Genomic DNA, 57,671 nt, shown 5'->3' with positions numbered 1-57,671 from the left:
TGAATGTTGTCGATAGCATACACGGTGCAGGTTCCTGGTTGGTGAAAAACCAGGCGCTGTTGCTGAGTTATGCTGTAAACATCGTGGCGGCTCTCGCGATTATCATTATCGGTTTGATTGTCGCGCGGATGATCTCCAACGCGGTGAATCGCCTGATGATCTCCCGTAACATAGATGCCACCGTAGCTGATTTTATCTCTGCATTAGCCCGATATGCGATTATTGCCTTTACGCTGATCGCAGCGTTAGGTCGCGTGGGCGTTCAAACCGCATCGGTTATCGCCGTGCTGGGTGCCGCAGGTTTAGCTGTAGGTTTGGCGTTGCAGGGTTCTCTGTCTAACCTGGCCGCTGGCGTATTGCTGGTACTGTTCCGCCCGTTCCGTGCCGGTGAATATGTCGACCTCGGCGGTGTTGCCGGTACAGTGCAGAGCGTGCAGATTTTCTCTACGACTATGCGCACCGCAGACGGTAAAATTATCGTTATCCCGAATGGTAAAATTATTGCCGGTAATATTATTAACTTCTCTCGCGAGCCTGCGCGCCGTAACGAATTTATCATTGGTGTGGCGTATGATTCCGATATCGATCAGGTGAAGCAGATCCTGACCGATATTATCCAGTCTGACGATCGCATTTTAAAAGATCGCGAAATGACCGTGCGTCTGAACGAGCTTGGCGCATCCTCGATTAATTTCGTGGTCCGCGTCTGGAGCAACAGCGGCGATCTGCAAAACGTTTACTGGGATGTGCTGGAGCGTATTAAACGCGAATTTGATGCCGCTGGTATCAGCTTCCCGTACCCGCAAATGGATGTGAATTTTAAGCGGGTGAAAGAGGACAAAGCTGCATAATCAACACTGAGGCCAGATAATTTATCTGGCCTCTCTCTTATTAGTTATTCTGATTGCCAATTAATATTATCAATTTCCGCTAATAACAATCCCGCGCTATAGTCTCTGCATCAGATAATTAATTCGGAATGTTTAACGTGTTTTCTTATTATTTTCAAGGTCTTGCACTTGGTGCGGCTATGATCCTGCCGCTCGGTCCACAAAATGCTTTTGTGATGAATCAGGGTATTCGCCGCCAGTACCACATTATGATTGCCTTACTTTGTGCAATCAGCGATTTGGTTCTGATTTGCGCCGGGATTTTTGGCGGTAGCGCGTTACTGATGCAGTCACCGTGGTTATTGGCCTTAGTGACCTAGGGCGGCGTTGCCTTCTTGTTGTGGTATGGCTTTGGCGCTTTTAAAACGGCGATGAGCAGTAATATTGAGCTGGTTAGTGCTGAAGTCATGAAACAGGGACGCTGGAAAATTATTGCCACCATGCTGGCAGTGACCTGGCTGAATCCCCATGTTTATCTGGATACCTTTGTGGTATTGGGGAGCCTCGGCGGGCAGCTCGACGTCGAACCAAAACGCTGGTTTGCGCTTGGGACGATTAGCGCCTCTTTCTTGTGGTTCTTTGGTCTGGCGCTTCTCGCGGCCTGGCTGGCACCGCGTCTGCGTACCGCCAAAGCGCAGCGTATTATTAATATTATTGTTGGTAGCGTAATGTGGTTTATCGCCCTACAGCTGGCGAGAGATGGTATTGCCCATGCACAAGCCTTGTTCAGTTAGGCGCTATCTTATGGAAAATAAAAACAGAGACGCTAAGCTTGCCTACAGAGGTTTTGAATTTTGGGCAAGTAAATTAACACGGAGAGACTAACGTGAAGTTCAAAGTTATCGCCCTGGCGGCATTGATGGGTTTCAGCGGGTTGGCAGTAGAGGCCAATGAACTACCGGATGGTCCGCACATTGTCACTTCAGGAACGGCAAGCGTAGATGCGGTGCCAGACATTGCCACTCTTGCTATTGAAGTTAATGTGGCAGCGAAGGATGCTGCTACCGCCAAGAAACAAGCGGATGAGCGCGTGGCGCAATATATCTCTTTCCTTGAACTCAATCAGATCGCGAAAAAAGATATCAGTTCTGCGAATTTACGTACCCAGCCAGATTACGATTACCAGGATGGCAAAAGTATTCTGAAAGGCTATCGGGCAGTGAGAACGGTAGAAGTAACAGTTCGTCAGTTAGACAAACTGAATTCGTTGCTGGATGGTGCGCTGAAGGCCGGTCTTAACGAGATTCGTTCTGTTTCGTTGGGCGTAGCGCAACCGGATACCTATAAAGATAAAGCGCGTAAGGCAGCGATAGATAACGCGATTCATCAGGCGCAGGAACTGGCAAATGGCTTTAATCGCAAACTGGGACCGGTGTATAGCGTGCGCTACCATGTTTCCAACTATCAGCCCAGCCCGATGGTTCGGATGATGAAAGCTGATGCCGCGCCGGTTTCTGCTCAGGAAACTTACGAGCAGGCCGCTATTCAGTTTGATGATCAGGTGGATGTGGTCTTCCAGTTAGAACCCGTTGATCAGCAACCTGCAAAAACGCCTACCGCACAATAATACATTTAGCCCGACTCATTTGTCGGGCTAATGTCTTCACCTTATATCGTCTCCTTTTTCTGTAATTTTCTGTAAAACCATGATGCAATTACCTATCTTTGCTCGCGATTTCATCAAAGATTGAATAACTGAAACGGTTAAGCGGACAGTGATGTTTGGGAGAGGGTATGGATATTTTTATTTCGAAAAAGATGCGCAATTTTATTTTATTAGCGCAAACCAATAATATTGCTCGGGCAGCAGAAAAGATTCATATGACGGCTTCACCGTTTGGCAAAAGTATTGCCGCGCTGGAGGAGCAAATTGGTTATACGCTGTTTACCCGTAAAGATAACAACATTAGCCTTAATAAAGCCGGGCAGGAACTTTATCAAAAACTATTCCCGGTTTACCAACGACTTTCTGCTATTGATAATGAAATTCATAATTCCGGGCGTCATTCTCATGAAATTGTCATTGGCATCGATAATACTTATCCGACAATTAAAGAAAATCAATAACTTAGCTTAACTTCTCTAAGAAATTGTATCTTCTGTTATCACTTACAAACGCCTATACGTTGTTATGGGCTTTGGTAGTGTAACACGTATGGGCGAGTAGTTCCCAGGCTCAACCTCGTAACAAGTTCCTTTGAAGCTGGAAGACGTGCCACCGTCTCTAAACCTTCTACCAAAACTCTTAGCAAGATGTTCCACACCTGGCCGGTGTCCAATGATGCTACACGTCGTGAGACGTTGCAGAGGATAAACAGGCTAAATGATGGGAAGAGTTTTAAGTGCAATAGTGGATTAAAGCCCACCTCTTCAAAACCTAACTTGATCGGGAAAGAATCAAGCTCTAGCACGGTTTCGTCCACCGGAGTACAACGGGTGCCTGATAAGAGAAGAACTGCTAAGACTTCATAGCTTTTGTGAAAAAGCCCTTTTTAGTGGATACGCCTACGGCGCTTATTTTTTGGTATAACCATCAAAGGCGCTTTATGGCTCCTATTGTCTTGAAAATGTATCTTTACTTGTATTGTGTTTTATGCGTAGTCTCCCTGTGTAGTATGTAACTTGTTAATTTTCATATGAATACAGAGGCACACGATGAAAAACATTGCAGCTATCAAACGTAATAACCGCAAGATTCACGCTCGTAAGTTCCTGTCTACGCCAGAGGGAAAAGCCTGGCTAGAGCGAAAGCAACGAGAGAACGAAGAAAGAAAACTCCTTAGTGAGTTGAAATGGCTTAGAGAGGATTTCTGAAAATCTCCAGAACGCAACAGGACGCATTCTAACGCTGTTTTCATTGCTTGATATAGGGATATATAGGTGATGTGTGTTTAATGCGTCTGTGCGCTTGTTTTGTGCCTTATTTTGCATTTTCATAATGCAGAAGAGAACACGGAAAACCTTAAAATTAATTATTGGGGTATTTAAGGCTATTTTCAGGTTATTTAAGGGTATTAAACTTGATTTAATTGATTAAAATATAAACAGATTGTTCTGTATCTTATTGATTTATAAGGTTATTTTTAAATAAAGATAAATAAAAAATAAATAGCCATAAATAGCTATAAATACATCTAAATACATCTAAATACCTATATCCCCTCCCTTATGGCTAGATTGCGAGAGGTGCTTAACGCGATTTTCAGCGCCCCCCGATCTGGAAAATCCAGAATCCCCAAATATCAGCAAGGAATTTTCTTGCACAATCAACATCGTTTTTACCTATTAAATCATTACACAGAAAGCCTTTCTGTAATGTCTCTCACTAAACTTTCACTAAACACGAGAATGATCGGTTTTATGTCGGATCAGATGCTAGAAACAGCACCACGTCTCACAAGGGCTGTAAGCGATGAAACCAGTGTTTATGCGGGTGCAGGTCAAAATATAGGCCAAAATCCATTTAACATAATAAACGTAATATGCACTAAGGAACACATAGAACGCCTTGAATTGATGTATCAGGGGAAAAGTGATGGATTTTTTACGTAGGAGCACGAGAGGGCTTCTGTTGACTTTTGTATGATATGAAATATAATTAAAAGTTTTTTTTGTTTTTATTGTGTGATGTAGGGAATTACACAGGGGAATAGATTAAATGGTGTTCTGTTTATACAGGTTTATTTGTTAGATCAACAATTTGGCATTTCTAAACAGATGTTTGAACGTTGCCAAATGTCTTGACAACACAAGAAAAGGGCTTGCTATGCCACGCATTACACGAAATAAGGCTATAAAAACAAAATAAATTTTAAAATTTGCACAAACAAGAAAACTCGTTCAGAAACAAGCAGAACAATTTTTAGCCAACAATTTCTGATGGTGCTTTGTAAGCCGCACTACACAAGGCTTTGCGAAAGTGATGTAAAAGTGAAGAAAGCTAACATTGCCCTTTTAAACTACTTTTCATTGAATTTTTTAGTATGGAATTACACAGGGAATAGAGAGCATTATTCTATGATTTACACAGGGAATATAGGGGGATTATGGCACACACATAGAAAGGCATTACACAGAGTGCTATGTGACAAATGGATGTAACGAGAGGTTACATTCAGCTACCCCCACAGAATTCTGTTACCCCTATCAAGTCTGATACCCCTATCAAAACTGATACCCGATAAGTATAAATAACACCTAGGAAATGATTTCCGATCTATTTAGGAAGTAACCTAGGAAGTGGTTTCCTACCTACCTAGGAAATGAGTTCCACCAATACTATAATTAAATACTATAATTAAATAATATAAATAATATTCTTTATACTATATAGGTCACTGTGACCTAGGGGGTAGGTCATAGTGAACTAGGGGGGTAGGTCATAGTGAACTACCCCCACAGAATTCTGTTAATCTTAACTTTTAAAGAGATTTTTACCCTAACAAAATTCTGTTACCCCACCCTAACAGAATTCTGTTATACACCCCCACAGAAAACTGTTAGACACCCCCACAGAATTCTGTTACCTATTAGATCATTTATTAAATTACTTATTAAATTATAATATTATATATTTATTTATATGATCTTTTGCCTTCCGGCGTTAGCTTCACTCTCTGGCAAGCAGCCTTACTCCGCTACCTTTGGGCTTCGTGGCTGGCCCGTTCCGCTCACACCGAAAGCAAAGCGTTACTTTCTTCGTGTAACTTCGTTGGCGATAACGCCCACGAAGAAATACTATTGCGCTGTGCGCAGAAGAGTAATCACCTAACCAATCATACTGATTGCTTACGTGTTAACTCTCTCTAACTCTTAATTACCCTCCTACATTTAATAACTCTCGTTATTCTCTGTAGTTGTGTAATTACTCGAAGAGAGAGCGGCTAAAGCTCAATTACACTCTGCTTTCCTCGTGTAATTTCACTAAGCCTCAATACAATTTCACTTCCTACATTCTGTAGTCGTGTAATTGTTTTCGGTGGAAAAGCCAGAGGCGACACCGAAAGAGAATTCTGATCTTATTAATCTTATCTATCTTAGTTAATCTTCTTACTTATCTTACTTTATCTACTTTATCTACTTTATTATTAATAATAGCTTCATAAGCTCTCTGTAGCTCTTTGACGCAAGAAACAGCATTCAGGAAGGGAATCACCTTAGAAAAGTGTTCTTTGCGTCATAATGTGTTTTATGAAGGATTCAGAGGTGTTTCATAACAGGAGTGTATAGAGGATACTTTAATTAATTAAAAATAAGGGGTCTAAATGCTTCTCTAACAGCATTAAGCAGGGTAGAGAATGGAAACGCATTGTCTACATATATAATCTCACTACAGGGCTTTACAGAGCGTTTTATAAAGTGACTCTCTGTTTTATATTTACCATTACCTTCTCATACACCTAACAAATACAAAATAAGCCCCTTAAATAAGCCTCTGGCGAGCTAAACAGCCATTAGATAAGGGAATGTATTGCTTTTATCAAAAACTCGTTAGAACGCGTTTTAGAGCGTTTTAGACAATAAGGAAGAATAGCACTACACAGAAGAGCACAAATTGCTAAGACAAATTATAACATGCTGAAAAAGATCGATTTTTTTTCGGAAATGGTATTGACAAACGTCTCTTTCTGTGCAATAATAGGAATTAGAGGGGACAGGAATAGATTCTTATCCTCTAAATAATTAAACCAATGCACCGCACTTTGAAGCCGTCAGGCTTGCAAGGTGTTTTTTCTTTTAACTGAATAAGGAGTTTTTTATGAAATGGTTTACTTCACAGGATGTAGTAGAAGCCTGGAAACGTGGTGAGATCAACCGCTTTAAAGTAAGGATGTATAGAAACACCGCTCGCCGTTGTGGTTATCCAGAGCGTGAAAAATGTTTTGACGATGCACTGAAAATTATTGATGAACTGCGTAAAGCTGAGAAAGAATAATAGACAAGAGAAGGAGAAAACTATGAGCGAAACTAAGAAACCAATTCCGCGCACTTACCTACACGTTGACCCTGAAACCTTCAAGGTTTTATTTGCTGAAGCCAAGAAAAGGCAAATTATGGTCAGTGATTTGATGTTAGAAATCATTACTGAAGCAGCAGAGAACATCAAACAAAAAAAGGGTAAGTGATCCTCATTCACTTTAGTAGCGCATTAAGCGTGATTTATAAGGAGATTTTTAATGATTAATGAAGAACAATTTGTAAAAGTTCCTATGTGGATTCTAAAAATAAGCCAAGTAAACGGGCATAAATTTACAGATAGTGCTAAAAACCTTTACTGCTATCTGAAAGGGTTTGATCGTGCATTTCCCTCTTACGCTAAGATAGGCGATGTTTTTGGCATAACACCAAGAGCAGCAGAGGAAAGGGTTAAGAAATTGCTCGAAATGGGGTTAATTATAAAAGATGCACGACCAGGAAGTTCTAATGTCTATCAAGTGGTAGATATTCCACAAGAAGAAGCTAGACAAGAAGCCAAGACACAACAAGAAGCTACTGTTAAAGCTGTTCCTGATCAGCTTCAACCTACGGAAGATAATAAACAGCCTTCTTTTGATGTTCTTGATGATTGGAATGCGCCTTTGCCGTGGGAGACGGAAGAAACACCTGTTTCATCAAGTGAAAAGGTAGCTAATGATAATGAGGAGGATGTGTTAGAGAATTTTGCCTCTCTTATTATCACGCAGAAGCCTACAAGAACAGGAGGAGCATCATTTCTAGAATTTGCAACATCGTTAGCCTATAAGCACAGGTTAAAGCTACCAAATGGTATTGAGGCATATTTTGCTAAGAAACATCCCAAAGTATATGAAGACTTTGATATTCCATTTTTATAAGGAGGGTTATGATTCAATATTTAGTAAAAAATCAAGTAGACCGCATTCAGTGTAATGACACAGGAAAACGCATCTATGAAACACTTGCTTACCTCTATAAAGGAAAGCCAACACCGCTAAAATATAGCGATGTGTTACATCGAGCAGGGTGCTCTGAAGATGGTTTAAAATTCTGGCTTAGACAGCTATCAAATTTCGGTGTTATAGAGATTAAAGAATTATCTTTCTCTACATTCAATCTCAAAAGACTGGATAAAGAAATAGACTTCATCTATTCCACTCTCTAAAATCTCTCTATGTAATTAAAATATAAAAGGAAAACATTATTATGATAGTAGCTATGTATTGGTTATTGTTCTTTCTCACGTTAGAAACATATTTCGGGGTGTTTTCCTTTAAAAGAAAAGGAAAAGTAAATAATGGCAAAAAGAAAAAACAACGTTGTTAAGAAAATCGGTGATTCAGCTTCTCTTCTAAGTAAACCTAAATCTATTCTAAGACGTAAAGACTTTAAAGAGCTAGTTACGCTCACCAAGCAAAATAGCGCCCCTGGCGAATGGAAAACAGAGATCATAGAACATTCTCCCTCTGTGCCTTGTGGAGATGAATATATCGCATTACAAGAAATCTTATCTTCAACACCTGGCGTATTCTGGAAACCTAGAAAAAGAAAAGAGTATATCGTTGATAGCTCTGATTTGCGCAAATACCAGATTTTAGGATTTGAAGATTATAACCACTACGTCGGTTATCTCGCCACCAATGGCCTAAATAATTTAGTTCCTGAATTCCAAATTTTAGATAATGCAGATCACTATGGAGACTTTTAATATGAACAAAAACACGTATGACACAATTTACTCACTAATTAATTATTATGAGGATGATTACCTCCTGCCTTTAAACCGCGCTGAACTTGAAGCATACAGAGAAAACACCCCAGCGGCACTAAATGAGGCGTTTAAACACTGGGATTTAGCTGTGAATGCCTTTGAGCACCTCTGTAAGCGTGTAGAGATGCTCTGTAAGCGTGAAAACGCATATCTGACAGCCGATCAGATATGGGAGCTATCAAACTGGATAGAAGATATTGAGTCTGATGTTCGCTATGTAGGAGACGGCCTTGTTGAACTAGCTCAACGCTTAGCCGTTATCACAGAAGAATAAAAAAAGCAACAAAAAAGTTGTAAAATATCTTGACATTTCATATATTGTATGTTAATATAATTATATAGGGTGATTATTTTTCCTTTATTGGTTCGATATTAAAAATTCTTCTTGTCGTTAAAGGGGAGTAAAATCTCCGCTCCCCGCTTCTCCTCCTTAAGTAATACTGTGTCATTATACCTCTTTTTTCCTTTGTTATGCATACATCTTGGAGTGTGCATAACATAGGGTAATTACAAAGGCGGCTTTAAATGCTGCCTTTTATTTTGCCCGTTATGCAACTTAAAAGTTGTATTTCTTACTTTAAACAAGGTAACAAGGTTTATATAAATGTTGTTTTTAAACGATAAAGAGCAAATCATCAAGTATAAAGATGAAATGCTGAAAATTAATCCACAAATTACCGAAATGGTAGCTAAATACGCTGGGTGTTCTGTCGAGGAAGTAGAAAGATGTGTTGAAAAATATTTTTCTCCTTCTTCTCCGTCTACACCTTCCCTTAATGAATTAATCAAATTAAAAGCTAAGGAGATTACTAAATGATTATTGATTTAGACACTCTGTTTCCAGTTCGAAAGACTTTCACAGATATTGTAAGTTATTGTACTGATCCGTTTGCCTCTGTAGAAAGCAAGGTTTTTGCTTCTCTTCCTGCTGATGTTGAATGCGGAGACTTGATCACCAGCACTGGCGCTAAATATGAATCAGGAGATGATATTTATGTTGTTATGAGTGAATTTGTAACGGCTGGAGAAAACAAGCCTGTAGATGTGCTACGTAGCAATGCTGGCCTTGTGTGCATTAAAGCTGATGCGCTGAATGCTGTAAGTGAAGCAGCAAAAACAGCATTAATTAAAAAAGGCTTCCAGCTTGAAGGGTTCCATTCTGTTTTCACTTCTTAATAAAAGGAATAATAATAAATGATTCTAGGTAATGATTACGTTGATTTAGCTCCTTTGTTCTCTGCGCATAGCACTAGAAACTATCTGCTTTCTACTCTGGATTTTACGGATTCTGTAGGGGTTACATCTCATAAAGTAGCTGTTTCCCAGCTTGTCGAAAGCAACGAATCTCTGTTCAACAAAGAAACCTCTCGTTTCTCTTCTGAACACAATGTTACTAAGCGAGAACAAGGTAAAGAATGGCTGATTGAAATCCCGTATTTTCTTCGTGAAGATGTGATCCGTCCTTCTGATGTTCAAGGCAAGCGTAAGCCTGGCACTGATTTTCAGGAAACACTCACTGATATCTATGCTGACTATGTTGCTAAACACCACGTAGCGTATCAGCGCACTAAAGAGAGCGTGTTGGCGGCTTCTTTGTTCTCTGGCAAAACTTACACGCCTAAAACTGATGATGTTCTTATCGAGTGGAGCAAGCTGTTTAATGTGGTACCTATGAAAGCCACGTTGAACGCTTCCAGCACTGACACCACGAAGATTTTTAAAGAATTTGATCAGATTGCTACTGACATTATCGAAAAAGCACAAAGCCAGGCGGCTGCTGTAGAGCGTATTGTTGTTTTCTGTAAACCTGACGCCTTCTCTGCAATTCGATTCTCTGCGGGTATGGCAAACGCATTCCAGTATGTAAGCCCACTGGAAGAAGGGAACGTTGTGTATCAGCGTCGTGACCTGCTCCCAGGGGTGACAGCGTTCACTATTCCAGGAACTAACATTGATGTTATTAAACTGGTAGATCCGCTACACCTTGCACATATGACCGCAGACGCTGTAGCTGTGCCTAAATTCGCTAAAGGCTCTAATGTATATCAGAACATCTACGGGGCTGCTTCCAGCACCTTTGAACTGATTAATGCCGCTCCTGCTGAGGTGTATAGCTATAGCTATGAATCTTCTCGTGGTGATGCTGTTAACGTTGTTACAGAGAATAGCCAGATGGTTGTAAACCACGGTGTAGGCTTCTCCGTTCAAATCACTGTTAAATAATATTTAACGTGTAATAGAGGCGTGGCGTGTATTCACGCTTCGCCTTTTTTTATTTATTTTTTTTAAATTTTGAGAGGTGATTAAAATATGGAAGTGATTCTGAAATCAAAAAATGGTGTACACGTACATTTAGATGCTAATGATTCTAGAGGCTTGTTAAATCTGAAATATCTATGTTCTCTTTTAGATGTGCCCTATGAAGGCGTAAAAGCCCGTATGTTCAGATTAAACGAGAGTATTGATCAAGCTCTACACCATTTCTTAAGTAAAGAAGGTGGTAAAAATGATTAATATAAGGGGATTTTAAATGTTAGAAATTAACACTTCTAAAATTAAGAACACAGTTACATTTAGTGTAGATAAAGACAGCTTGAAAAAAGCGAAAGACTCTATTACAGGCTTAAAGGAATTCGCTGATAATATCAAGCCAGCTAAATTAAGGTTTGATAGCGTCACTAAAGGCTATAAGAAAGCACAAAGCGAAGTAGACAAGATTGCTCAACAGAAAGCTAAAACAGAAAAACAGAATCAAAGAGCACAAGCTGCCGCAGCAAGAGCACAGGCAAGGCAACAGCAACAAATAGCAGCACGTAAGGAGAAAGCTGAACTAAAGCTTTTAGACGTTGGATCAAGCATTAGTGCAATGCACCGTCTTTCTGTAGCTGAACAATACAAAGCTATTGCACAGGCTAGAGAGATAGCCAAACAATATGAGCAAGGGGCTATCTCGCTTGCACGTATGAACAGCCAGATGAAACGCCTACAACAACAACAACGTAAAATTAATGGCAATAGAAAAACTCAATTAGCCCCCGTTAAGGGAGGAGGATCAGGGAATTCCGCCACTATGGGCGCTCTGTTATTTGGAGGCGCTACGGCTGCTGCTGGCGTGATGGCTGTTAGTAAAGCCTCTGAATTTATGGCTAACAGCTTCGCTAATGCTGAAACACAAGGAGAATTAATCCAACGTGCAAGGCTTGGCGGTGTAGACGTTAACCAGATGTATAATATTACAGAATGGGCGTATAAAAACGGCGTTGACTCTATGATGGGTGATCAAGGGGCTAGAAAATACCTGGATCAGATGAAAGATGTTAGGGAACGTGCCGCAAAATCCTACAGTGAAGCTGAATTGGTGAAAGACAAGAAAGGAAAATCTGAATGGAAAGGCGGTGATAATGCTATTAATGAACTTCTAAACATCGGTGTTATTAACAAAAGCGACCTTAAAAAATTTGCTGATAATCCGGCTGGATTAATTTCTAAGGCTGTTAATGGAATGATGAAAAAAGGGTTTTCAGACTCCCAAATTGGACAACGTTTAGAAGACCTAGGCGATGATTTGATGCTTACATCAAAATATTGGCAACGTTCCGTTAAAGATGTACAAGAAAGTATTAATCAGCAAAAAGCCTCTGGAAAATGGCTAACAGAAACACAGCAAGACTCTATCGTTAAATTCAGAGAACTAAACAGACAGCTTTCACAGCTTTCTGATGCAAGACAAGTAGCATTTGTAGACGGCTTTATGAAATCTCTCGATCCAAAAGTAACGGAAGAGTTTATGAAAAACCTTTCTAATCTCACTCCGTATTTTACGAAGCTGGGTGAAGCTACGGGAAGTCTCTTTGATGCTATTATGAAGATTGTAAACTGGTTTAATCGTAATGATGATAAGACAGATGCTATTCAGAAAAATTTAGGTGATGCACCGCCATTAAGCAATGAAGGAATGAAACAGAATCTTTCTAATCTCGTTCCTGAACAATATAAAGGCGCTGGCACTGCAACAACTACACCTGATAATAGTCATTCTCTATTTAACACGATTAAGGGATTGCTTTTCGATGATAATGCTTCTTCTGTGTCAGATGTAAAAATGTCAGTCAGCGAAGCACCGATAACCAATCTCAAACAGGGGGCTTTAAATAATCTTGCAATGACAACTCCGGCTTATAATTTATCTCCTGTATTCAATCTGAATCCTACATTTGAAGTGGTAACGGAGGTTCCGCTTACTATTAATTCTGACACATCCAGATTAAGCGATTATGTGGATTTTACAGCGAGAGCAAGTCGGGATAGCTTCTTGAAATCATTAACATTAACCAGCTTATCAGGACAATCCAACGGCGGGGAATTCCCGCCATAACATTACAAGAAAATTATTATTATGGCGACCGCCGGGATTTTAACCATACGTGCAGCAAATACTCCAGAACAACACGTTCAGGCTGTTTACAAAGCAGAACAAGATATAGACTCTACAAAAAACGAAAATAGCAAAGCTAATAAAACAAAAGGAGAGAACGGATTTGCTATTGTTACCAGTGGGCTGGCATCTTCTGGTAATGACGTTTATGAAAATTATATGGCACTGGCCTTTGACAGTGTTGACGATGTGAACGTGAGACGTTCGGCAGATGTTACAAGCTACCCCGTAGAGAATGGTGCTACTGTGTCTGATCACGTTCAAATTAAAAACAATAAGTTTTCTCTTAAAGGGCGTATCACTGAAACACCGATTAAAAGCGATCCTGGCTTGTTAAAGAGTGCAGGGGTGAACGGGAACAGAAGATCATTAGCTATCGACTACTTGAATCAGATTATGGACAGTAGACAGCCTTTTCTTCTTGTTACAGAAAATAAAACTTTTGAGAACGTTGTTTTAACAGGCATCGAATACACAGAAGAGGCAAGCGAATCTCTGGTATTTGATTTGGAATTTGAACAGATCAGATTAGTGTCGTATGGCACTGTAAACACTGTAGCTATCAAAACACAGCCATCTAAGAACATCGGGGCTAATATGAAAAAACGTGTTAACACTGAAAAAGCAAGTAGTGAAGGTGAAGACACTATTACGCCTGCCTTTAAACAGGAATAGCCGTAAACGCCTCTAAAACGCTCTGTAACGATGTAATTATAAAAGAGGCTACCAATCTATGTTGAAGCCTCTTTATTGCGTCTATGGCGTTGTTTTACGCCTTAAATTTGATTTTTTTATTGATTGATAAGCCTTTCTCTATTTCAGGGTAGCGTAGAAGCTCAATATAGTTTTTAAGCTCTACTGGAGAAGCTGCATTCTTGCTATATGTGCGGAATGCCTCCGTTTTACCGCGTGTATGGCCCAGGAGAAGGGCGATCCTGTCTTCTGGAATTTGATTTCGATCAAGAAGCTGTGCTACTCCGTGTCTCAGAGAATGAAACACCTTCCTTTCTGTTCCCTTTTCCCCTAAAGCCTTTCGTTTAGCTCTTGTAAATCTCTGTGAATACCAAGTAGCTCGCTTACCATCTACACGCTCTGTAATGCTGGCGTGATAGAACAAAAAGCCATTATGAGGCTTTTCACGCAGCGACAACACCAACGGAGTGATAAGGCTATGTACAGGCACAACACGTGCCGCAGCTTTCGTTTTTCCCTGTGTGATTTCAAAACACAGCACACCTTCGATCTCTTTCACATCGTCTATTGTGAGACTTGCTATCTCATTGATCCGCATACCTGTATAAGCACCGATAAGACACAAAGCCATCATTTCTTTGTTTTCTGCTGAATTACCGGAAAATACTTGCAACACTTGCAATAGCTCTTTGTTAGAAAATGCCTCGTAGCTCTCTATGCTTTGTTCTGCATCAAGCCTATGCCCTCGCCAGGGTGAAAGAGTTCTTTCTGGTGCATCTGCATACCGAGAGGAAGCTAACTCCCATAATAAGGCCATTGGGCTGATATAGTTTGCAATTGTATGTTCTGAAAGGGTTTTTTTCATGTGTTCTATCCAGCCTGTAACAGTGGTGCGGCTTACATCTTGCAATGCAATATCAGGCTTTTTACGGTAGGAGAGAAACATCTCTACCGCTTTTCTTGCCTTAGCTAAAGTGGCTGGCTTCTTCTTCGTGCTGTTAATTGTCAGGTAGATTTCAAGAATTTTAAGCAATGACGGACACGAAGACGCTGTATCTTGCATTCTGGTAGCTGTTTTGGCGTATTTAGCCTTACTGCGTAACAGCTCCAGCGTGTTCTCTATTGTGCTGTTTACAGGGGCGACACTCTCCCGTAAGCAATGGTATTCATCTGCAATCTGATCACGCTTGCTACGTGCAACACGAAGATTACTTGTGTGTAGACTCCTGACAAACGTCCTTTTTCCTTCAAAAAAGGGCTGCATATACACAGGCAGCGTGATCCTCAAATAGTAGTTACCGTAAGAATCACAGATTAAGTATTGGTTAGGCTTGTATCTCATAAACTCCCCGGTTAAAGTGTCGGAGCGTTTGTAATGTGAAAATTGATTGTAACCTATTAAAAAGAATTATTTTTTCTAGGATATTCAATCAATTAGTGTCGGTTGGCAATGTGCCAATTGCTACGTCGTTCACGAGAAATTGTCATTGGCATCGATAATACTTATCCGACGATTATTTTTGATCAGCTAATCAGTCTTGGTGATAAATATGAAGGGGTGACTGCTCAGCCGGTTGAGTTTAGCGAAAATGGGGTTATCGATAATCTCTTCTACCGTCAGTTTGATTTTATTATCTCTCCGCAGCATGTATCCGCCCGAGTAAAGGGGCTGGAAAATCTAACTATCAGCGAACTGTCGCCGCTGCGGCTAGGGTTTCTTGTTTCCCGCCGTTTTGAAGAACGTCAGGAGCAGGAGTTATTACAGGAGCTACCGTGGTTACAGATGCGCTTTCAGAACCGCGCTAACTATGAAGCGATGATTGATGCGAACATGCGCCCTTGTGGGATCAATCCAACAATCATTTATCGCCCCTACAGTTTTATGGCCAAAATCAGCGCCGTTGAGCGCGGACATTTTCTGACAGTCATTCCACATTTTGCCTGGCGACTGGTGAATCCGGCAACGCTGAAATATTTTGATGCGCCGCATACGCCAATGTATATGCAGGAATATCTCTATTCACTGAAAAATCATCGCTATACCGCCACGATGCTACAGCAAATTGCTGAAGATCGTGATGGTACGAGCAATTAACCCAGCATTGAACCCGTTTCGATCAAGTTACGATGCAGATCGAAAACGTGGCTAAGATCGTGGTGAATATGCCCGCCAGGGGCATTTTCCAGATAGCGATGCAGATAGTCACGGTACATGGGATGGGCGCAGTTATCGATGATAGCGCGTGCGCGCTGAAGTGGAGAGAGGCCGCGCAGATCGGCGATCCCTTGTTCAGTGATGATCACTTTCACGCTGTGCTCGCTGTGATCAACATGACTACACATCGGCACGATGGTTGATATTTTTCCTTCTTTGGCGATCGACGGCGCCATAAAGATCGACAGATAAGCATTGCGTTCAAAATCACCGCTGCCGCCGATACCGTTCATTAAATTAACACCGGCAACATGCGTTGAGTTGGCGTGCCCGTAAATATCAAACTCCAGGCCGACATTCAGAGCGATAACGCCAAGGCGGCGGATAATTTCCGGGTTATTGGAAATCTCCTGCGGACGTAACACAATGCGACAGGAGAAATAGTCCATATTGTCATAAATCTTACGCAGTGAATCGGCAGAGATAGTCAAACTGGAGGCGCTGGCTCCGGTGATTTTTCCGGTTTCCAGAAGATGAACTACTGATTCCTGTAGCACTTCCGAATACATCATAAACGGTGGAATATCCGGGTTATCCCCGAGACGCGCCATTACCGCATTATTGATGTTGCCTACCCCACTTTGCAGTGGCAGAAATTCCGGCGGAATGCGCCCCTGTGCCATTTCACGTAATAAGAAGGTAACCACATTGTCGGCGATCTGTTGGCACATGGGATTTTGCTTATCCAGCAGCTTACCTGCATCAGGTAAGTTGGTTTCCACGACCGCGACAATCTTTTTCGGATCAATTTGCACATAACGAGTACCGACGCGATCCATCGCATGGAAGATCGAAACGCTATTGCGTCGCGGTGGTGCGCCAGGAATCACAATATCCGCCAGTTCCGCAACGCGCGGATCATGATAGTGATTGAGTTCAATGATTACTTTCTTGGCCCGCAGTAACCAGGTCGGAGCGTTACCGATCCCACTGGTTAACCAGACACGTCCATCCGGCTCGATGGCTGAGGCTTCAATTACCGCAACATCAATGTCGCCGAAGAAGCCGTAGTTGACCATTTGCGCGACTTCGCTCAAGTGCAGATCAACAAAACTGACTGCCCCCTGATTGATCTTTTGGCGTAACCCAGATGATGTTTGATACGGAGCGCGCCATGAAACGGCGTTAGCTTCAGAGAGCACGTCATCGGCGGCGGCGCTAATTGACGCTCCGGTTAGCAGGCGAATCTGGTACGGTTTTTTCGCCTCATGTTGTTCGTTGGCACGATGAGCAATAGCGACAGGTAGAGCTTTAGGTGAACCCGCAGGGGTAAAGCCGCTGAATGCTACCATATCATTGTGCTGGATAATTTCCGCCGCTTCATCGGCGGTCATCCTTGCCCAGATCATATTCATCTTTTGCTCCTTCATTCGCTGAGCATTAATGCCCGACGAAAGTAGGTTTACGTTTTTCCAGGAAAGCGTTCATACCTTCCTGATAATCCTCGCTGTCATAAACCGCTCGGCGCATCCCCTGAATACGTTCAAATTCGTCTGAATTCATCGTGTGCGCCTCGCCCAGCACGCGCAGTTCTTCCTTGATTACCGCGATCGCCAGCGGTGCTTTTTCGGAAATGTGGTGCGCCATTTGCAGGGTGAAATCTTCCAGCTCGCTGATGTCAACAACGTGGTTGAGAATGCCAACAGCCAGCGCGCGTTGGGCGGTGACTGGCGAAGCAGTAAATATCAGTTCTTTGACGATGTGGAAGCCCGCGTCGCGGGTCAGGTTGTGGATGCCCACCAGGTTATACGGTACGCCAAGATTAACTGGGGTCATTGAGAAGGTCGATGTGCTGGCGGCGATGATCAGATCGGAACTCATGATCATTTCAAAAGCACCTCCCCAGACGCTACCTTCGACCATTGAGATAATCGGTTTCGGGCATTTTTGGATCATACGGGTAATTTGCCGTAGCGGATCATCGTAAGAGAGAGGATCGCGACCGCCTGATGGCAATTCATGGATGTCGTGGCCTGCGGAGAATACTTTGGAACCACTCGGGGCACGCAGAATGATACAGCGAATTTCGGGTCGGTTGAGATCGCTTAGTGCCTGGATCAGGTCGTCAATAAAGACTTTACTCAATGCATTGAGTTTGCGGCCATAGTTAAACTCAATGACCGCCACTTTGTTGATGATAATGACATTAACATACTGATAAGACATAAAAATTCCTTTAATCAAAATATTGAGTCTGGATAAATTCACTGAGCTGCCGCAAGCCGGTGCGCGGCGAGAGCGTATTGTTTTTGATTGCTAATAGCGTCTGGCGGTAATAGCGATCGAAATCTTCATTCGCGAACAGGTGGTGCAGCACTTCTTCTTCGGTTTGTTTACGCAGCCATTCCACCGATTGTTGTTGCCGCATTTGTTGCAAACGACCGCTGGCGGTAAGTGCGGTTTTGAAATCGATAATTGCGCGCCAAATCTCATCGATACCGCATTTTTCCAGCGCGCTACAGGTGAGAACCTGCGGCTGCCATTCGTCATATTTGCGACGCAGAATATGCAGAGCGCCCTCGTACATGTGGCGGGCAATGGCGACATTCGCGTGGTTATCGCCATCGTCTTTGTTAATGACAATCAGATCTGCCATCTCCATCAGCCCCTTTTTAATGCCCTGGAGATCATCACCACCACCGGCGATTTGCAGTGAGATAAAACAGTCCACCATGCGGGCTACTTCGGTTTCCGACTGCCCGACGCCGACGGTTTCAACGATCACCACGTCATAACCCGCCGCTTCGCATAACAGCATTAACTCCCGCGCCCGCTGGCTGGCGCCGCCCAGATGACCGGATGATGGAACCGGGCGAATAAATGCCGTATCGGCACGCGCCAGTTCGGTCATCCGGGTCTTATCGCCAAGAATGCTGCCACCGGTCACTGGGCTGCTGGGATCGACGGCAATTACCGCGACTTTCAGCCCCTGGCGAATCAGCAACATACCGAAAGCTTCAAGAAAGGTGCTTTTCCCCGCGCCAGGTGTGCCGGTAACGCCCAGGCGCAGTGCATTTCCACAAAACGGCATGATGGCGTCGAGCAACTGAGTACTTAGTTCCTGATGACGTGGATGACGGCTTTCTACCAGCGTCATCGCCTGGGCGAGCGTGGCACGCTCACCCTGACGTAAGCGCCGAATGTTGTCTGTCAGCGTGGCTTCGTTAATCATGACGCTGGCTAATCCGATTCAGTACATCACGTACGCTGTCGAGCATGGGAGTACCCGGACCATAAATCGCTGCCACGCCACGTTCTTGCAGGAAGGCATAATCCTGCGGTGGAATAACGCCGCCAGCGACTACGCAGATATCTTCGCGTCCCCATTTTTTGAGGGCTTCTACCAGTTCCGGGATCAGCGTTTTATGCCCGGCAGCGAGTGAGGACGCCCCCACCACATGAACGTCGTTTTCCACCGCCAGGCGGGAGATCTCTTCTGGTGTCGAGAACATCGGACTTAAATCAACGTCAAATCCAAGATCGGAATAGGCGCTGGCAATAACTTTGGCCCCGCGATCGTGTCCATCCTGCCCCATTTTGGCGATCAGAATGCGCGGGCGACGGCCGTTATCCGCGAGGAACTGTTCCGTTTGCGCAACAATCGCATCAAATTCGCAAGCTGATTTTTCCGACTGATGATAGCTTTGCGCAATCACGCCGGTAACACACTGGCTCGGCACCAGATAACGGTCAAAAGCGGCTTCCAGCGCATCGGAGATTTCATCCAATGTCGCGCGAACGCGTGCCGCATTAATAGCAGCAGCCAGCAGGTTTTCGTTTTGCAGTGCCGCATTAGTCAGAGCATTCAGTGCGGTGGTTACGGCAGCATCATCGCGGGTGGCGCGAATATGCTCCAGTGAAGCAATCTGCTCGTTACGTACCATCACGTTGTCTATTTCAAGGACATCGGTTTCGTCTTCGTGATCCAGCTTGTACTTGTTAACGCCAACAATCACGCGTTTGCCCTGATCGATCAGTGACTGCTCACGCGCAGACGCCTCTTCGATCATTCGTTTTGGCAAACCCGCTTCGATCGCTTTCGCCATGCCACCAGCCTCATCGATCTGTTGGATAATAGCTCTGGCTTGTTTAACGATCTGATCGGTCAACGACTCAACGTAATAAGATCCGGCCAGTGGATCGACGGTGCGGCAGATTTCTGACTCTTCCTGAATGATTATCTGAGTATTACGGGCTATACGTGCCGAGAAGTCGGTTGGCAGCCCAAGAGCCTCATCAAAAGCGTTGGTATGCAGTGATTGTGTACCGCCAAGTGTGGCGCCCAACGCTTCAATGGTGGTGCGGATAACGTTGTTATAGGGATCTTGCTCGGTGAGACTCCAGCCTGAGGTCTGACAGTGGGTGCGCAGTGCCAGTGATTTTGGATCTTTGGCTCCAAATCCGCTTACCGCCTCACTCCAGAGATAACGTGCGGCGCGCAGCATGGCGACGTTCATGAAAAGATCCATACCGATGCCAAAGAAAAACGACAGGCGCGGGGCAAAGTCGTCAATTTTCAGGCCAGCAGAAAGTGCAGCTTTGATGTACTCAATTCCATCAGCGAGAGTAAATGCCACCTGCTGCACGCAGTTTGCTCCCGCTTCGCCCATGTGGTAACCGCTAATACTGATGGTATTAAAGCGCGGCATATTGCCGGAACACCAGGCGATGATGTCAGCGATAATACGCATCGACGGTTTTGGCGGATAAATGTAGGTATTGCGGCAGAGGTACTCTTTCAGAATGTCGTTCTGGATGGTGCCTGTGAGTTTCTCAGGCGACACGCCCTGTTCCTCTGCTGCCACAATATAAAACGCCAGGACCGGCAACACCGCCCCGTTCATAGTCATCGATACCGACATTTGATCCAGCGGGATCTGGTCGAATAGCACCTTCATATCTTCAACGGTGTCGATAGCGACGCCTGCTTTACCGACGTCGCCTGAAACGCGCGGATTGTCAGAGTCGTAACCACGGTGGGTGGCGAGGTCAAAGGCAACGGAAAGGCCCTTTTGCCCGGCAGCGAGGTTACGGCGATAAAAGGCGTTAGATTCTTTTGCCGTGGAGAAACCAGCATACTGACGAATGGTCCACGGTTGAGCGGTATACATGGTGGCACGTGGACCACGAACGTAGGGGGGCAAGCCTGGAAGGGTGCCGGTTACTTCCAGATTGTCGAGATCGGCTTCGGTATACAGCGGCTTGATGGTTATCCCTTCCGCCGTTTGCCGTACCAGTGAGTCGACGTTTTTCTCCCGACGGCTCAATTCCTTGTTGGCAAGTTGTTGCCATTCCTGCACGTTAGACATTATTTGCTCCATAAAACGCAATCAAAATGGTGGGATGCGCTTACGGTGAGCTTTTTACACGGGGTTGTCGCCAGCAAAAAAAATGCATTGGGACGTCATTTTTTGCCGCGTGAGATTTGTCTGTTTCGTGATGTTGTTCAAAGAAGGTAAAAAGAAAAAAGGAAAATGCCTGATATGTGCTACCAGGCATTAAGTGATTGATTAATCCTGACGAAGCACTTTGTGACCATAGTCGAGCAAAGCATCGGTGACTTTACGCATCATGCGGCTTTCTGGGGCAAAGCGGTGCCAGTAGAGCATTCGCCGTTGAAACAGCCCTGGCGTAAGGTCGATCAGCTCGCCGCTCGCCAGTTCTTTCTCAATTTGCAGGTGTGGGATCATACAGCAGGTTGTTCCCTGGCGAGCGAGTTGAACGAAGGCTTCAGACGAGTTAACGATATGGCACGGCACGCTACCTGGCGGCAGATCGAAGTTTTGCTGTAAAAAGGCCTGGTGCATATCGTCGAGATGGTCAAACGCCACCACTGGTGCCTTGAGCAGCGCAGAGCGGCTTACTCCGTTAGGGAAGTATTTCTCGGCAAATGGTCTGGAGCTGACGAACAGATAGTCAAGCGCGCCAAGTTTATCGACAAGACAACTGGGCAGCGCCTGATGTTGAATACTCACCGCGCCAACTACTTCACCGCGACGCAGGCGTTCCTGGGTGCGGGTTTCATCTTCCACCTGCAAGTTCAGACGAATAGGCGAATCAGCCAGCACCGGAGCCAGCGCCGGTAGCAGCCAGGTTGCCAGACTGTCAGCGTTGACCGCCAGTGAAAGCAGTAGTGGGGTTGAACCGGTTTGTTCATCCCCCAGCCACTCTTCTTCCAGCAATTCGACCTGGCGAAGCAGTGCCAGCAGTTTTTGCCCTTGTTCTGTAGGTCGCGGCGGGACAGTACGCACTAATAACGGCTGCCCGAACATATTTTCCAGCTGCTTAATGCGCTGTGAGACGGCTGATTGCGTAATGCACAATTTCTGTGCCGCGCGCTCAAATCCTCGTTCACGTATTACCGCATCCAGTGCCTGTAATGTTCTGTAGTCCGGGCGTTTCATTGCTTTAACCTGCTCCTCAAATTTTCTTATGCCGAACTATGACATAATTTTGCTTTGGGTACAGAGCATTTAACGTATACAAAAGCAGCCATAATGGAAATTTTGACTGACAACACCGTGTTTTTTTAGGCTTTGTGGAGCGTACAGGCAAGGTTCTGTGGGCGAGTTACTGGCACTGGATGTGATTTTTATTGGTAATATTATCAATTAATTGTATTACAGAGCTTCACCTTTATCGGCGTAGTTTCAGATATGCAGACTGGGGGATAGAAGGGTAATTCTGATGCCTCCTGATACCCAGCTTTGCCGGGGTGAAAGGGGATGTCCGCCATTGCCTGTTATTTCATGGATGAGTTATCCGTACGACTTGCTGACGGGGTCTGAATCGCTTTTTTTGTATATAATGCGTCTGAAATTTCATACCACAGGCGAAACGATCATGACGCAGGATGAATTGAAAAAAGCAGTAGGATGGGCGGCACTTCAGTATGTTCAGCCCGGAACCATTGTTGGTGTTGGTACAGGTTCCACCGCCGCACACTTTATTGATGCACTCGGCACGATGAAAGGTCAGATTGAAGGGGCAGTTTCCAGCTCGGATGCATCCACTGAAAAACTAAAAAGCCTTGGCATTCATGTATTTGACCTCAATGAAGTTGACAGCCTCGGCATCTACGTTGACGGTGCAGATGAAATCAACGGTCATATGCAGATGATCAAAGGCGGCGGTGCGGCGCTGACGCGTGAAAAAATCATCGCCTCGGTTGCAGAGAAATTTATCTGCATCGCGGACGCCTCCAAGCAGGTCGATATTCTGGGCAAATTCCCGTTGCCGGTGGAAGTGATTCCGATGGCGCGTAGTGCAGTGGCTCGTCAACTGGTGAAACTTGGCGGTCGTCCGGAATATCGTCAGGGCGTGGTGACTGATAACGGCAACGTAATCCTCGACGTCCACGGTATGGAAATCCTTGATCCGGTGGCGATGGAAAATGCGATTAACGCGATTCCGGGTGTGGTTACTGTTGGTCTGTTTGCCAACCGTGGTGCGGACGTCGCGCTGATTGGCACGCCTGACGGCGTTAAAACCATTGTGAAATGATCTGACGGGGGAGTTCGTTCCCCCGTTAAAAATTTTTTGCGTTGTTAAATTTGGTGACATCTATCACATTTTTAACTCACTTTTGCCTAACTCGCTAAAGAAAGTCTCATCTTCAGCATTTTATTCTGTTAATCAACCTCTCGTGATATTTCCTCAACATCGCGACGCAAACGTTCATATTGCCGCATTATTATTTTTTGATATGTTGAAAGGCGGATGTAAATCCACACACAACATTTCAAAGACAGGATTGGGTAAATGGCAAAGGTATCGCTGGAGAAAGACAAGATTAAGTTTCTGCTGGTAGAAGGCGTGCACCAAAAGGCGCTGGAAAGTCTTCGCGCGGCAGGTTACACCAACATCGAATTTCATAAAGGCGCGCTGGATGATGAACAATTAAAAGAATCCATCCGCGATGCCCACTTCATCGGCCTGCGATCCCGTACCCATCTGACCGAAGAAGTGATTAATGCCGCAGAAAAGCTGGTCGCTATTGGCTGTTTCTGCATAGGCACAAACCAGGTTGATTTAAATGCTGCGGCAAAACGCGGGATTCCGGTATTTAACGCACCGTTTTCGAATACGCGTTCTGTCGCCGAGCTGGTGATTGGCGAACTTCTGCTGCTATTGCGCGGAGTGCCGGAAGCCAACGCCAAAGCGCACCGTGGCGTATGGAACAAACTGGCGGCGGGGTCTTTTGAAGCGCGCGGCAAAAAGCTGGGTATCATTGGTTATGGTCATATCGGTACGCAGCTTGGCATTCTGGCGGAGTCGCTGGGGATGTATGTTTACTTCTATGATATTGAAAACAAACTGCCGCTGGGCAACGCGACGCAGGTGCAACATCTTTCCGACCTGCTGAATATGAGTGACGTGGTGAGCCTGCATGTGCCTGAAAACCCGTCCACCAAAAACATGATGGGCGCGAAAGAGATCTCGCTGATGAAGCCCGGCTCGCTGCTGATTAACGCCTCGCGCGGTACTGTGGTCGATATTCCGGCGCTGTGTGACGCACTGGCGAGCAAACATCTGGCTGGTGCGGCAATCGATGTATTCCCAACAGAACCAGCGACCAACAGCGATCCGTTTACCTCACCACTGTGCGAATTCGACAACGTCCTGCTGACGCCGCACATTGGCGGTTCGACTCAGGAAGCGCAGGAGAATATCGGTCTGGAAGTTGCGGGTAAATTGATCAAGTACTCTGACAATGGCTCCACGCTCTCTGCGGTGAACTTCCCGGAAGTCTCGCTGCCGCTGCACGGTGGCCGCCGTCTGATGCACATCCACGAAAACCGTCCGGGCGTGCTGACTGCGCTGAACAAAATCTTTGCAGAGCAGGGCGTTAACATCGCCGCGCAGTATCTGCAAACATCTGCTCAGATGGGCTACGTAGTTATTGATATTGAAGCAGATGAAGACGTTGCTGAAAAAGCATTACAGGCAATGAAAGCGATTCCGGGCACCATTCGCGCCCGTCTGCTGTACTGATTCCCTTCTCTGACAAACAACGGGCAGGTCGCTGACTTGCCCGTTTTTTTATCCCTTTTCCCGCGCTTATCGCTGCATTTGCAGTGTGCTGCAATCGCCTTTGCGAGTCTGCTCGAAGAAATAAATCAAAGCCAGATCAATGCGTTGCCTTTATTCGAAGAGGATTTACGATGGCGGGACAGCACAGGGCTGTAACGGTAAAGCCCTCACCGAAGCGAGGGCTTGAAGGAGAAGGGTTATGATGCGACTTGTCATCATACTGATTGTACTGTTACTCATAAGTTTCGGAGCTTATTAACAGTCAGTCACAGGGGAGGAGCAATCCTCCCTTACCCTTACTCACTAAATTAGGTCAAAGAATCAACGATGTCAATCAGGGCGATGCGGGAGGCGTCGCCCTGAACCGATCTTTTTGATAGTCACATCACTGTCCTCGTTTACTGCCGTAATAAATCTCTTTTGCCCACAATGTATTCATACCTTGCATGACGTTTTACGAGCGCGCTCGAAGAAAAGATTTAAAGCCAGATCAAAGCGTTGTGGTTATTTAAAGAGAGTTTACGATGGCGGGGCAGCACAGGGCTGTAACGGTAAAGCCCTCACCGAAGCGAGGGCTTAAAGGAGAAGGGTTATGATGCGACTTGTCATCATACTGATTGTACTGTTACTGATAAGTTTGCCAGCTTATTAACAGTCAGTCTCAGGGGAGGAGTAATCCTCCCTTACCCTTACTCACTAAATTAGGTTAAAGAATCAACGATGTCAATCAGGGCGATGCGGGAGTATCGCCCTCACCACTCCCAGACTTTCGACGGTGTAACCACCGCAGGCAGTGGGATATCCCACTCTTCAACCGGCAGTTTTTCTACTAACTGACAATCATGCGCATAACCTACTGGCTGCATTTTGTAGTGCTGCCAGTTTTGCAATGTCCGATCATAAAAACCGCCGCCCATTCCCAGGCGTTGACCGTACTCATCAAAGGCGACCAGCGGCGTGACCAGCACATCTAACCGGGAAAGGGGAAGCACATCGCGCACGTCCAGTTTCGGCTCGTGGATCTTTAACCTGTTCACTACCAGTTCACTTTGCGGATGGTAATTCAGGAATAGTAAGTTACCAGCACTAAAGGGATGCAAAACTGGAAGATACACGCGCTTACCGGCACGCCAGAGTTGTTCTATGAGCGGTTGGGTGTCGAGCTCGCCATCAAAAGAGAGGAATACAGCGACCGTATGCGCCATCACCACCGGGGGATAAGTCATCATCCGGGTAGCGGCTTGTTGACCCATTTCTTGCTGTTGTTCCGGCGTTAACGCACGACGACGTTGCCGAATCATTTTACGGATTTCTTGTCGGGATAATGTCAGTGGGAGTTCTGGTAGTTGCGTCATGGCTGGTGCCAGATAAGAAGGGAATCTCCGAGATGCCGCCGCAGGCTGTAACCCTTGAACCCTTGGTTCAAGGTGAATGTGTCGTCGCAGTTTTAAGGCTTCTCGGACGAACCGAGCATGCTCACCAACCACGGAGCGCCACATTCTTGTGGTATGAAATATCGGCTCAGGGGACTGGCCCGCTTGCGAACATCTCAGAGAAATTTTGTCTTCACGGTTACTCTACCACAGTAAACCGAAAAGTGTCATTCAAAGTTTTGGTTCGTTTTTTCGGTGATGCGACCTTGTTCAAGTAACGCTTGTTCTATGGTCTGTTGCAGCATCCGAATACGTTGTTCCATACTTGCCGCGTAGTCACGAGTCTTCGCTTTTTCTTGCGCTAACTCATAGCTGATATTCAATGCAGCAATGAAGACCAACTGTTCAGTATTTGTGACTCTAGTGCGTTCTTTCAGATCTTGCAACCGCTGATTCAGATCGTCTGCGGCCTGATTCAACGCATCCCTTTGGTCAGGCGGGCAGTTCACACGCAGTGAACGGCCAAAAATTTGGATATCGACGGGTTGTGCAGACATGCCACCTTCCTGCTGATTGACTGCGCTTCCTTCGTCTTCAGACCCATGGTCTGCGAAGGGGCGAACTATAGCTACCCTGATGAGAAGAGACAAGCCCTTTTCTGGTTCACCAGGGTCCAAAGTGGTAGCATATCATGAATCTTCCTCCCTTTGATGACGAATGCTTATGTCTATACAGAACGAAATGCCTGGTTACAACGAAATGAACCAGTATCTGAACCAACAAGGGACGGGTCTGACCCCTGCTGAGATGCACGGTTTAATCAGCGGGATGATTTGCGGTGGCAATGATGACAGTTCATGGTTGCCGCTGCTTCACGACCTGACGAACGAAGGCATGGCTTTCGGTCATGAGCTGGCACAGGCATTGCGCAAAATGCACTCAGCCACCAGCGATGCCCTGCAGGATGACGGCTTCCTTTTTCAGCTTTATCTGCCTGATGGCGATGATGTCAGCGTTTTCGATCGCGCTGATGCGCTGGCAGGCTGGGTAAATCACTTCCTGCTTGGTCTTGGCGTGACTCAGCCGAAGCTGGATAAAGTGACTGGCGAAACCGGTGAAGCCATCGACGATCTGCGTAACATTGCGCAACTGGGATATGACGAAGACGAAGATCAGGAAGAGCTGGAAATGTCGCTTGAAGAGATCATCGAGTACGTCCGTGTTGCCGCGCTGTTATGCCACGACACCTTTACTCATCCGCAACCGACCGCGCCAGAAGTACAAAAACCGACTCTACACTAAAAACAAAAAACGTAAGGAGAGTGTTATGAGTGATATATCCCCGCAAGAATTTCAGCGTCGCCGTCAGGCTTTGGTGGAGCAAATGCAACCCGGCAGCGCCGCGCTGATTTTTGCCGCCCCGGAAGTGACCCGTAGCGCCGACAGCGAATATCCGTATCGTCAAAACAGTGACTTCTGGTACTTCACCGGCTTTAACGAACCGGAAGCGGTGCTGGTGCTGATTAAAAGCGATGACACTCATAACCACAGCGTTCTGTTTAACCGCGTTCGCGACCTGACGGCGGAGATCTGGTTTGGCCGTCGCTTAGGTCAGGATGCCGCGCCAGAGAAACTGGGCGTTGACCGTGCGCTGGCGTTCAGCGAAATCAATCAGCAACTTTATCAACTGCTCAACGGTCTGGATGTGGTTTACCACGCTCAGGGCGAATATACCTATGCTGATGAAATCGTGAACAGTGCGCTAGAAAAACTGCGTAAAGGCTCACGGCAAAATCTCACCGCTCCGGCAACGATGATCGACTGGCGTCCCATTGTTCATGAAATGCGCCTGTTCAAATCGCCAGAAGAGATTGCCGTACTTCGCCGCGCGGGCGAAATCACCGCACTGGCGCACACCCGGGCGATGGAAAAATGTCGTCCGGGAATGTTCGAGTACCATCTGGAAGGCGAAATTCACCACGAATTTAACCGCCACGGCGCGCGTTATCCTTCTTACAACACGATTGTCGGCAGCGGTGAAAACGGCTGCATTCTGCACTACACCGAAAACGAGTGTGAACTGCGCGACGGCGACCTGGTGTTGATTGATGCTGGTTGCGAATACAAAGGTTACGCTGGCGATATTACCCGTACCTTCCCGGTCAACGGCAAATTCACTCAGGCTCAGCGTGAAATCTACGACATTGTGCTGGAGTCTCTCGAAACCAGCTTACGCCTGTATCGTCCGGGAACTTCCATTCAGGAAGTCACCGGTGAAGTGGTGCGCATTATGATTAACGGCCTGGTAAAACTCGGTATCCTGAAAGGTGATGTCGATGAACTGATCGCCCAAAACGCCCACCGCCCTTTCTTTATGCATGGCCTTAGCCATTGGTTAGGGCTGGATGTCCATGACGTAGGCGTTTATGGTCAGGATCGCTCGCGCATTCTTGAACCGGGTATGGTACTGACCGTAGAGCCAGGTCTGTATATCGCACCGGATGCGGATGTGCCAGAACAATATCGCGGTATCGGCATTCGTATTGAAGACGATATTGTGATTACCGAAACTGGCAACGAAAACCTCACCGCCAGCGTGGTGAAAAAGCCGGAAGAAATCGAAGCGTTGATGGCAGCTGCGAGAAAGCAATGAGCGTAATCATCGTCGGTGGCGGCATGGCGGGCGCGACGCTGGCGCTGGCTATTTCCCGGTTAAGTCACGGGGCGCTGCCGGTACACCTGATTGAAGCGACCGCGCCAGAGTCTCATGCTCATCCGGGCTTTGATGGACGAGCTATTGCGCTGGCGGCGGGCACCTGCCAGCAGCTGGCACGTATCGGCGTCTGGCAATCTCTGGCTGATTGCGCAACCGCCATCACTACCGTGCATGTCAGCGATCGCGGTCATGCCGGATTCGTCACCCTCGCCGCAGAAGATTATCAACTGGCGGCGCTGGGGCAGGTTGTCGAGTTGCACAATGTCGGACAACGACTGTTTGCGCTGTTGCGCAAAGCGCCAGGCGTAACGCTGCATTGCCCGGATCGCGTGGCTGACGTTTCCCGTACACAGGATACCGTTGAAGTGACGCTGGAGAGCGGCGGGACGCTGACGGGGCGCGTGCTGGTAGCCGCTGACGGCACCCATTCAGCATTAGCCAGCGCCTGCGGCGTTGACTGGCAGCAGGAGCCTTACGAACAACTGGCGGTAATTGCCAACGTTGCGACCTCCGTTGCGCACGAAGGCCGTGCTTTTGAACGTTTCACGCAATACGGTCCGTTGGCAATGTTGCCGATGTCTGACGGACGTTGTTCGCTGGTCTGGTGTCATCCACTGGAACGGCGCGAAGAGGTACTGGCGTGGAGCGACGAGAAGTTTTGCCGTGAACTCCAGGCTGCGTTTGGCTGGCGGCTGGGGCAAATTACCCACGCCGGTAAACGCAGTGCTTATCCGCTGGCGTTAACCCGCGCCGCTAAACCTATTACCCATCGCACCGTGCTGGTGGGCAATGCGGCGCAAACCCTGCACCCGATCGCCGGGCAAGGATTTAACCTCGGTATGCGTGATGTTATGAGCCTTGCGGAAACCCTGACTCAGGCGCGGGAACGCGGAGAGGATATCGGTGATTATGGCATTTTGTGCCGTTATCAGCAGCGTCGACAGAGCGATCGCGAAGCAACTATCGGTGTCACGGACAGCCTTGTACATCTTTTTGCCAACCGTTGGGCGCCGCTGGTTGTTGGGCGTAACATCGGGCTGATGACGATGGAATTATTCACCCCGGCACGCGATGTGCTGGCGCAGCGCACCCTCGGTTGGGTGGCGCGTTGAAGGCGGTTTTAAGGAATAAACAATGCAAAGTGTTGATGTAGCCATTGTTGGCGGCGGCATGGTGGGGCTGGCGGTTGCCTGCGGCTTACAGGGTAGCGGCTTACGCGTCGCCGTACTGGAGCAGCGCGTACCGGAACCTCTGGCGGCGGATGCACCACCACAACTGCGCGTTTCGGCTATCAATGCCGCCAGCGAAAAATTACTTACCCGTCTTGGCGTCTGGCAGGACATCCTCTCCCGCAGAGCCAGTTGCTATCACGGCATGGAAGTGTGGGACAAAGACAGTTTTGGTCATATCTCTTTTGACGATCAAAGCATGGGCTATAGCCATCTTGGGCATATTGTTGAAAATTCAGTAGTTCACTACACGCTGTGGAACAAAGCGCAGCAGTCGTCAGATATCACCCTGCTGGCTCCCGCAGAATTACAGCAGGTCGCCTGGGGAGAGAACGAAACCTTCCTGACGCTGAAAGACGGCAGTATGTTAACGGCGCGTCTGGTGATTGGCGCGGACGGCGCTAATTCCTGGTTGCGCAACAAAGCTGATATCCCGCTGACTTTCTGGGATTATCAGCATCACGCGCTGGTGGCGACTATTCGTACTGAAGAACCGCATATAGCTGTGGCGCGCCAGGTTTTCCATGGCGAAGGTATTTTGGCCTTTTTACCGCTTAGCGATCCGCATCTTTGCTCGATTGTCTGGTCACTGTCGCCAGAGGAAGCGCAGCGGATGCAGCAGGCCGGTGAAGACGAATTTAATCGCGCGTTAAATATCGCTTTTGATAATCGCCTGGGCTTATGCAAGGTTGAGAGCGAGCGTCAGGTATTCCCGCTGACGGGACGTTATGCGCGCCAGTTTGCCGCGCACCGTCTGGCGCTGGTGGGCGACGCCGCGCATACCATTCATCCGCTGGCGGGACAGGGCGTTAATCTCGGCTTTATGGACGCCGCAGAGTTGATTGCTGAACTGAAACGGTTGCATCGTCAGGGTAAAGACATCGGGCAGTATATTTACCTGCGTCGCTATGAGCGTAGCCGCAAGCACAGTGCTGCGCTGATGCTGGCTGGTATGCAGGGCTTTCGCGATCTGTTTTCCGGAGCCAATCCGGCGAAAAAACTGCTGCGCGATATTGGCCTGAAACTGGCCGACACGCTTCCTGGCGTTAAGCCGCAACTTATCCGTCAGGCAATGGGATTAAACGATTTGCCTGAATGGCTGCGTTAAAAATTTCTCCTCTTCTGTTTATTTGATACCCATCACACTTTCATCTCCCGGTTTTTTCGCCGGGAGATTTTCCTCATTTGAAATAAACTAATTTCACCATCAATTTCGCATTATATTTTCTAATGCTACGATTTTTTCATTGAGTGATTTTTGACATATTTTCAGTTTTTAATATTGGTTTATCCAAATCCGTTTCCTGAAAACATCATATTTATATAAAAATAAAATAAATTTCTGGTTTTTTATTTTGCTGAGATTTTTGTATTTTTTAGCCATAAGCTAATGTGATGATCAATTTTACCTTATGGTTAACAGTCTGTTTCGGTGGTAAGTTCAGGGAAAAGAGAACGATTGCGTTGGGGACCGGGAGTGGCTCCGATGCTGGGTTTCGTGGTGATAATTTCTCCATGAAAAGTTGTCAGCCCCGCTTATTCAATGAGGACAAGATGGCACAACAGACTCCTTTGTACGAACAACACACGCTTTGCGGCGCTCGCATGGTGGACTTCCACGGCTGGATGATGCCGCTGCATTACGGTTCGCAAATCGACGAACATCATGCGGTACGTACCGATGCCGGAATGTTTGATGTGTCGCATATGACCATCGTCGATCTTCGTGGCAGCCGCACCCGGGAGTTTCTGCGTTATCTGCTGGCGAACGATGTGGCGAAGCTCACCAAAAGCGGCAAAGCCCTCTACTCCGGGATGTTGAATGCCTCTGGCGGTGTGATAGATGACCTCATCGTCTACTACTTCACTGAAGATTTCTTCCGCCTCGTTGTAAACTCCGCCACCCGCGAAAAAGACCTCTCCTGGATTACCCAACACGCTGAACCCTTCGGCATCGAAATTACCGTTCGTGATGACCTTTCCATGATTGCCGTACAAGGGCCGAATGCGCAGGCAAAAGCTGCCACACTGTTTAATGACGCTCAGCGTCAGGCGGTGGAAGGAATGAAACCGTTCTTTGGCGTGCAGGCGGGTGATCTGTTTATTGCCACCACCGGTTACACCGGTGAAGCGGGCTATGAAATTGCGCTGCCCAATGAAAAAGCGGCGGATTTCTGGCGCGCGCTGGTGGAAGCGGGCGTTAAGCCCTGCGGCCTGGGCGCGCGTGACACGCTGCGTCTGGAAGCGGGCATGAATCTGTATAGCCAGGAGATGGACGAAACCATTTCTCCTTTAGCCGCCAACATGGGCTGGACCATTGCCTGGGAGCCGGCAGATCGTGACTTTATCGGTCGTGAAGCCCTGGAAGCGCAGCGTGAACATGGCACAGAAAAACTGGTTGGTCTGGTGATGACCGAAAAAGGCGTGCTGCGTAATGAACTACCGGTACGTTTTACCGACGCGCAGGGCAACCAGCATGAAGGCATTATCACCAGCGGCACTTTCTCCCCGACGCTGGGTTACAGCATTGCGCTGGCGCGTGTGCCGGAAGGCATTGGCGAAACGGCGATTGTGCAAATTCGCAACCGTGAAATGCCGGTAAAAGTGACGAAACCTGTTTTTGTGCGTAACGGCAAAGCCGTCGCGTGATTTACTTTTTTGGAGATTGATTGATGAGCAACGTACCTGCAGAACTGAAATACAGCAAAGAACACGAATGGCTGCGTAAAGAAGCCGACGGCACTTACACCGTTGGCATCACCGAACACGCCCAGGAGCTGTTAGGCGATATGGTGTTTGTTGACCTGCCGGAAGTAGGCGCAACGGTTAGCGCGGGCGATGACTGTGCGGTTGCCGAATCAGTAAAAGCGGCGTCAGACATTTATGCGCCAGTAAGCGGTGAAATCGTGGCGGTGAACGACGCGCTGAGCGATTCCCCAGAACTGGTGAACAGCGAACCGTATGCAGGCGGTTGGATCTTTAAAATCAAAGCCAGCGATGAAAGCGAACTGGAATCACTGCTGGATGCGACCGCATACGAAGCATTGTTAGAAGACGAGTAACGGCTTTAATCCTCTTCTTTGGGAGAGGATAAGGGTGAGGAAATTGTACGCCTCACCCTCACTCTCTTCGCAAGGAGAGAGGTTCACAATTCACTGCACGTTTCAGGAACCATCGCTCATGACACAGACGTTAAGCCAGCTTGAAAACAGCGGCGCTTTTATTGAACGCCATATCGGACCGGACGCCGCGCAACAGCAAGAAATGCTGAATGCCGTTGGTGCACAATCGTTAAACGCGCTGACCGGCCAGATTGTGCCGAAAGATATTCAGCTTGCGACCCCGCCGCAGGTTGGCGCACCGGCGACCGAATACGCCGCGCTGGCAGAACTCAAGGCTATTGCCAGTCGCAATAAACGCTTCACGTCTTACATCGGCATGGGTTACACCGCCGTGCAACTGCCGCCGGTTATCCTGCGCAACATGCTGGAAAATCCGGGCTGGTATACCGCGTATACCCCGTATCAACCCGAAGTTTCTCAGGGGCGCCTGGAAGCACTGCTCAACTTCCAGCAGGTAACGCTGGATTTAACCGGGCTGGATATGGCTTCGGCATCACTGCTGGACGAAGCCACTGCGGCTGCCGAAGCCATGACGATGGCGAAACGCGTCAGCAAACTGAAAAATGCCAACCGCTTCTTCGTGGCTTCTGACGTCCATCCGCAAACACTCGATGTCGTACGTACCCGCGCTGAAACCTTTGGTTTTGAAGTGATTGTCGATGACGCGCAAAAAGTGCTCGACCATCAGGACGTGTTCGGCGTGCTGTTACAGCAGGTCGGCACTACTGGTGAAATTCACGACTACACTGCACTCATCAGCGAACTAAAATCACGCAAAATTGTGGTCAGCGTCGCCGCCGACATTATGGCGCTGGTGCTGTTGACCGCGCCGGGCAAACAGGGCGCGGATATCGTCTTTGGTTCGGCGCAACGCTTTGGCGTGCCGATGGGCTACGGTGGCCCACACGCGGCATTCTTTGCGGCGAAAGATGAATACAAACGCTCCATGCCGGGGCGCATTATCGGTGTATCGAAAGATGCGGCTGGTAATACTGCGCTACGCATGGCAATGCAGACTCGTGAACAACATATTCGTCGCGAGAAAGCGAACTCGAACATTTGTACTTCCCAGGTTCTGCTGGCAAACATCGCCAGCCTGTATGCCGTTTATCACGGTCCGGTTGGCCTGAAACGTATCGCTAACCGCATCCACCGTCTGACCGATATCCTGGCGGCAGGCCTGCAACAAAAAGGTCTGAAACTGCGTCATGCGCACTATTTCGACACCTTGTGTGTGGAAGTGGCAGACAAAGCGGGCGTACTGACGCGTGCCGAAGCGGCTGAAATCAACCTGCGTAGCGATATTCTGAACGCGGTGGGGATCACCCTTGATGAAACCACCACGCGTGAAAACGTGATGCAGCTTTTCAGCGTGCTGCTGGGCGATAACCACGGGCTGGACATCGACACGCTGGACAAAGACGTGGCTCACGACAGCCGCTCTATTCAGCCTGCGATGCTGCGCGACGACGAAATCCTCACTCATCCGGTGTTTAATCGCTACCACAGCGAAACCGAAATGATGCGCTATATGCACTCGCTGGAGCGTAAAGATCTGGCGCTGAATCAGGCGATGATCCCGCTGGGTTCCTGCACCATGAAACTGAACGCCGCCGCCGAGATGATCCCAATCACCTGGCCGGAATTTGCTGAACTGCACCCGTTCTGCCCGCCAGAACAGGCCGAAGGTTATCAGCAGATGATCGCGCAGCTGGCTGACTGGCTGGTGAAACTGACCGGTTACGACGCCGTCTGTATGCAGCCGAACTCTGGCGCTCAGGGCGAATATGCGGGGCTGCTGGCGATTCGTCATTATCACGAAAGCCGCAACGAAGGGCATCGCGATATCTGCCTGATCCCGGCTTCTGCTCACGGCACTAACCCCGCTTCCGCGCATATGGCGGGGATGCAAGTGGTGGTTGTGGCGTGTGATAAAAACGGCAATATCGATTTGACTGATCTGCGCGCGAAAGCGGAACAGGCGGGCGATAACCTCTCCTGCATCATGGTGACCTATCCTTCCACCCACGGCGTGTATGAAGAAACGATCCGTGAAGTGTGTGAAGTTGTACACCAGTTCGGCGGTCAGGTTTACCTTGATGGCGCGAACATGAACGCCCAGGTTGGCATCACCTCGCCGGGCTTTATTGGCGCGGACGTTTCGCACCTTAACCTGCATAAAACTTTCTGCATTCCGCACGGCGGTGGCGGTCCAGGTATGGGACCGATCGGCGTGAAAGCGCATCTGGCGCCGTTTGTGCCGGGTCATAGCGTGGTGCAAATCGAAGGCATGTTAACCCGTCAGGGCGCGGTTTCTGCGGCACCGTTCGGTAGCGCATCCATCCTGCCAATCAGCTGGATGTACATCCGCATGATGGGCGCAGAAGGGCTGAAAAAAGCAAGTCAGGTGGCAATTCTTAACGCCAACTATATTGCCAGCCGCCTGCAGGATGCCTTCCCGGTGCTGTATACCGGTCGCGACGGTCGCGTGGCGCACGAATGTATTCTCGATATTCGTCCGTTGAAAGAAGAAACCGGCATCAGCGAGCTGGATATTGCCAAGCGTCTGATCGACTACGGTTTCCACGCGCCGACCATGTCGTTCCCGGTGGCGGGTACGCTGATGGTTGAACCGACTGAATCTGAAAGCAAAGTAGAGCTGGATCGCTTTATCGACGCGATGCTGGCTATCCGCGCAGAAATCGACCAGGTGAAAGCCGGTGTCTGGCCGCTGGAAGATAACCCGCTGGTGAACGCGCCGCACATTCAGAACGAACTGGTCGCCGAGTGGGTGCATCCGTACAGCCGCGAAGTTGCGGTATTCCCGGCAGGCGTGGCAGACAAATACTGGCCGACGGTGAAACGTCTGGATGATGTGTACGGCGACCGTAACCTGTTCTGCTCCTGCGTACCGATTAGCGAATACCAGTAATTTACTGATTCGACTATCTTCTAAAGGCGCTTCGGCGCCTTTTTACTTGCTGACAATTTGTTCAAACGTAAATATTGGCACGGTTTTCCTCCCTCTCCCTGAAGGGGCGAGGGGATTGATCGTGCGCTCTTTTGACTTTGTTATCAGCCTTAATTTATGAGGAAAAAAATGGCTATAGCACTTGTGACCGGTGGCAGTCGCGGCATTGGGCGGGCAACTGCGCTGCTGCTGGCAAAAGAAGGGTATACGGTGGCGGTTAATTATCAGCAAAACCTCCACGCGGCGCAGGAAGTGGTGAACTTAATAACTAAAGCGGGTGGCAAGGCATTTGTGCTCCTTGCGGATATTAGCGACGAAAACCAGGTTGTCGCGATGTTTACAGCAATCGACCAGCACGATGAACCGCTAGCTGCGCTGGTCAATAACGCCGGGATCTTGTTTACCCAGTGCACCGTAGAAAACCTTACCGCAGAGCGAATCAACCGGGTGCTTTCCACCAATGTGACGGGATATTTTCTCTGCTGCCGCGAGGCGGTAAAACGCATGGCGCTTAAAAACGGCGGTAGCGGCGGCGCTATCGTCAATGTTTCTTCGGTAGCCTCACGGCTGGGATCTCCGGGGGAATATGTTGATTATGCGGCATCGAAAGGGGCGATTGATACGTTAACCACCGGACTATCGCTGGAAGTCGCCGCGCAGGGGATCCGCGTTAACGGCGTGCGACCAGGGTTTATTTATACCGAAATGCACGCCAGTGGTGGCGAACCTGGACGCGTCGATCGCGTTAAGTCGAACATCCCCATGCAGCGCGGCGGACAGGCGGAAGAGGTCGCGCAGGCCATTGTCTGGCTGTTAAGCGATAAAGCCTCTTATGTCACGGGAAGTTTTATCGATTTGGCGGGCGGAAAATAAGATGGGAAAGTGGTCTGGGCGGATGCAACGCAATCGGCGTCGCATCCGTCATGTCATCTAATCAAAGTTTCTCGCCGTTGCTGGCAATCACCTCTTTGTACCAGTTGAAACTCTTCTTACGTGAACGCGACATATCACCAGTACCGTCGTCGTGCTTATTCACATAAATAAAGCCATAGCGTTTGCTGTACTGTCCGGTGGTGAACGATACACAGTCGATGCAGCCCCACGGCGTGTAGCCCATCAGATCCACACCATCGTAAGTTACCGCTTTTTTCATCTCTTCAATATGGGCGCGCAGATAGTCAATGCGGTAGTCGTCGTTGATGCTGCCATCTTCTTCCACTTTGTCGTAAGCGCCAAAACCGTTTTCGACAATAAACAGCGGCTTCTGGTAACGCTCATACAGTTCGCAAAGCGCATAACGCAGACCCACCGGATCAATCTGCCAGCCCCAGTCAGACGCTTTAACATACGGGTTCGGTACGCTGCCTTCGAAACCAGAAATCGCATCGCCGGTGCCGCCTTCGGCCTTCACCGCGTTGGTCATGTAATAGCTGAAGCCAAGATAAGCGCAGGTGCCTTCGCGCAGCACATCCAGATCGCCGTCTTCCATTTTGATGTTAAATCCGCGACGTTCCCACTCGTTCAGCACATAAGAAGGGTAATAGCCGCGTAGCTGGACATCGGTAAAGACGTAACGTTCGCGCATCGACTCCTGGGCAAACATCACATCGTCCGGGTTACAGGAGTAGGGATAGAGCGGCACCATCGCCAGCATACAGCCGACTTTCATCTCCGGGTTAATGCGACGCGCGGCTTTCACCGCCAGGGCGCTGGCGACAAACTGGTGATGCAGCACCTGGTACATGGTCTCTTCAGGATTTTCATGCTCGGTATAAACCACGCCGGAGCAGCAGTAACCGAACAGCGGCGCGCGCCAGTTACGCTGGTTGTTAATTTCGTTGAAGGTCATCCAGTATTTGACTTTGTGCTTATAGCGTTCAAATACCACTTCCGCGAAACGGACAAAGAAATCAACCACTTTACGGTTGGTCCAGCTACCGTATTGCTGCACCAGATGTAGCGGCATTTCAAAGTGGGAGAGGGTGATCACCGGTTCGATGTTGTATTTCAGCAGTTCATCGAACATATCGTCGTAAAACTTCAGCCCTTCTTCGTTTGGCTGAGCTTCATCGCCTTTGGGGAAAATGCGCGTCCAGGCGATGGAAGTACGAAAACATTTGAAGCCCATTTCTGCGAAGAGCTTGATGTCTTCCTTGTAGTGACCGTAAAAATCTACCGCTTCATGGTTCGGATAGTATTTGCCCGGCAAGACTTCTTTGGTGATTTCGCGCGGCACGCCGTGTGCGCCACCTGTCAGTACGTCACAAATACTCGGCCCTTTGCCGCCTTTGTTCCAGCCGCCTTCGACCTGATGAGCGGCAACTGCGCCGCCCCATAAGAAATCTTTCGGTAAGGTGAGTTTTTTCACTATCATAGGCTCCAGATGAGTCAATTCTTACAGGAAATAGTACCATGCAGCCAAACAACATCACTTTTTTTCAACGATTCCAGGATGACATTCTGGCTGGGCGTAAAACCATCACTATCCGTGACGAGTCTGAATCGCACTTTAAAGCTGGCGATGTGCTTCGTGTCGGGCGCTTTGAAGATAACGGCTATTTTTGCACTATTGAAGTCACTGCAACCTCAACGGTGACGCTGGATACTCTCACAGAAAAACACGCGCAACAGGAAAATATGACCCTGGCTGAATTGAAAAAGGTCATTGCCGATATCTATCCCGGTCAGACACAGTTTTATGTAATTGAATTTAAATGTCTTTAAATTGAACTCACGCCTGTTAGTTGAAATTTCGCATTTAATTTCATGATTTTTCGGAGATTAGTCTCAAATCAGAATTTATTTTAGCTAACAGGTGTTCACTGGAACTATTCTCAGTTACGCTGGAGAGGTATACACGTGCGTGTACGTTTCTCCGGAGTAAGTTATGGTTCAGAAGCCTCTCATTAAGCAGGGATATTCGCTGGCAGAGGAAATTGCCAACAGCGTCAGTCACGGTATTGGACTGGTGTTTGGTATCGTCGGGTTGGTATTGCTACTGGTTCAGGCGGTGGATGTCAATGCCAGCGCCACGGCGATAACCAGTTATAGCCTCTATGGTGGCAGTATGATCCTGCTGTTCCTCGCTTCGACGCTTTATCACGCCATTCCTCATCAACGGGCAAAAATGTGGCTGAAGAAATTTGACCACTGCGCCATTTATCTGTTGATTGCCGGAACCTACACGCCGTTTTTGCTGGTGGGGCTGGATTCTCCGTTAGCGCGCGGGTTGATGGTTGTTATCTGGAGCCTGGCATTGCTGGGGATTCTGTTCAAACTGACCATCGCGCACCGATTTAAAATCTTATCTCTGGTGACTTATCTGGCTATGGGCTGGCTGTCGTTGGTGGTGATTTATGAAATGGCAGTTAAGCTCGCGGCGGGCAGCGTTACCTTACTGGCCGTAGGCGGTGTAGTTTACTCGCTCGGGGTAATTTTCTACGTCTGCAAACGCATTCCCTACAACCATGCCATCTGGCACGGCTTTGTGCTCGGCGGCAGCGTGTGCCACTTTCTGGCGATCTATTTATATATTGGGCAGGCGTAATGGGTGTGCCTTTGTAGGCCTGAAAAGACACACCCGTGTCGCATCAGGCGATAAATGCCTGATGCGACACAGAAATTTACTCTTCCAGCGAATACGGCAGCGGCTCGATATGCAATGTATTCGCATCGTCACGAACGCGGAAAACGCTGTCCGGTTCCATGTCGTTATTCATGACTACCTGAACCACGACCTGCCCATCTTCCAGTTTGACCGCCGCCAGCACGGTTCCGGTACGACGCCAGTTTTCGCCCATTTTCAGCTCGATGTCTTCACCTGCTTCCGGCAGTCGGCTGGCGCTACCTGCCAGCAACCAGAGCGCGCGTTTGTTGGCACCACGGAATTTTGCTCGCGCCACCATCTCTTGCCCGGTATAGCAGCCTTTCTTAAAGCTGATGCCGCCCAGCGCCTGGAGATTGGTCGCCTGGGGGATAAACTGCCCGCTATTAGCCGCATCAATCACCGGGAAGCCCGCTTCAATGTTTAATGCCAGCCACTGTTGGCTATTGTTCAGTTCCGCTTCGCCGCGCAGTTTATCGGTCAGCGCACTGGCGGTAGTTTCATCGGTCACGATCAGAAAACGTTCTGCCGGGTGTTCAAACCATAGCAGGGTGGTCGCACCTTCTCTGACCACCTGTTTTTCCTTCGAAGGCAGTTCACTAAAGAGATTCGCCAGCGCGGCGCGTGCCTGAAAACCGGCAACACCAAGCAACACACGCTCGTCGTCTGGGGCGATGGTCACTTTAGAAAATACCGCATATTTTTTCAGTTCAGTAAGCTGCGACTCGCGCACGCTGCGCCGTTCAATCCATGCGAAACCGTCGCCATCGTGGAACAGACGCAAATTGCTCCACATTTTACCTTTAGCATCGCAATGTGCGGCGAGCAGGTGCTGATCTTCTGTCATCTGGCTGACATCTGCTGTCACCTGACCCTGCATATATTTTTCGCTGTCCGCGCCAGTAATGGTGGCCAGCGCCCAGTCATCAAGCGTCATCAGCGTCAACGGTAAACGGGCAGAAGCCGTAGGCTGACGGGGAGGAAAAGGTGTAAAAGCCATAATGGAGTCCTGTTTTACAAACGGCGTAATTAATGACTAATGGTAAAAGAGCTATGGGGCATTGCAAGTGCTTTCACTACGCGATCTGTGCCTTCAACCAGGCTTTGCGAGGTGACTTCCAAAAAAATGAAGCCATTGAATTGTTGTGGATTAATTTCGCGATTGTGATTGTGTTTACCGATATTCCCGCAAAAGAAGTCGAAAAACACGTTACAATAGCCAAGTACTGGATTTTCGTGAGACAGGAAGAAGATGGACATTAACAACAAAGCCCGCATTCATTGGGCATGCCGCCGTGGTATGCGCGAACTCGATATTTCAATCATGCCGTTTTTCGAACATGAGTACGACAGCTTAAGCGATGACGAAAAACGCATCTTTATTCGTCTGCTGGAGTGTGACGATCCCGATCTGTTTAACTGGCTGATGAATCACGGTAAACCGGCCGATGCAGAACTGGAAATGATGGTCCGACTCATCCAGACACGGAACCGGGAACGTGGTCCTGTGGCAATCTGATCTGCGCGTCTCCTGGCGCGCACAGTGGCTTTCCTTGCTGATTCATGGGCTGGTTGCCGCTGTTATTTTACTCATGCCCTGGCCGCTCAGTTACACCCCGTTATGGATGGTGTTACTTTCGCTGGTGGTGTTTGATTGCGTTCGCAGCCAGCGACGCATTAATGCTCGCCAGGGGGAAATTCGCCTGTTGATGGACGGGCGTTTGCGTTGGCAAGGGCAGGAGTGGAGCATCGTCAAAGCGCCGTGGATGATTAAGAGCGGCATGATGCTGCGTTTACGTTCTGACAGCGGTAAACGGCAACATTTATGGCTGGCAGCCGACAGCATGGACGAAGCCGAATGGCGGGATTTACGGCGGATATTGTTGCAACAAGAGACGCAAAGATAAAGATGACGGCAAAGCATATGCGCTAAGCCGTCAGCGACATCAGGCGTAATGCTCTGCCATTTCGTTGAGGATTTGTTCGCACCAGCTCTGAATACGCTCGTCGCTAAGGTCATACTGGTTAGTTTCGTCCAGCGCCAGCCCCACGAACAGTTGCCCGTCAGCAATCACCGGTTTCGGGCTGGTAAATTCATATCCTTCCGTTGGCCAGTAGCCGACGAACTTCACGCCTTTGGTCGAGAGTTTGTCATGCAGCATACCGAGCGCATCGAGGAACCACTCGCCGTATCCCAGTTGATCGCCAAGCCCATACAGCGCAACAATTTTACCTTCAAGGTTCAGGTCGTCGAGCTGATCCCAGACGGCTTCCCAATCCTCCTGGATTTCACCAAAATCCCAGGTCGGAATTCCCAGGATGAGCACATCGTACTGCTCCATTAATTTAGGGGAGTCGTCCTTGAGGTTATGTAAGGTCACCAGTTCTGGGCCGATAATATCGCGGATTTTTTCCGCCGCCATCTCGGTATAACAGGTGCTGGAACCGTAAAAAAGACCCATATTCATAACGTAAGCTTCTCGATTCTGCTGTGGCTTTTGCGGCTAGTGTATCAGAATCGCTTTAGTCACGGCACAATAAGGCATAATGGATCAAACGAGTAACGATAAGGGGCGCAAGTGAAACAGGATCTGGCACGCATTGAGCAGTTTCTTGATGCCCTGTGGTTGGAAAAAAATCTGGCAGAAAATACGTTGAACGCATATCGTCGCGATCTGTCAATGATGGTGGAGTGGTTGCATCATCGTGGACTGACGCTGGCAACGGCGCAAAGCGGCGACTTACAGGCATTACTGGCAGAACGGCTGGAAGGCGGGTATAAAGCCACCAGTTCCGCTCGTTTGCTGAGTGCGGTGCGCCGATTGTTCCAGTATCTTTATCGCGAAAAGTTTCGTGAAGACGATCCCAGTGCGCATCTTGCTTCGCCAAAATTACCCCAGCGTCTACCGAAAGATTTAAGTGAAGCGCAAGTCGAAAGGTTATTGCAGGCGCCGCTGGTTGATCAGCCTCTGGAGCTACGCGACAAAGCGATGCTCGAAGTGCTGTATGCTACCGGATTGCGTGTCTCTGAACTTGTAGGGCTGACGATGAGCGATATCAGCTTGCGTCAGGGGGTGGTGCGGGTAATTGGTAAAGGCAACAAAGAACGCCTGGTGCCGTTAGGTGAAGAGGCAGTTTACTGGCTGGAAACCTATCTGGAACACGGGCGACCGTGGTTGCTAAACGGTGTGTCAATTGATGTACTGTTTCCCAGCCAGCGTGCGCAGCAGATGACGAGACAAACTTTCTGGCATCGCATTAAACATTATGCCGTGCTGGCGGGGATCGACAGCGAAAAGCTGTCGCCGCATGTGTTGCGTCACGCCTTTGCCACCCATTTGTTAAATCATGGTGCGGATTTACGCGTTGTGCAGATGTTGCTGGGTCATAGCGATCTCTCGACGACTCAAATTTATACGCATGTCGCTACTGAGCGTCTGCGGCAACTTCATCAACAGCATCACCCTCGGGCGTGATAGCTGAAAAGAACGGGATGATTTATGAAGAAAGGTTTTATGTTGTTTACTTTGTTGACGGCGTTTTCTGGCTTTGTTCAGGCGGATGATGCGGCAATACAACAAACGTTAGCCAAAATGGGCATCAAAAGCAGCGATATTCAGTCCGCGCCCGTTGCTGGTATGAAAACCGTGCTGACTAACAGCGGCGTGCTGTATATCACCGATGACGGTAAACATATCATTCAGGGGCCAATGTATGACGTTAGCGGCGCGGCACCGATCAACGTCACCAACCAGATGTTGTTAAAGCAACTGAACGCGCTCGAAAAAGAGATGATCATCTACAAAGCGCCGCAAGAAAAGCACGTCATCACCGTGTTTACCGACATTACCTGCGGCTACTGCCACAAAATGCATGAGCAGATGGCTGACTATAATGCGCTGGGGATCACCGTGCGTTATCTCGCGTTCCCGCGTCAGGGACTGGAAAGCCAGGCGGAGCAACAAATGAAAGCCATCTGGTGTGCAAAAGATAAAAATAAAGCCTTCGATGACGTAATGGCAGGCAAAGCCGTTACCCCGGCAAGTTGCGATATCGATATTGCCGACCATTACGCACTTGGCGTACAGCTTGGCGTTAGCGGAACTCCGGCAGTTGTGCTGAGCAATGGCACACTGGTTCCGGGTTATCAGCCGCCGAAAGAGATGAAAGAATTCCTCGACGAACATCAAAAAATGACCAGCGGTAAATAATTCGCGTGAAACAACAGATACAACTTCGTCGTCGTGAAGTCGACGAAACGGCAGACCTGCCCGCTGACCTGCCCCCCTTGCTGCGGCGTTTATACGCCAGCCGGGGCGTGCGCAGCGCGCAGGAACTGGAGCGTAGCGTTAAAGGTATGCTGCCCTGGCAGCAACTGAGCGGTGTCGAAAAGGCCGTTGAGATCCTTTACAACGCTTTTCGCGAAGGAACACGGATTATTGTGGTCGGTGATTTCGACGCCGACGGTGCCACCAGCACAGCTCTGAGCGTGCTGGCGATGCGTTCTCTCGGCTGTGACAACATCGACTACCTTGTACCGAACCGTTTCGAAGACGGTTACGGCTTAAGTCCGGAAGTGGTCGATCAGGCTCATGCGCGTGGCGCGCAGTTGATTGTAACGGTTGATAACGGCATTTCTTCCCACGCAGGTGTTGAACATGCTCGATCGTTGGGCATTCCGGTTATTGTTACCGATCATCATTTGCCTGGCGAAACTTTACCTGCGGCGGAAGCCATTATTAATCCCAATCTGCGTGACTGCGAGTTTCCGTCGAAATCGCTGGCAGGCGTTGGCGTAGCGTTTTATCTGATGCTGGCGTTACGCACCTTTTTGCGCGATCGGGGTTGGTTCGATGAACGTGGTATCGCAATACCGAATCTGGCGGAATTGCTGGATCTGGTGGCGCTGGGTACGGTGGCGGATGTAGTGCCGCTGGACGCCAATAATCGTATTCTGACCTGGCAGGGGATGAGTCGCATCCGTGCCGGGAAGTGCCGTCCGGGGATTAAAGCTCTACTGGAAGTGGCAAACCGCGATGCACAAAAACTCGCTGCCAGCGATTTAGGTTTTGCGCTGGGGCCGCGTCTCAATGCCGCCGGACGACTGGATGATATGTCCGTTGGCGTGGCACTGTTACTTTGCGACAACATCGGCGAAGCGCGCGTTCTGGCTAATGAGCTTGATGCACTAAACCAGACGCGAAAAGAGATTGAACAGGGAATGCAGGTCGAAGCACTGACTTTGTGCGAGCAACTGGAGCGTAGCCGCGATACGCTGCCTGGCGGGCTGGCAATGTATCACCCTGAATGGCATCAGGGCGTCGTTGGTATTCTGGCTTCGCGCATCAAAGAGCGTTTTCATCGTCCGGTTATCGCCTTTGCGCCTGCGGGCGACGGTACATTGAAAGGTTCTGGGCGCTCCATTCAGGGACTGCATATGCGCGACGCGCTGGAGCGGTTAGACACGCTCTACCCTGGCATGATGCTCAAGTTTGGCGGTCATGCGATGGCGGCAGGATTGTCACTGGAAGAGGACAAATTCGAACTCTTTCAGCAACGCTTTGGCGAACTGGTTACCGAGTGGCTGGATCCGGCATTATTACAGGGTGAAGTGGTTTCCGACGGCCCGTTAAGTGCAGCGGAGATGACCATGGAAGTTGCGCAACTGCTGCGTGATGCCGGTCCGTGGGGGCAGATGTTCCCGGAACCGCTGTTTGACGGTCATTTCCGCCTGCTGCAACAGCGGCTGGTGGGGGAGCGCCATCTGAAGGTCATGGTTGAACCGGTCGGCGGCGGCCCGCTGCTGGATGGTATTGCTTTTAATGTTGATACTGCCCTCTGGCCGGATAACGGCGTGCGTGAAGTTCAACTGGCCTACAAGCTGGATATCAACGAGTTTCGTGGCAACCGCAGTCTACAGATTATCATCGATAATATCTGGCCACTTTAGCGTCGTCTTCTCTATAAAAAAGAGTGTGGATTGGGTACAATCCCGCTCTTATCACCGCATTTTGACTAGCTCAATAAAAGAAATCAGACCATGTTTGAAATTAATCCGGTAAATAATCGCATTCAGGACCTCACGGAACGCTCCGACGTTCTTAGGGGGTATCTTTGACTACGACGCCAAGAAAGAGCGTCTGGAAGAAGTAAACGCCGAGCTGGAACAGCCGGATGTCTGGAACGAACCCGAACGTGCGCAGGCGCTGGGTAAAGAGCGTTCCTCTCTCGAGGCTGTTGTCGATACCCTCGACCAAATGAAACAAGGGCTGGAAGATGTTTCCGGTCTGCTGGAACTGGCTGTAGAAGCTGACGACGAAGAAACCTTTAACGAAGCCGTTGCTGAACTCGACGCCCTGGAAGAAAAACTGGCGCAGCTTGAGTTCCGCCGCATGTTCTCCGGCGAATATGACAGCGCCGACTGCTACCTTGATATCCAGGCAGGTTCCGGCGGTACGGAAGCACAGGACTGGGCAAGTATGCTTGAGCGTATGTATCTGCGCTGGGCAGAATCGCGCGGTTTCAAAACTGAAATTATCGAAGAGTCAGAAGGTGAAGTGGCGGGTATCAAATCCGTGACTATCAAGATCTCCGGCGATTACGCTTATGGTTGGCTGCGCACAGAAACCGGCGTTCACCGTCTGGTGCGTAAGAGCCCGTTTGACTCCGGCGGTCGTCGTCACACGTCGTTTAGTTCCGCGTTTGTTTACCCAGAAGTGGATGACGATATTGATATCGAAATCAACCCAGCGGATCTGCGCATTGATGTATATCGCGCGTCCGGTGCAGGCGGTCAGCACGTTAACCGTACCGAATCTGCGGTGCGTATTACTCACATCCCGACCGGGATTGTGACCCAGTGCCAGAATGACCGTTCCCAGCACAAGAACAAAGACCAGGCCATGAAGCAGATGAAAGCGAAGCTTTATGAGCTGGAGATGCAGAAGAAGAATGCTGAGAAACAGGCGATGGAAGACAATAAATCTGACATCGGCTGGGGCAGCCAGATTCGTTCTTATGTCCTTGATGACTCCCGCATTAAAGATCTGCGTACCGGGGTTGAAACCCGCAACACGCAGGCAGTGCTGGATGGCAGCTTGGATCAATTTATCGAAGCAAGTTTGAAAGCTGGGTTATAAGGAACCAACATGTCTGAACAACACGTACAAGGCACTGACGCGGTAACCGATCTTAACAATGAACTGAAAACACGTCGCGAAAAGCTGGCGAACCTGCGCGAGCAGGGGATTGCCTTTCCGAATGATTTCCGTCGCGACCATACTTCTGACCAACTGCATACAGACTTCGACGGTAAAGAGAACGAAGAGCTGGAAGAGTTGAACATCGAAGTCGCTGTAGCTGGTCGCATGATGACTCGCCGAATCATGGGTAAAGCTTCTTTCGTTACCCTGCAGGATGTCGGTGGTCGCATTCAGCTGTATGTAGCTCGTGATGATCTGCCGGAAGGCGTTTATAACGATCAATTTAAGAAATGGGATCTTGGCGATATTATCGGCGCAAAAGGTAAGCTGTTTAAAACCAAAACCGGCGAACTGTCGATCCACTGCACCGAGCTGCGTCTGCTGACCAAAGCACTGCGCCCGCTGCCGGATAAATTCCACGGCTTGCAAGATCAGGAAGCGCGTTATCGTCAGCGTTATCTGGATCTCATCTCTAACGATGATTCCCGCAACACCTTTAAAGTGCGCTCACAGATCCTCTCTGGCATTCGCCAGTTCATGGTGAATCGCGGCTTTATGGAAGTTGAAACCCCGATGATGCAGGTGATCCCTGGCGGTGCGGCTGCGCGTCCGTTTATCACCCATCATAACGCGCTGGATCTCGACATGTACCTGCGTATTGCGCCGGAACTGTATCTTAAGCGTCTGGTGGTTGGCGGCTTTGAACGAGTGTTCGAAATCAACCGTAACTTCCGTAACGAAGGTATCTCCGTACGCCATAACCCAGAGTTCACCATGATGGAACTCTATATGGCTTACGCGGATTACAAAGATCTGATCGAACTGACCGAATCGCTGTTCCGCACTCTGGCGCAGGATATTCTCGGTAAGACCGAAGTAACCTACGGTGATGTGGTACTGGACTTCGGTAAGCCGTTCGAAAAACTGACCATGCGTGAAGCGATTAAGAAATATCGCCCGGAAACCGACATGGCAGATCTGGATAACTTCGACTCTGCGAAAGCGATTGCTGAATCTCTCGGCATTCACGTTGAGAAGAGCTGGGGGCTGGGTCGTATTGTGACCGAGATCTTTGACGAAGTGGCAGAAGCGAATCTGATTCAGCCGACCTTCATTACTGAATACCCGGCTGAAGTTTCTCCGCTGGCGCGTCGTAACGACGTCAACCCGGAAATCACCGATCGCTTTGAATTCTTTATTGGCGGTCGTGAGATTGGTAACGGCTTTAGCGAACTGAACGATGCAGAAGATCAGGCGCAGCGTTTCCTGGATCAGGTTGCGGCGAAAGACGCAGGCGACGATGAAGCAATGTTCTACGATGAAGATTACGTTACTGCGCTGGAACATGGTCTGCCGCCGACAGCAGGTCTGGGAATTGGTATCGACCGTATGGTTATGCTTTTCACCAACAGCCATACTATCCGCGACGTTATTCTGTTCCCGGCGATGCGTCCGGTAAAATAAGTATTACGCGTAAGCACATAACCCCGGCAACCGTCGGGGTTTTTTATTTTAGCTGCGTAAATGCAGACAATTGTTTTCTGGCTTCGCTATTGGCTGCCTGCATCACCATCCACGGGCTGAACGCCCACGGCGTAGCATCAATACCGTGTAATACATCTGCTAAATCACACCATTGATAATCCATCACTTCATCATTGTTGGGCTGTAACTCGTTGATTACGCGAGCGGCAAATACCGGGCACACTTCATTTTCGACAATGCCACTCGGATCGGTAGCGCGATAGTGAAAGTCAGGATAGACCAGTTCTGGTGATGTTATTTCCACACCCAGTTCAAAGCGGCAACGGCGGATCACTGCGTCTTCGTTGCTTTCTCCCAGTTGTGGATGCCCACAAACCGAGTTTGTCCACACACCCGGCCATGCTTTTTTGCTCAGTGCGCGGCGGGTAACTAATAATTGCCCTTTGGCATTAAACAGCCAACTGGAGAACGCGAGATGTAAGGGGGTATTTGCCGTGTGTGCAGCATATTTTTCCAGTGTACCCGAAGGGACTCCCTGTGCATTCAGTAAAATGACGTGTTCCGTTTGCATAATTTCTCACATGTAATTCTAATCACTCGTCATTATAGATAACAGAAGTGTTAAATGATTAACCAAGTGAGCGTTTATCGACAACCGCCCGTTTTGAGCGGATGCCGACAGAGAAAGACCATTTAAAAAAGCAACATCATATATTTGAAGCGGCTTTCAATAGCCATTGCAACGCAGTCAGAAATGACAGGAATGGAGATCATTAAGAGTAATAACAGACTGAATATAGCGCGCATTAAAAGATTCATATTATTCTCCATGCTCATTTTTCTTCAGCTTGCGCATCAGAAGCCACATACGTACTGTCCTGACTTTTAGATCTTTATCAGAGACGGATTCCTTCACCAGGTCAGCATGATGCTGATAGCCATTAAAGAAGACGTTCAGCACAACGGCGCTAAGGGTTGCGAGCATAATGCCGCTATGCAGCAACGGTTGCAGTACGGCCGGTAATTTAGAAAAAAAATCGTGAGAAAGCGTCGGAGTCATGCCAACGCCGAGACTGATTGCCACAATATAAAGGTTGTAACGGTTGGTGGTGTAGTTACAGCGCGACAGAATCCGAATCCCTGTTGCCAGCACCATGCCGAACATCACCAGCCCCGCGCCGCCCAGCACAAATTGCGGAATGGAAGCCACCAGCACCGCCATTTTCGGCACCATGCCGAACAGAATTAAAATAATCCCCGAAGAAATACACACCCAGCGGCTATGAACGCGCGTCACGCTGACCAGACCGACGTTTTGTGAAAAAGATGTATGCGGAAAACTGTTAAACGTTCCGCCGATCATGGTTCCTACGCCATCCACGCGCAGCCCGCGAATAATGTCGTGCGAAGAGAGCTTACGACCGACTATTTCACCCAGTGCCAGGAACATCCCCATCGACTCAATAAATACGATGATGAGAACTGCGGTCATGGTCAAAATAGAAACGGGGTCGAAAATCGGCATACCAAACGACATCGGCGTAACAATCGCAAACCACGAAGCATCATGCAGCCCGGATAAATTGACTTCATTCATCATCCATGAAAGTAAAAAGCCAAATACAATCCCCAGTAATACGGCAACATTGGACATAAATCCTTTTGCATAGCGAGTAATAAGCAAGATGAAAATTAAGACTGCGAAGGAGATTCCTAAATAAACGGGATTACCATATTGCGGATTTCCTTTACCTCCCGCAGCCCAATCAATGCCCACCTGAATAATACTCAGCCCGATAGAGGTAATAACCACACCGGTAACCAGCGGTGGAAACAAAGGCATTAAGCGACCAATAAGCGGCGCTAATAATGTGGTGATAAATCCGGCTGCGATGGTTGCGCCAAAAATCCCCAGCAGCCCGATATCCGGGTTCATCCCGATAGCTATCATTGGCGTTACAGCTGCAAAGGTCACTGACATAATAACGGGCAGGCGAATCCCCATAAAACGACCGATGCCAATGCATTGCAAAAGTGTGACGATACCGCAGCAAAAGAGGTCGGAGCTAATAAGCATCGCTATCGCCTCTTTGGTAAGGCCGAGTCTGTCACCAATCATCAGTGGTACAGCGACTGCGCCTGCATACATCACAAGTACGTGTTGCAGACCGAGTATGATCAACTTTCCTGGTGATAATATGCGGTCAACCTCATCGGTGGGGCGGTCTTGCCCTGAAGATGAGGGAAGTTGGGAATCTATGGCGCTCATCAGTCATTCTCCTTTCGCTCGCCAGAGTGAAATGCAACCGTTTACGTTAATAAAACTGTTTAATGACATGCTCGTGGGATGCCAGTTTTAACGAGGAAGGGAAGTTATAGAATGGAAATGCGGAGGCAATCACATAATCCTGGTTAAACCGAGAAAATGAGAAAAGAATAAGACAATGGAATTATCTTTAATTTTCTCATATTGATATGTCTTTAATCATTCTGGCATGTTGCACTCTCGCATTTAATGCTTTTGAGTTGGATTACTCTGTTTTCAGCGATGGAGTTTAATTAATGAAAGCGGCACAGATTGAGGGGTAATAATTTGACCTCAGTCGCAAAATATCATTAAAGCGGACACATTTTATAATATATGCCCGTTTATTGCATCGCGACATTTGAGAAGACATAACTCATCAAATGAAAGGGATGCAAATGAATAAGTTTATCGCTGCTGAAGCTGCGGAATGTATAGGCTGTCATGCCTGTGAAATTGCCTGTGCGGCGGCACACAATCAAGAAAACTGGCCGCAGAGCTACAGTGACTTTAGACCCCGTATTCACATTGTTGGGAAAGGCCTGCACGCGAATCCGGTGGCCTGTCATCATTGCAACAATGCCCCCTGCGTTACGGTTTGCCCGGTAAATGCTCTGACTTTCCAGCCTGATAGCGTACAACTGGACGAGCAAAAGTGTATTGGTTGTAAAAGATGCGCAATCGCTTGCCCCTTTGGCGTAATCGAGATGGTCGGTTCTATTGCGCAGAAATGTGACCTTTGTAACCAGCGCAGTTCCGGCGCGCAAGCCTGTATTGAGGTCTGCCCAACGCAGGCGTTAAGGCTGATGGATGATAAAGGATTACAACAGATAAAGATGACCCGCCAGCGCAAAACGGCAGAAGGAAAGGCGTCATCAGATGCTCAGCCATCTCGCCGTGCAGCGTTGCTCCCCGTTAACCCGCGTAAAGGTGCAGATAAAATTTCAGCGAGTGAGCGTAAAACCCACTTTGGCGAAATCTATTGTGGACTGGATCCGCAACAAGCAACTTATGAGAGTGACCGCTGTGTTTATTGTGCCAAAAAAGCCAACTGTAACTGGCATTGTCCGTTGCATAACGCCATTCCGGATTACATCCATCTGGTACAGGAAGGGAAGATTATTGAAGCGGCAGAACTCTGCCACCAGACCAGCTCCTTACCAGAAATCTGCGGCAGGGTATGTCCGCAGGATCGGCTTTGTGAGGGCGCATGTACTTTGAAAGATCACTCTGGCGCAGTCTCTATCGGCAATCTGGAACGCTATATTACTGATACTGCGCTGGCGATGGGCTGGCGTCCCGATGTCAGCCAGGTCGTTCCGCGTATGGAACGGGTAGCTGTGATTGGTGCCGGGCCAGCAGGACTGGGGTGTGCCGATATCCTGGCACGCGCAGGAGTTCAGGTCGATGTCTTTGATCGCCATCCAGAAATTGGCGGTATGCTGACTTTTGGCATTCCTCCTTTCAAACTCGATAAAACGGTATTAAGCCAGCGGCGAGAGATATTCACCGCAATGGGAATTGACTTTCATCTTAACTGTGAAATTGGCCGAGATATTACCTTTAGCGATTTAACTTCTGAATATGATGCAGTTTTCATCGGCGTGGGGACTTACGGGATGATGCGAGCAGATCTGCCGCATGAAGATGCGCCCGGTGTCATTCAGGCTCTACCGTTCCTGACTGCCCATACCCGCCAGCTCATGGGATTGCCGGAGTCTGAAGAGTATCCGCTGACGGACGTAGAAGGTAAGCGAGTTGTCGTATTGGGGGGCGGCGATACAACAATGGATTGCCTGCGCACATCCATTCGCCTGAAGGCCGCCAGTGTGACCTGTGCTTATCGGCGTGATGAAGTCAGTATGCCCGGCTCGCGAAAAGAGGTGGTTAATGCGCGTGAGGAAGGCGTTGAGTTTCTGTTCAATGTTCAGCCGCAATATATCGCTCTTGATGATAACGGGCGCTTAAAGGCGGTGGGCTTGATTCGTACCGCAATGGGTGAGCCGGGGCCTGATGGTCGCCGTCGTCCACGTCCGGTGGCGGGATCTGAGTTTGAACTGCCCGCCGATGTGCTGATTATGGCCTTTGGCTTCCAGGCACATGCCATGCCGTGGTTGCAGGGCAGCGGCATTAAACTTGATAAATGGGGTCTGATAAAAACCGGCGATGCAGGGCATTTATCCACCCAGACGCATCTGAAAAAGGTTTTTGCCGGTGGTGATGCCGTTCATGGTGCGGATCTGGTCGTCACCGCAATGGCCGCAGGAAGACAGGCGGCACACGATATGTTAGCCATGTTTAATACGAAGGCGTCGCGATGAAATCGTTAATTATCGTTAATCCAGCTGACTGCATTGGTTGTCGTACTTGCGAAGTGGCTTGCGTGGTCGCCCATCCGTTAGAACAGGAGTTGAATGCGAGTTTCTTTCTCCCACGTTTAAAAGTGCAGCGTCTGAACAACATTAGTGCGCCGGTGATGTGCCATCAGTGCGAAAACGCCCCTTGTGTTGGCGCTTGCCCCGTGCAGGCGCTGACGATGGGCGAACAGGTGGTACAGGCAAATTCTGCCCGCTGTATTGGCTGTCAGAGTTGTGTCAGTGCGTGCCCGTTTGGGATGATCACTGTTCAGTCTTTGCCCGGACATACTCGCCAACTCATCGTGAAATGCGATCTCTGTGAACAGCGGGAAGAGGGGCCAGCCTGCGTTGAATCTTGCCCAACGCAGGCGTTGCAGTTGATGACTGAGAGAGAACTCAGGCAAATCCGCCAGCAGCGTATTGCTGCCAGCGGCGAGAATCCTCTCTGATAGAAATCTCCGCGCTGAAAGGCGCGGAGAATCTCTTAAATAGCCCAACCACCAGCGTAAAAAGCGACCAGGGCGACGGTAATGATAACCGTACCAATATTCAGTTTTTGCCATTCGCGAGCAAAGACGCGACCTACAACCAGCGTCACAAAGCCCAGCATAATACCGGTAACGATATTGCAGGTCAGGACGATGAACACGGCACACACCAGTCCGGCCATTGCATCAATAAAGTCGTTGAAATCCAGCTTCGAAACGTTGCTTAACATCAGTAGACCAACGTACATCAGTGCAGGGGCTGTGGCATACCCAGGGATCAGAAACGACAGCGGAGATAAAAACAGAATCAACAGGAACAATGCACCAACCACGGTAGCGGTCAAACCGGTTTTGCCTCCGGCGGCGGTTCCTGCCGCTGATTCGATATAAACTGCCGCAGGTGCCGCACCCACTAAACCGGAGAATATTGAGCTAACCGAGTCACTGGTCAGGGCTTTGCCACCGTTGATTATTTGGTTGTCTTTATCCAGCAGATTCGCCTGACCGGCTACTGCACGGATGGTGCCGGTGGCGTCAAACACAGCAGTCATCACTAATGCCAGTACACTCGGAAGTACGGTTGGCTGGAGCGCGCCCATAATATCCAGGCTGAAAATCAGAGATTTTCCATCTTCGCCAGTCAGACTCGGCATTGCCACCAGACCGTGGTATTTCACCGCCGGATCAAAAATTAAGCCGATGATCGAGATGGCGATAATGACCAACAAGATCCCACCAGGTACGCGGCACTTCTCCAGGCCGAAAATCACCGCTAATCCCAGCAAGCTCATCAGCACTGGGAAAGAGGTAAACGCACCAAGCGCAACTGGTAAGCCTTCAATCGGGTTTTTGATGACCATACCTACGCCGTTAGCGGCAATCAGTAGCAGGAACAGACCAATACCGATACCTGTACCGTGCGCAATACCCATTGGTAAATTGCGTAAGATCCAGGTTCGCACGCCAGTTACGGAGATAGCGGTAAATATCAGCCCCATCAGAAAGACCGCCCCTAGTGCTACCGGAACGCTAATTTGTTGCCCAAGTACCAGGCTGAATGCAGTAAATGCTGTCAAGGAAATGGCGCAACCAATCGCCATTGGCAGGTTAGCCCATAACCCCATCAGCAGAGAGCCGAAGCCTGCGACCAGACAGGTGGCAACGAAGACCGCTGCGGGAGGAAAACCTGCTTTACCCAGCATTCCCGGCACTACGATAACGGAGTAAACCATAGCGAGGAATGTGGTCAGACCCGCCAGTACCTCCTGGCGAACGCTGCTGCCACGAGCGGTAATTTTAAAATAATTATCCAGCGCGCCCTGTGGCTTTGGTGCGTCCGGTGTTTGTAGGATGTCTCCAGACATAATGATGTCCTCACGAGGTTTATTATTAGTTACGTTCGTACACCAGACGACCATCAACGTAGGTGCGATAGATAGAACGGTCATCGCCCAACGTCATCATCACGAACAATTTGTCGACTAAAGAAACAGAGTTGTCATAGCGCAGTTGCTGCAGCGGTGTGGCGGTAGGTTCCATCACCACGAAATCAGCCTCTTTGCCTGGTATAAAGTTGCCGATCAGATCGTCAAGCCCCAGAGATTTCGCGCCACCGAGCGTGGCAAGATAAAATGCTTCATATGCTGAGAGACGATAGCCCTGTAGCTGCAATACTTTGTAGGCTTCGTTCAGTGTTTGCAGCATGTTGAAGGTGGTTCCTGCGCCAATGTCAGTCCCCATGCCAACTTTGACTTTCTTATTCCATGCTTTTTTCAAGTTGAATAAGCCGCTGCCGAGATAAAGGTTGGAGGTTGGACAAAATGCGATGCTGGATTTAGTTTCGCTGAGACGATCCCACTCTTTTTCTTCCAGATGGACGCAGTGAGCAAAGACGCAGTTTTTACCTGTCAGGCCATACTGGTGATAAACATCCAGATAGCCATCATGTTCAGGATAAAGCTCTTTCACCCAGGCAATTTCATCTTTGTTTTCACACAGATGGGTATGTATCCACGTATCGGGAAACTCTTCTTTCAGGCGTTGCGCCATTGCCATCTGTTCGGGAGATGAAGTCGGTGCGAAGCGCGGCGTAATGGCGTATAACAGACGTCCATTTTTGTGCCAGCGTTTGATCAGTTCTTTGCTTTGGTGATAGCTGCTTTCTGCGGTATCGAGCAGATAATCCGGCGCATTGCGATCCATCATCACCTTGCCGGCAATCATGCGCATATTGATATGACTGGCGGCTTCAAACAACGCATCAACGGATTGCGGATGAACGGTCCCAAACACTAGCGCCGTGGTTGTGCCGTTGCGCAATAACTGTTTGATGAAAAATGCCGACATTTCGCGGGCATATTCTAAATCCTCATAACGACGCTCTGTGGGGAAGGTGTGTTTATTCAGCCATTCCAGCAACTGCTCGCCATAGGCACCGACCATTTCACTTTGCGGATAATGGATATGTGTATCGACAAAGCCCGGTACTATCAGTTTGCCGCGATAGTCGCGAACGCGAATGGTGTCAGGAATTTGATGCTTTCCGTCCTCCCATTTGCCAAACCATTCCACTTTCCCTTGTTTAATGAGCAGTAAACCATCCTCAATAAATCGCAGCGCAGAGGCGATCTCTTCCGGGTTATCGACTGTACGGGTGACATCAATAAAACTGCCTCGTACTGCTTTTAACGTGTGTTCTCCTGACATCATTGACTCCTTTACTTTTAATCCATCTCTTCCGCTGAGGTAATACCAGGCAGAACGTTTTCCTGTCGGTAGCCACCAGGGAGAATAATATTTAATAAAATCGCAGTTAACCCGCCTGCACAAATAGGGTTTTCAACTAATACATAAATAGAGGCAGGCAATATTTTAAAAATTTCGGGATCGTAGGAAACACCAAGACCTAAACCTAATGAGGTGGCGACGATAAGTGTTTCACGGCGTTTTAAGCCATTGGTGATAATGATGCGGATACCGGCAATGGCAATCATGGAAAACATTAACGTCATTGCGCCCCCCAGAACTGCCGAGGGGATAGTGGTGAAGAAGCCGCCGATCATCGGAAATAACCCGAGGATAACCAACATAACCGCGATGGTTCGCCCGACATAACGTGAAGCGACGCCAGTCATCTGAATAACCCCATTATTTTGCGCAAACGTGGTTAGCGGTAATGAACCGACAGCGGAGGCGATAACAGAGACCAGGCCATCTGCCAGCACGCCACCTTTCAGTCGTGACTGATATTCGTCACCCTGAATAGGACGGCGGGAAACCATTGCCGTGGCGGTGATATCGCCTACTGCCTCCAGTACGCTAAGCAGATAAATAGTGCCAACCACCAGGAACTGATGAAAGCTGAAACTAAACCCGTATTTGAACGGATGTGGGATAGTGATTAACGGCAGGTTGCGCATACTGCTGAAATCCACCATGCCAAGACATAACGACGCGATATAGCCGACGCAAAGCCCGATGGCGATCCCGCCCATGCGTAGCAACGGACTACGGCAGCAGTTAAAGCCGATCACCACAATCAAAACCAATAAACCAACGCCGAGATGTTCGTAATTGCCGAACGTACCGCTGCTTTTGGCTGCAAATCCACCGCCAAAATCGATAATGCCGACTTTAATCAGGCTTAAGCCGATCATCAGCACCACAATGCCGCTGACGGTGGGGGTGATAACCCGACGTAGATAAGGCAGGATAAAAGAAGAACCGACAACCAGAAATGCGCCGACGAAGGAAACGCCAAGCAGCGACGACATGATTAATTCTTCGTGGAAACCATCGCTTTTCATGCTGCTGCCCAGCGCAATCAT

Annotated in this window: 56 protein-coding genes, 1 other RNA gene and 4 pseudogenes (2 of these 61 cut by a window edge); 43 read left to right on the top strand and 18 right to left on the bottom strand. The window is 48.6% G+C overall.

Annotation, left to right across the window (positions count from 1 at the left end; all coding sequences use genetic code 11):
* The 17 genes and pseudogenes from mscS to WES_RS04270 all read left to right on the top strand — a co-directional run.
* On the top strand, nucleotides 1–851 hold the 3' portion of the coding sequence (gene mscS, locus WES_RS04205) for a small-conductance mechanosensitive channel MscS (protein ID WP_016159691.1). It extends 10 nt beyond the left edge of the window; 851 of the gene's 861 nt are visible here — the last part of the coding sequence; the start codon falls outside the window, past its left edge; its stop codon occupies nucleotides 849–851.
* Nucleotides 852–988: 137 nt separating this feature from the next.
* Nucleotides 989–1,624 (top strand): annotated as a pseudogene (gene argO, locus WES_RS0121740) (arginine exporter ArgO).
* Nucleotides 1,625–1,716: 92 nt separating this feature from the next.
* Nucleotides 1,717–2,457 carry an oxidative stress defense protein gene (locus WES_RS04210; RefSeq protein ID WP_016159688.1) on the top strand — a complete coding sequence of 247 codons (741 nt, stop codon included), beginning with the start codon at nucleotides 1,717–1,719 and terminating at the stop codon, nucleotides 2,455–2,457.
* A gap of 167 nt (nucleotides 2,458–2,624) precedes the next feature.
* A pseudogene (locus tag WES_RS04215) lies at nucleotides 2,625–2,942 on the top strand (LysR family transcriptional regulator); the annotation flags it as partial.
* 603 nt (nucleotides 2,943–3,545) lie between these two features.
* Complete coding sequence (locus tag WES_RS24290) at nucleotides 3,546–3,704, top strand: hypothetical protein (RefSeq protein ID WP_000788777.1); 159 nt, start codon at nucleotides 3,546–3,548, stop codon at nucleotides 3,702–3,704.
* A 2,944-nt stretch (nucleotides 3,705–6,648) separates the two neighbouring features.
* Nucleotides 6,649–6,825 (top strand): hypothetical protein, encoded by a 177-nt coding sequence (locus tag WES_RS24285; protein ID WP_016159686.1) that lies wholly within the window; start codon nucleotides 6,649–6,651, stop codon nucleotides 6,823–6,825.
* Between the two features lie 22 nt (nucleotides 6,826–6,847).
* A complete protein-coding gene (locus tag WES_RS0121730; RefSeq protein WP_016159685.1) occupies nucleotides 6,848–7,015 on the top strand; it encodes a hypothetical protein in 168 nt (55 codons plus the stop codon).
* Between the two features lie 51 nt (nucleotides 7,016–7,066).
* A complete protein-coding gene (locus tag WES_RS04225) occupies nucleotides 7,067–7,723 on the top strand; it encodes a hypothetical protein (RefSeq protein ID WP_016159684.1) in 657 nt (218 codons plus the stop codon).
* 8 nt (nucleotides 7,724–7,731) lie between these two features.
* Nucleotides 7,732–8,010, top strand: coding sequence for a hypothetical protein (locus WES_RS04230; protein WP_000617151.1), 279 nt, complete (start codon nucleotides 7,732–7,734; stop codon nucleotides 8,008–8,010).
* Between the two features lie 132 nt (nucleotides 8,011–8,142).
* Nucleotides 8,143–8,553, top strand: coding sequence for a hypothetical protein (locus WES_RS04235; RefSeq protein WP_016159682.1), 411 nt, complete (start codon nucleotides 8,143–8,145; stop codon nucleotides 8,551–8,553).
* A 1-nt stretch (nucleotide 8,554) separates the two neighbouring features.
* Entirely contained in the window at nucleotides 8,555–8,890 is a 336-nt protein-coding gene (locus tag WES_RS04240) for a hypothetical protein (protein ID WP_016159681.1), read from the top strand.
* A 330-nt stretch (nucleotides 8,891–9,220) separates the two neighbouring features.
* Entirely contained in the window at nucleotides 9,221–9,433 is a 213-nt protein-coding gene (locus WES_RS04245; RefSeq protein ID WP_000898164.1) for a hypothetical protein, read from the top strand.
* Nucleotides 9,430–9,792, top strand: a complete 363-nt coding sequence (locus WES_RS04250; protein WP_001570993.1) for a hypothetical protein — start codon at nucleotides 9,430–9,432, stop codon at nucleotides 9,790–9,792. Before WES_RS04245 ends, WES_RS04250 begins: the two co-directional genes overlap by 4 nt.
* Nucleotides 9,793–9,810: 18 nt before the next feature.
* The gene (locus WES_RS04255) at nucleotides 9,811–10,839 is read left to right on the top strand and encodes a major capsid protein (RefSeq protein WP_016159680.1); all 1,029 of its coding nucleotides are present in this window, start codon (nucleotides 9,811–9,813) and stop codon (nucleotides 10,837–10,839) included.
* Nucleotides 10,840–10,926: 87 nt separating this feature from the next.
* Entirely contained in the window at nucleotides 10,927–11,130 is a 204-nt protein-coding gene (locus tag WES_RS04260) for a hypothetical protein (protein ID WP_000452041.1), read from the top strand.
* 16 nt (nucleotides 11,131–11,146) lie between these two features.
* Nucleotides 11,147–12,991, top strand: coding sequence for a hypothetical protein (locus WES_RS04265; protein WP_016235252.1), 1,845 nt, complete (start codon nucleotides 11,147–11,149; stop codon nucleotides 12,989–12,991).
* 21 nt (nucleotides 12,992–13,012) lie between these two features.
* Nucleotides 13,013–13,726 (top strand): phage baseplate protein, encoded by a 714-nt coding sequence (locus tag WES_RS04270; protein WP_016159678.1) that lies wholly within the window; start codon nucleotides 13,013–13,015, stop codon nucleotides 13,724–13,726.
* Between the two features lie 81 nt (nucleotides 13,727–13,807).
* Here WES_RS04270 and WES_RS04275 read toward each other — a convergent pair.
* Nucleotides 13,808–15,086, bottom strand: a pseudogene (locus tag WES_RS04275) (tyrosine-type recombinase/integrase).
* Between the two features lie 123 nt (nucleotides 15,087–15,209).
* On the opposite strand from WES_RS04275, the pseudogene WES_RS04280 reads away from it, so the two are divergent.
* Nucleotides 15,210–15,839, top strand: a pseudogene (locus tag WES_RS04280) (LysR substrate-binding domain-containing protein); the annotation flags it as partial.
* On the opposite strand, the gene scpC reads toward WES_RS04280, so the two are convergent.
* The 5 genes from scpC to argP form a co-directional block, all read right to left on the bottom strand.
* Complete coding sequence (gene scpC / locus WES_RS04285) at nucleotides 15,836–17,314, bottom strand: propionyl-CoA:succinate CoA transferase (protein ID WP_001056014.1); 1,479 nt, start codon at nucleotides 17,312–17,314, stop codon at nucleotides 15,836–15,838. The pseudogene WES_RS04280 and the gene scpC overlap by 4 nt on opposite strands.
* Nucleotides 17,315–17,339: 25 nt before the next feature.
* Nucleotides 17,340–18,125: a methylmalonyl-CoA decarboxylase gene (scpB, locus tag WES_RS04290; RefSeq protein ID WP_000122067.1), complete on the bottom strand. Its 786-nt coding sequence runs from the start codon at nucleotides 18,123–18,125 to the stop codon at nucleotides 17,340–17,342.
* Nucleotides 18,126–18,135: 10 nt separating this feature from the next.
* The gene (gene meaB / locus WES_RS04295) at nucleotides 18,136–19,131 is read right to left on the bottom strand and encodes a methylmalonyl Co-A mutase-associated GTPase MeaB (RefSeq protein ID WP_016159675.1); all 996 of its coding nucleotides are present in this window, start codon (nucleotides 19,129–19,131) and stop codon (nucleotides 18,136–18,138) included.
* Complete coding sequence (gene scpA, locus WES_RS04300) at nucleotides 19,124–21,268, bottom strand: methylmalonyl-CoA mutase (RefSeq protein WP_016159674.1); 2,145 nt, start codon at nucleotides 21,266–21,268, stop codon at nucleotides 19,124–19,126. The genes meaB and scpA overlap by 8 nt, the downstream gene beginning before the upstream one ends.
* 201 nt (nucleotides 21,269–21,469) lie before the next feature.
* Entirely contained in the window at nucleotides 21,470–22,363 is an 894-nt protein-coding gene (gene argP / locus WES_RS04305) for a DNA-binding transcriptional regulator ArgP (protein ID WP_000828352.1), read from the bottom strand.
* 439 nt (nucleotides 22,364–22,802) lie between these two features.
* Between argP and rpiA the strand changes: the two genes are divergently transcribed.
* The 4 genes from rpiA to WES_RS24155 all read left to right on the top strand — a co-directional run bounded on the left by rpiA (nucleotide 22,803) and on the right by WES_RS24155 (nucleotide 25,644).
* A complete protein-coding gene (gene rpiA / locus WES_RS04310; RefSeq protein ID WP_024191163.1) occupies nucleotides 22,803–23,462 on the top strand; it encodes a ribose-5-phosphate isomerase RpiA in 660 nt (219 codons plus the stop codon).
* 258 nt (nucleotides 23,463–23,720) lie between these two features.
* Entirely contained in the window at nucleotides 23,721–24,953 is a 1,233-nt protein-coding gene (gene serA / locus WES_RS04315) for a phosphoglycerate dehydrogenase (protein WP_001151617.1), read from the top strand.
* Nucleotides 24,954–25,191: 238 nt separating this feature from the next.
* Complete coding sequence (ibsC, locus tag WES_RS23065) at nucleotides 25,192–25,251, top strand: type I toxin-antitoxin system toxin IbsC (protein ID WP_071524576.1); 60 nt, start codon at nucleotides 25,192–25,194, stop codon at nucleotides 25,249–25,251.
* Between the two features lie 333 nt (nucleotides 25,252–25,584).
* Nucleotides 25,585–25,644, top strand: a complete 60-nt coding sequence (locus WES_RS24155) for a type I toxin-antitoxin system Ibs family toxin (protein WP_100635201.1) — start codon at nucleotides 25,585–25,587, stop codon at nucleotides 25,642–25,644.
* Nucleotides 25,645–25,744: 100 nt separating this feature from the next.
* On the opposite strand, the gene WES_RS04320 is transcribed toward WES_RS24155, so the two are convergent.
* The 3 genes from WES_RS04320 to zapA all read right to left on the bottom strand — a co-directional run bounded on the left by WES_RS04320 (nucleotide 25,745) and on the right by zapA (nucleotide 26,922).
* Nucleotides 25,745–26,347 (bottom strand): 5-formyltetrahydrofolate cyclo-ligase, encoded by a 603-nt coding sequence (locus WES_RS04320; protein ID WP_016159672.1) that lies wholly within the window; start codon nucleotides 26,345–26,347, stop codon nucleotides 25,745–25,747.
* Between the two features lie 20 nt (nucleotides 26,348–26,367).
* Nucleotides 26,368–26,551: non-coding RNA, 6S RNA (gene ssrS / locus WES_RS23060), on the bottom strand.
* A gap of 41 nt (nucleotides 26,552–26,592) precedes the next feature.
* Entirely contained in the window at nucleotides 26,593–26,922 is a 330-nt protein-coding gene (gene zapA / locus WES_RS04325; RefSeq protein WP_001276008.1) for a cell division protein ZapA, read from the bottom strand.
* A gap of 166 nt (nucleotides 26,923–27,088) precedes the next feature.
* Here zapA and ygfB point away from each other — a divergent pair, with 166 nt between their 5' ends.
* The 8 genes from ygfB to WES_RS04365 all read left to right on the top strand — a co-directional run bounded on the left by ygfB (nucleotide 27,089) and on the right by WES_RS04365 (nucleotide 37,276).
* Nucleotides 27,089–27,667 carry a UPF0149 family protein YgfB gene (ygfB, locus tag WES_RS04330; protein WP_001295378.1) on the top strand — a complete coding sequence of 193 codons (579 nt, stop codon included), beginning with the start codon at nucleotides 27,089–27,091 and terminating at the stop codon, nucleotides 27,665–27,667.
* Between the two features lie 25 nt (nucleotides 27,668–27,692).
* Entirely contained in the window at nucleotides 27,693–29,018 is a 1,326-nt protein-coding gene (gene pepP / locus WES_RS04335; RefSeq protein WP_016159671.1) for a Xaa-Pro aminopeptidase, read from the top strand.
* Nucleotides 29,015–30,193: a 2-octaprenyl-6-methoxyphenyl hydroxylase gene (ubiH, locus tag WES_RS04340; protein ID WP_016159670.1), complete on the top strand. Its 1,179-nt coding sequence runs from the start codon at nucleotides 29,015–29,017 to the stop codon at nucleotides 30,191–30,193. Before pepP ends, ubiH begins: the two co-directional genes overlap by 4 nt.
* A 22-nt stretch (nucleotides 30,194–30,215) precedes the next feature.
* On the top strand, nucleotides 30,216–31,418 hold the full coding sequence (gene ubiI, locus WES_RS04345) for an FAD-dependent 2-octaprenylphenol hydroxylase (protein WP_001192203.1): 1,203 nt from the start codon (nucleotides 30,216–30,218) through the stop codon (nucleotides 31,416–31,418).
* Between the two features lie 446 nt (nucleotides 31,419–31,864).
* A complete protein-coding gene (gene gcvT, locus WES_RS04350) occupies nucleotides 31,865–32,959 on the top strand; it encodes a glycine cleavage system aminomethyltransferase GcvT (protein WP_000068706.1) in 1,095 nt (364 codons plus the stop codon).
* A gap of 23 nt (nucleotides 32,960–32,982) precedes the next feature.
* Nucleotides 32,983–33,372, top strand: a complete 390-nt coding sequence (gcvH, locus tag WES_RS04355; RefSeq protein ID WP_001295377.1) for a glycine cleavage system protein GcvH — start codon at nucleotides 32,983–32,985, stop codon at nucleotides 33,370–33,372.
* A gap of 118 nt (nucleotides 33,373–33,490) precedes the next feature.
* A complete protein-coding gene (gene gcvP / locus WES_RS04360) occupies nucleotides 33,491–36,364 on the top strand; it encodes an aminomethyl-transferring glycine dehydrogenase (RefSeq protein ID WP_016159669.1) in 2,874 nt (957 codons plus the stop codon).
* Between the two features lie 168 nt (nucleotides 36,365–36,532).
* Nucleotides 36,533–37,276: an SDR family oxidoreductase gene (locus tag WES_RS04365; RefSeq protein ID WP_000951952.1), complete on the top strand. Its 744-nt coding sequence runs from the start codon at nucleotides 36,533–36,535 to the stop codon at nucleotides 37,274–37,276.
* A 61-nt stretch (nucleotides 37,277–37,337) separates the two neighbouring features.
* Here WES_RS04365 and bglA read toward each other — a convergent pair whose 3' ends face one another.
* Nucleotides 37,338–38,771 carry a 6-phospho-beta-glucosidase BglA gene (gene bglA / locus WES_RS04370; protein ID WP_016159668.1) on the bottom strand — a complete coding sequence of 478 codons (1,434 nt, stop codon included), beginning with the start codon at nucleotides 38,769–38,771 and terminating at the stop codon, nucleotides 37,338–37,340.
* Nucleotides 38,772–38,815: 44 nt separating this feature from the next.
* Here bglA and yqfB point away from each other — a divergent pair, with 44 nt between their 5' ends.
* Entirely contained in the window at nucleotides 38,816–39,127 is a 312-nt protein-coding gene (gene yqfB / locus WES_RS04375) for a N(4)-acetylcytidine aminohydrolase (RefSeq protein ID WP_001183003.1), read from the top strand.
* Nucleotides 39,128–39,290: 163 nt separating this feature from the next.
* On the top strand, nucleotides 39,291–39,950 hold the full coding sequence (gene trhA / locus WES_RS04380) for a PAQR family membrane homeostasis protein TrhA (protein WP_016159667.1): 660 nt from the start codon (nucleotides 39,291–39,293) through the stop codon (nucleotides 39,948–39,950).
* Nucleotides 39,951–40,026: 76 nt separating this feature from the next.
* On the opposite strand, the gene ygfZ is transcribed toward trhA, so the two are convergent.
* On the bottom strand, nucleotides 40,027–41,007 hold the full coding sequence (gene ygfZ, locus WES_RS04385) for a tRNA-modifying protein YgfZ (protein WP_000886069.1): 981 nt from the start codon (nucleotides 41,005–41,007) through the stop codon (nucleotides 40,027–40,029).
* Between the two features lie 32 nt (nucleotides 41,008–41,039).
* On the opposite strand from ygfZ, the gene WES_RS24150 reads away from it, so the two are divergent.
* The 3 genes from WES_RS24150 to WES_RS04400 are packed head-to-tail and all read left to right on the top strand — an operon-like array spanning nucleotide 41,040 to nucleotide 41,914.
* Complete coding sequence (locus tag WES_RS24150) at nucleotides 41,040–41,270, top strand: hypothetical protein (RefSeq protein ID WP_000181264.1); 231 nt, start codon at nucleotides 41,040–41,042, stop codon at nucleotides 41,268–41,270.
* A complete protein-coding gene (gene sdhE, locus WES_RS04395; protein WP_000354046.1) occupies nucleotides 41,260–41,526 on the top strand; it encodes an FAD assembly factor SdhE in 267 nt (88 codons plus the stop codon). The genes WES_RS24150 and sdhE overlap by 11 nt, the downstream gene beginning before the upstream one ends.
* Nucleotides 41,507–41,914, top strand: a complete 408-nt coding sequence (locus WES_RS04400; RefSeq protein ID WP_000244781.1) for a protein YgfX — start codon at nucleotides 41,507–41,509, stop codon at nucleotides 41,912–41,914. The genes sdhE and WES_RS04400 overlap by 20 nt, the downstream gene beginning before the upstream one ends.
* Nucleotides 41,915–41,953: 39 nt before the next feature.
* Here WES_RS04400 and fldB read toward each other — a convergent pair whose 3' ends face one another.
* Nucleotides 41,954–42,475: a flavodoxin FldB gene (fldB, locus tag WES_RS04405; protein WP_001055874.1), complete on the bottom strand. Its 522-nt coding sequence runs from the start codon at nucleotides 42,473–42,475 to the stop codon at nucleotides 41,954–41,956.
* A 111-nt stretch (nucleotides 42,476–42,586) separates the two neighbouring features.
* On the opposite strand from fldB, the gene xerD reads away from it, so the two are divergent.
* The 5 genes from xerD (at nucleotide 42,587) to lysS (ending at nucleotide 48,673) form a co-directional block, all read left to right on the top strand.
* Nucleotides 42,587–43,483: a site-specific tyrosine recombinase XerD gene (gene xerD / locus WES_RS04410; RefSeq protein WP_000806649.1), complete on the top strand. Its 897-nt coding sequence runs from the start codon at nucleotides 42,587–42,589 to the stop codon at nucleotides 43,481–43,483.
* Between the two features lie 24 nt (nucleotides 43,484–43,507).
* Complete coding sequence (gene dsbC, locus WES_RS04415) at nucleotides 43,508–44,218, top strand: bifunctional protein-disulfide isomerase/oxidoreductase DsbC (protein WP_016159666.1); 711 nt, start codon at nucleotides 43,508–43,510, stop codon at nucleotides 44,216–44,218.
* 5 nt (nucleotides 44,219–44,223) lie between these two features.
* Nucleotides 44,224–45,957 (top strand): single-stranded-DNA-specific exonuclease RecJ, encoded by a 1,734-nt coding sequence (gene recJ, locus WES_RS04420; protein WP_000813172.1) that lies wholly within the window; start codon nucleotides 44,224–44,226, stop codon nucleotides 45,955–45,957.
* Nucleotides 45,958–46,047: 90 nt separating this feature from the next.
* Nucleotides 46,048–47,146, top strand: a protein-coding gene (gene prfB / locus WES_RS04425; protein WP_001701073.1) for a peptide chain release factor 2 whose coding sequence is annotated in 2 segments (ribosomal slippage) — nucleotides 46,048–46,122 and nucleotides 46,124–47,146 — 1,098 coding nt in all. Because the reading frame shifts where the segments join, the coding sequence is not laid out codon by codon here.
* A gap of 9 nt (nucleotides 47,147–47,155) precedes the next feature.
* Nucleotides 47,156–48,673 carry a lysine--tRNA ligase gene (lysS, locus tag WES_RS04430; protein WP_000003093.1) on the top strand — a complete coding sequence of 506 codons (1,518 nt, stop codon included), beginning with the start codon at nucleotides 47,156–47,158 and terminating at the stop codon, nucleotides 48,671–48,673.
* A 43-nt stretch (nucleotides 48,674–48,716) separates the two neighbouring features.
* On the opposite strand, the gene idi is transcribed toward lysS, so the two are convergent.
* Nucleotides 48,717–49,265: an isopentenyl-diphosphate Delta-isomerase gene (gene idi / locus WES_RS04435; RefSeq protein ID WP_016159665.1), complete on the bottom strand. Its 549-nt coding sequence runs from the start codon at nucleotides 49,263–49,265 to the stop codon at nucleotides 48,717–48,719.
* A gap of 54 nt (nucleotides 49,266–49,319) precedes the next feature.
* Here idi and WES_RS24145 point away from each other — a divergent pair, with 54 nt between their 5' ends.
* Nucleotides 49,320–49,391 (top strand): hypothetical protein, encoded by a 72-nt coding sequence (locus tag WES_RS24145; protein ID WP_123056740.1) that lies wholly within the window; start codon nucleotides 49,320–49,322, stop codon nucleotides 49,389–49,391.
* On the opposite strand, the gene yqfG is transcribed toward WES_RS24145, so the two are convergent.
* A complete protein-coding gene (gene yqfG, locus WES_RS04440; RefSeq protein WP_016159664.1) occupies nucleotides 49,388–49,513 on the bottom strand; it encodes a protein YqfG in 126 nt (41 codons plus the stop codon). The two genes, WES_RS24145 and yqfG, sit on opposite strands and share 4 nt — an antisense overlap.
* A 1-nt stretch (nucleotide 49,514) precedes the next feature.
* Nucleotides 49,515–50,963, bottom strand: coding sequence for a urate/proton symporter UacT (uacT, locus tag WES_RS04445; RefSeq protein WP_010347966.1), 1,449 nt, complete (start codon nucleotides 50,961–50,963; stop codon nucleotides 49,515–49,517).
* 434 nt (nucleotides 50,964–51,397) lie between these two features.
* On the opposite strand from uacT, the gene ygfT reads away from it, so the two are divergent.
* Together ygfT and WES_RS04455 are read left to right on the top strand one after the other, a co-directional pair.
* Nucleotides 51,398–53,320 carry a formate-dependent uric acid utilization protein YgfT gene (gene ygfT / locus WES_RS04450; RefSeq protein ID WP_016159663.1) on the top strand — a complete coding sequence of 641 codons (1,923 nt, stop codon included), beginning with the start codon at nucleotides 51,398–51,400 and terminating at the stop codon, nucleotides 53,318–53,320.
* The gene (locus WES_RS04455; protein WP_016159662.1) at nucleotides 53,317–53,805 is read left to right on the top strand and encodes a 4Fe-4S dicluster domain-containing protein; all 489 of its coding nucleotides are present in this window, start codon (nucleotides 53,317–53,319) and stop codon (nucleotides 53,803–53,805) included. The genes ygfT and WES_RS04455 overlap by 4 nt, the downstream gene beginning before the upstream one ends.
* 35 nt (nucleotides 53,806–53,840) lie before the next feature.
* Here WES_RS04455 and ghxQ read toward each other — a convergent pair whose 3' ends face one another.
* The 3 genes in view from ghxQ to xanQ are tightly spaced (at most 25 nt apart) and all read right to left on the bottom strand, a layout consistent with a single transcriptional unit that may run on beyond the window.
* Complete coding sequence (ghxQ, locus tag WES_RS04460) at nucleotides 53,841–55,208, bottom strand: guanine/hypoxanthine transporter GhxQ (protein ID WP_000012142.1); 1,368 nt, start codon at nucleotides 55,206–55,208, stop codon at nucleotides 53,841–53,843.
* A gap of 25 nt (nucleotides 55,209–55,233) precedes the next feature.
* Entirely contained in the window at nucleotides 55,234–56,550 is a 1,317-nt protein-coding gene (gene guaD / locus WES_RS04465; protein ID WP_010349348.1) for a guanine deaminase, read from the bottom strand.
* Nucleotides 56,551–56,567: 17 nt separating this feature from the next.
* A protein-coding gene (xanQ, locus tag WES_RS04470; RefSeq protein ID WP_001280174.1) for a xanthine/proton symporter XanQ crosses the window boundary here: on the bottom strand, nucleotides 56,568–57,671 show its 3' portion. 297 nt of this gene lie beyond the right edge of the window; the window shows 1,104 of its 1,401 coding nt (coding positions 298–1,401); the start codon falls outside the window, past its right edge; its stop codon occupies nucleotides 56,568–56,570.

It is taken from the genome of Escherichia sp. KTE31 (genome assembly GCF_000407925.1).
In the GTDB taxonomy this organism is placed as follows: domain Bacteria; phylum Pseudomonadota; class Gammaproteobacteria; order Enterobacterales; family Enterobacteriaceae; genus Escherichia; species Escherichia ruysiae.
The sequence above is the reverse complement of the archived record's forward strand: the minus strand, read 5'-3'. Positions and strand labels throughout refer to the sequence as shown.

Excerpts from the sequence above, each read along its gene's own strand:
- lysS (WP_000003093.1), top strand. The coding sequence starts at position 47,156 with ATGTCTGAACAACACGTACAAGGCACTGACGCGGTAACCGATCTTAAC.
- argP (WP_000828352.1), bottom strand. The coding sequence starts at position 22,363 with ATGAAACGCCCGGACTACAGAACATTACAGGCACTGGATGCGGTAATA.
- WES_RS04320 (WP_016159672.1), bottom strand. The coding sequence starts at position 26,347 with ATGACGCAACTACCAGAACTCCCACTGACATTATCCCGACAAGAAATC.
- ubiH (WP_016159670.1), top strand. The coding sequence starts at position 29,015 with ATGAGCGTAATCATCGTCGGTGGCGGCATGGCGGGCGCGACGCTGGCG.
- gcvH (WP_001295377.1), top strand. The coding sequence starts at position 32,983 with ATGAGCAACGTACCTGCAGAACTGAAATACAGCAAAGAACACGAATGG.
- WES_RS04230 (WP_000617151.1), top strand. The coding sequence starts at position 7,732 with ATGATTCAATATTTAGTAAAAAATCAAGTAGACCGCATTCAGTGTAAT.
- ygfT (WP_016159663.1), top strand. The coding sequence starts at position 51,398 with ATGAATAAGTTTATCGCTGCTGAAGCTGCGGAATGTATAGGCTGTCAT.
- guaD (WP_010349348.1), bottom strand. The coding sequence starts at position 56,550 with ATGTCAGGAGAACACACGTTAAAAGCAGTACGAGGCAGTTTTATTGAT.
- scpB (WP_000122067.1), bottom strand. The coding sequence starts at position 18,125 with ATGTCTTATCAGTATGTTAATGTCATTATCATCAACAAAGTGGCGGTC.
- fldB (WP_001055874.1), bottom strand. The coding sequence starts at position 42,475 with ATGAATATGGGTCTTTTTTACGGTTCCAGCACCTGTTATACCGAGATG.
- WES_RS04365 (WP_000951952.1), top strand. The coding sequence starts at position 36,533 with ATGGCTATAGCACTTGTGACCGGTGGCAGTCGCGGCATTGGGCGGGCA.
- gcvP (WP_016159669.1), top strand. The coding sequence starts at position 33,491 with ATGACACAGACGTTAAGCCAGCTTGAAAACAGCGGCGCTTTTATTGAA.
- WES_RS04250 (WP_001570993.1), top strand. The coding sequence starts at position 9,430 with ATGATTATTGATTTAGACACTCTGTTTCCAGTTCGAAAGACTTTCACA.
- WES_RS04265 (WP_016235252.1), top strand. The coding sequence starts at position 11,147 with ATGTTAGAAATTAACACTTCTAAAATTAAGAACACAGTTACATTTAGT.
- yqfB (WP_001183003.1), top strand. The coding sequence starts at position 38,816 with ATGCAGCCAAACAACATCACTTTTTTTCAACGATTCCAGGATGACATT.
- WES_RS24285 (WP_016159686.1), top strand. The coding sequence starts at position 6,649 with ATGAAATGGTTTACTTCACAGGATGTAGTAGAAGCCTGGAAACGTGGT.
- idi (WP_016159665.1), bottom strand. The coding sequence starts at position 49,265 with ATGCAAACGGAACACGTCATTTTACTGAATGCACAGGGAGTCCCTTCG.
- ygfZ (WP_000886069.1), bottom strand. The coding sequence starts at position 41,007 with ATGGCTTTTACACCTTTTCCTCCCCGTCAGCCTACGGCTTCTGCCCGT.
- WES_RS04235 (WP_016159682.1), top strand. The coding sequence starts at position 8,143 with ATGGCAAAAAGAAAAAACAACGTTGTTAAGAAAATCGGTGATTCAGCT.
- yqfG (WP_016159664.1), bottom strand. The coding sequence starts at position 49,513 with ATGAATCTTTTAATGCGCGCTATATTCAGTCTGTTATTACTCTTAATG.
- WES_RS04225 (WP_016159684.1), top strand. The coding sequence starts at position 7,067 with ATGATTAATGAAGAACAATTTGTAAAAGTTCCTATGTGGATTCTAAAA.
- WES_RS04240 (WP_016159681.1), top strand. The coding sequence starts at position 8,555 with ATGAACAAAAACACGTATGACACAATTTACTCACTAATTAATTATTAT.
- WES_RS24290 (WP_000788777.1), top strand. The coding sequence starts at position 3,546 with ATGAAAAACATTGCAGCTATCAAACGTAATAACCGCAAGATTCACGCT.
- uacT (WP_010347966.1), bottom strand. The coding sequence starts at position 50,963 with ATGAGCGCCATAGATTCCCAACTTCCCTCATCTTCAGGGCAAGACCGC.
- scpC (WP_001056014.1), bottom strand. The coding sequence starts at position 17,314 with ATGAATATGATCTGGGCAAGGATGACCGCCGATGAAGCGGCGGAAATT.
- ghxQ (WP_000012142.1), bottom strand. The coding sequence starts at position 55,208 with ATGTCTGGAGACATCCTACAAACACCGGACGCACCAAAGCCACAGGGC.
- WES_RS24150 (WP_000181264.1), top strand. The coding sequence starts at position 41,040 with ATGACTAATGGTAAAAGAGCTATGGGGCATTGCAAGTGCTTTCACTAC.
- WES_RS04245 (WP_000898164.1), top strand. The coding sequence starts at position 9,221 with ATGTTGTTTTTAAACGATAAAGAGCAAATCATCAAGTATAAAGATGAA.
- sdhE (WP_000354046.1), top strand. The coding sequence starts at position 41,260 with ATGGACATTAACAACAAAGCCCGCATTCATTGGGCATGCCGCCGTGGT.
- WES_RS04260 (WP_000452041.1), top strand. The coding sequence starts at position 10,927 with ATGGAAGTGATTCTGAAATCAAAAAATGGTGTACACGTACATTTAGAT.
- dsbC (WP_016159666.1), top strand. The coding sequence starts at position 43,508 with ATGAAGAAAGGTTTTATGTTGTTTACTTTGTTGACGGCGTTTTCTGGC.
- trhA (WP_016159667.1), top strand. The coding sequence starts at position 39,291 with ATGGTTCAGAAGCCTCTCATTAAGCAGGGATATTCGCTGGCAGAGGAA.
- ubiI (WP_001192203.1), top strand. The coding sequence starts at position 30,216 with ATGCAAAGTGTTGATGTAGCCATTGTTGGCGGCGGCATGGTGGGGCTG.
- pepP (WP_016159671.1), top strand. The coding sequence starts at position 27,693 with ATGAGTGATATATCCCCGCAAGAATTTCAGCGTCGCCGTCAGGCTTTG.
- WES_RS0121730 (WP_016159685.1), top strand. The coding sequence starts at position 6,848 with ATGAGCGAAACTAAGAAACCAATTCCGCGCACTTACCTACACGTTGAC.
- rpiA (WP_024191163.1), top strand. The coding sequence starts at position 22,803 with ATGACGCAGGATGAATTGAAAAAAGCAGTAGGATGGGCGGCACTTCAG.
- scpA (WP_016159674.1), bottom strand. The coding sequence starts at position 21,268 with ATGTCTAACGTGCAGGAATGGCAACAACTTGCCAACAAGGAATTGAGC.
- WES_RS04455 (WP_016159662.1), top strand. The coding sequence starts at position 53,317 with ATGAAATCGTTAATTATCGTTAATCCAGCTGACTGCATTGGTTGTCGT.
- WES_RS04255 (WP_016159680.1), top strand. The coding sequence starts at position 9,811 with ATGATTCTAGGTAATGATTACGTTGATTTAGCTCCTTTGTTCTCTGCG.
- serA (WP_001151617.1), top strand. The coding sequence starts at position 23,721 with ATGGCAAAGGTATCGCTGGAGAAAGACAAGATTAAGTTTCTGCTGGTA.
- meaB (WP_016159675.1), bottom strand. The coding sequence starts at position 19,131 with ATGATTAACGAAGCCACGCTGACAGACAACATTCGGCGCTTACGTCAG.
- gcvT (WP_000068706.1), top strand. The coding sequence starts at position 31,865 with ATGGCACAACAGACTCCTTTGTACGAACAACACACGCTTTGCGGCGCT.
- ygfB (WP_001295378.1), top strand. The coding sequence starts at position 27,089 with ATGTCTATACAGAACGAAATGCCTGGTTACAACGAAATGAACCAGTAT.
- WES_RS04270 (WP_016159678.1), top strand. The coding sequence starts at position 13,013 with ATGGCGACCGCCGGGATTTTAACCATACGTGCAGCAAATACTCCAGAA.
- zapA (WP_001276008.1), bottom strand. The coding sequence starts at position 26,922 with ATGTCTGCACAACCCGTCGATATCCAAATTTTTGGCCGTTCACTGCGT.